This is a genomic window from Paenibacillus sp. GD4, assembly GCF_030846225.1.
GTDB classification, from domain to species: Bacteria; Bacillota; Bacilli; order Paenibacillales; family NBRC-103111; genus Paenibacillus_G; species Paenibacillus_G silviterrae.
Genome location: NZ_JAVCYK010000001.1, coordinates 230,687 through 288,357, shown reverse-complemented (window position 1 = coordinate 288,357; position 57,671 = coordinate 230,687). Strand labels below are relative to the sequence as shown.

The following is a 57,671-nucleotide window of genomic DNA, read 5'->3' as shown; positions in this document are numbered from 1 at the left end:
ATGCCGACTTCGTTATGCCCGCCTTCCGGGATGATCAGGTCGGCATATTTTTTCGAGGGCTCAATGAACGCTTCATGCATCGGCTTGACCGTAGACAAGTATTGATCGTAAATCGATTGGATCGACCGGCCGCGTTCATTGATATCACGGAGCACCCGGCGCAAAATACGAACGTCGGGATCGGTGTCGACGAACACCTTGATATCCAAAATGCTGCGCAAATTTTCGTCCGACAGCACATGCAAACCTTCGATAATAATAATTTTATTGGGCAGCAGCTCCACGGATTCGTTAGCGGAACGAGCATGCTTGGAGAAGTCATAGACCGGTGCATGGACCGTATCGCTCTGCTTCAGCTGCTTCAGATGGATGAAGAGAAGCTCGTTGTCGAAGGCTAGCGGGTGATCGTAGTTGATCGTCTCCCTTTGCTCGAAGCTTAGATGGGAATGATCCTTGTAATAGTTATCCTGGGAGATGAACGTGACCTTATCCGCCCCCATCCGGTCGATCACTGAACGCGCCACCGTTGTTTTGCCCGAGCCGGTACCTCCGGCAATTCCGATAATCAACATAAATGCAATAAAGCCTCCTGTGTCGAAAAATAAGACCTAATTTCGGTATTGTAGCATAATCCCACTCGGAAAACGAGCGAGACGGGGTTCATCACATATTTTGTACCGGAGGAGGAAAAATAAAGCCATCTTTCTTTGGCTAGACAAAATATAGCATGAAAGGCAGGCAGGGAACATGACAACGTTGACTATGGAGAAGCAGCGCATCGTATTACCGGATCTTCAGGACAAAATCGCCTTTGTGACCGGTGCGGCATCCGGTATTGGACGGGGCGCTGCGATTGCTTTGGCTAAGCAGGGCGTTAAGGTCGTCTTGGCCGACCTGAAGGATGAGCGGTGCGAACAGGTGCAGCGGGAGATCGAGTCGTTCGGAGGGCAAGTGTTGGCCGAGGATGTCGATATTGCGGATGCGAAGCGCGTGCAGCAAGCCATTGAGGCTGCAGTGAAGCAATGGGGACGCATTGACATCGTGTTCGCCAATGCGGGTATTAACGGTGTTGTCGCTCCTATTGAGGACATGAAGCCGGAGGATTGGGACAAGACGCTTACCACGAATCTGACAGGCACGTTCCATACGGTTAAATTTGCGATTCCCCACATGAAGAAGCAGGGAGGCAGCATCATCATTACCAGCTCGATCAACGGCAGCCGGATTTACTAGCTTCGGGATGGCGGCATACAGCTCGTCGAAGGCGGGACAGGTCGCTTTTGCGAAGATGGCTGCCCTTGAGCTTGCCCGGTATCACATCCGCGTGAATGTGATCTGCCCGGGCGCCATCCAAACGAACATCGGGGAAAGCACCCACCCGACGCCGGAGCTTGATAAGATCAAAATTCCGATCCAATATCCTGAGGGCAGCCAGCCGCTTGAGCATGGACCTGGGAAGCCGGAGCAGGTAGCCGATCTTGTCGCCTATTTGGCCTCCAATGCGTCGAGCCATATTACGGGTACCGAAATTTATGTGGATGGAGCAGAGTCATTATTATAGATCTATGTAGTGGAAGAGGCCGGTTCCTGACAAGCTCCGGTCTCTTTTTTCATGGCCAAGGTATGGCACAACTAAACGGATGTATGGTACACTGTTAGCACGTTTTGGCCGTTCCAAGGAAAGCCGCTTTGTGGGTCACTAAGGGAGGAGGAGAGAACGTGAACGACAATTTCATTTCGATTAAAACGCTGGATGGGGATCTGAAGCATTCGCACAAAAAGCATGATTTCGGGCTTACCGTTTCTACGAAGGAGCTGGTATTTCAGAAGCCCCATGTCAATTATCATATCCGTCTCGAGGATATTATCAGCATTACACCGTTTGAGCAGCCGATCGGCTCCAGACCGGTCACGTTCCATAACCGCCGGGCTTCCGGAGATGAGATGGTGAATTTTCATACCGGTATGCAGCATTACCGTGTGTATGTAAGGGAAGCTGAGGTTCATAACCGCAGCGGTATTTTTACACTAGGTTCGGTTCAATTCGTACTGCCGATACTTCAGGACCTTTTGCTTGCTATCTCCCGATATGGCGGGTTAGACGCGATATCATAGAAAAAGACATGCATCCCGTAAGGAATTCCTTGATGGGGAGCATGTCTTTTTTGCCATTCTATTCGTTCAGTAAACCGAGCTTCTCCATGGCTTTCAAGAAGAGACTGAGAAGGATGGCGAGCACTGTTGCGAGTGCCATGCCTTTCAACGAGAAACTGCCGATGGTCACTGTGGCTCCGCTGAGCCCGATAACCAGCACAACGGTAGTGAGAATCAAATTCGTTGCTTTGGAGTAATCCACCTTCGTTTCCACAAGCATGCGAATGCCGGAGGCGGCGATGACACCGAATAACAGCAAGGAAACGCCGCCCATCACCGGCGTCGGTATAGTGGAGATCACAGCAGCCAGCTTGCCGAAGAATGACAGAACGATCGCAATGACGGCCGCCCCTCCGATAACCCAAACGGAGTATACCTTGCTGATCGCCATGACACCGATATTTTCCCCGTAAGTCGTATTCGGCGTTGAGCCGGCGAAGCCGGAAACGACGGTGGAAATCCCGTTTCCAAGCAGGGACCGATGCAGCCCCGGATCCTTGGATAAATCTTTACCGACGATGTTGCCGGTGACGATCAAGTGTCCGATGTGCTCGGCGATGACGACAAGGGCAGCGGGCGCGATGATCGTAATGGCCGATAGACTGAACTGCGGCGTGTAGAAGGTAGGAGTCGAGAACATCGGCGCTTCGGTAATGCTTCCGAAGTTTACTTGTCCCAGCAGGTAGGCGAGCAAATACCCGCAGAGGATACCGATCAAGATCGGGATGATCTTTAGAAAGCCGCGAAACAAGACGTTACCGAGCATGGTAATAAGCAGCGTTACCGATGAGATGATGACCGCCTGCGGGTTCACCTTCCAGTCCGCCGCGGCACCGGCCGGTTTAATATATCCTGCCATTTCGGCCGCTACCGGCACCAGCTCCAGACCGATAACGGCTACAATCGCGCCCATCGCTGCCGGAGGAAAGACGATATCCAGCCATCCGGTGCCCGTCGCTTGGATAATGAGGGCTACCAGGATGAAGATGATCCCGGCTACGATGAAGCCTCCAAGCGCCGCTTCATAGGGCTGATTCGAAGCGAAAACGGCGAATACCGGGGAGAGAAACGCAAAGCTGGAGCCCAGGTAGGCCGGTATTTTTCCTTTGCACAGCAGCAAGTAAAACAGAGTACCGATCCCGTTCATCAGCAGAATGGTTGCCGGATCCACCTTGAACAGGAATGGAACCAGCACAGTGGAGCCGAACATCGCAAACAAATGCTGAAAGCTGAGCGGCAGGCTCTGTAGTAGCGGCGGCCTTTCGTAAACTTGAATTTCCCGTTGCTTCATTCATACACGCTCCTTTAATTGAGTACCATGGTTAAAATTGCCTTACCCATCATAACTAATTTCGACAAGATTTGCATCAATTAAAATCATGTTTGCTTATGAAAATAACAACATCCGACACCATTTTGGTCAATGCCGTAGGTGTTAGCTTGCCTTTATTTCGGGTACGATAACGCCAACAACCTTACCATACCAAAGGAGACCTACGGCTATATGAACCGCAAATGGTGGAAAGAGAGCGTGGTTTATCAAATTTACCCGCGCAGCTTCATGGACGCAAACGGAGACGGGATCGGCGATTTGGCAGGCATTCGCTCCAAGCTTGATTATTTGAAGGAGCTGGGCATCGATGTCATCTGGATTTGTCCGATATACAAGTCCCCCAACGACGATAACGGTTACGATATTAGTGACTATCGCGATATTATGGATGAATTCGGCACCATGGCGGAGTTTGATGAGCTGCTGAAGGAAGCGCATCAGCGAGGCCTGAAAATCATAATGGATCTCGTCATCAACCATACCTCGGATGAGCATCCGTGGTTTATCGAATCCCGTTCCTCCTTGAAAAATCCAAAGCGTGATTATTACATTTGGCGCGAAGGGAAAAGCGACGGAAGTCCGCCGAATAACTGGGAATCCATCTTTGGCGGATCGGCCTGGCAATGGGATGAGACTACGGGCGAATATTACATGCACCTGTTCTCTACACGCCAGCCGGACCTGAATTGGGAGAACGAAAAGGTAAGGCAAGAGCTGTACGATATGATCAACTGGTGGCTGGATAAAGGAATTGACGGGTTCCGTGTCGACGCGATTACCCATATCAAGAAAATTGCCGGTCTGCCGGACCTTCCGAACCCGGATAACAAGAAATACGTTCCTTCTTGGGAAGGGCATCGCAATAGAGAAGGGATTTTGGATTGGCTGCGCGAGCTTCGGGATCACACCTTTGCCAAATATGACATGATGACCGTCGGAGAAGCGAACGGTGTAGAGATCGATCAGGCGGAGGAGTTCGTCGGCGAGAATAACGGTGTATTCAATATGATTTTCCAGTTTGAGCATATGTCGGTCGATCATGGGCCGGGAGGCAAGTGGGATGACAACCCGAATTGGAAGCTTACCGATCTGAAGCGGATTCTGACTGAATGGCAGGAAGGACTGGAGAACCGAGGATGGAATGCCTTGTTCCTTGAAAATCATGATGTGCCGCGCTCGGTTTCCCGCTTCGGCAATGACAGCGAAGCTTACCGGGAGGCCTCCGCCAAAATGCTGGCGACCTGTTATATGCTGATGAAAGGAACACCTTATATTTATCAGGGACAAGAGATCGGCATGACCAACGTACAATTCTTGAGTATCGATGAGTATCGGGATGTCGAGATTAAAAATTTGTATCGGGAACTAACGGCCGCCGGACGAACGGAGCAGGAGGTGCTGAAAGCCGTCTACCGTCAAGGACGGGATAACAGCCGTACTCCGATGCAATGGAACGATCAAGCGAATGCCGGGTTTACGACAGGATCACCTTGGATGGCCGTTAATCCCAACTATACGGAAATTAACGTAGAGCGGGAGCTGAACCGGCCCGATTCCGTGCTATCCTATTATAAGCAATTGATTAAGCTTCGTCAGGAGCAGCCGGTATCGGTGTATGGTACGTATGAGCTGCTCCTGCCCGAGGATGAACGCATTTATGCGTACGTCCGTAGACTGGAGCAGGAAGTATTGCTGGTCGTCTGCAGCTTCTCCGAGCATGTTACTACCGTTCGCTTGCCGGAGTCGCTTTCCAAACATTCGGCACAGCTGCTGCTCGGGAATTACGCTGACGCGGACAGCAATGCACAACCGCTGGCGGCTTCCATAGCAATGCAGCCTTACGAAGCCAGAGTATACAAGCTCCAGTGAGCTTACCGATGGAAAAGGCCGTAGGGCCTTTTTCTTTTTGGACTAGGGTACTTACGCCGAGGTAAGCTTCTCAACCTTTTTTCAGTCATTGAAACCGGGCGCGAAGAGGTTATACTATAAATTGGGTGTTTAGGTAATGCTAACTTTCGGACAGGAGGCTAAAGCACAATGAATTCATTTCGTTTCTATAACCCGACGCAGCTGTTATTCGGCGAGGGGATGCTCGATCAGTTAGGAGCTCAAGCGGCGGCCTACGGCAAAAAAGTACTGCTGGTATACGGCGGGGGAAGCATCAAACGGACGGGGCTCTACGACCGGGTGACGGAGCAGCTGCGCAATGCGGGAGCCGAGTATGTCGAGCTTCCCGGTGTGGAACCGAACCCGCGGGTTTCAACGGTTCGGAAGGGGATTCAGCTTTGCCGCGAGCACGGCGTGGAGTTCATTCTGGCCGTTGGCGGCGGCAGCGTTATCGACGCTTCGAAGGCGATTGCGGTCGGTGTACCCTATGAGGGCGATGTGTGGGATTTCTTAATCCGTAAGGCGCAGATCCAATCCGCGCTGCCGCTCGGGACCGTGCTTACCTTATCGGCCACTGGCTCTGAGATGAACGGCAACGCCGTCATTACGAACTGGGAAGAGAATCTTAAGAAGTCGTTCGGCAGCATTCATGCCTACCCTAAATTTTCCATTCTTGATCCTACGCTTACCTACACAGTGCCTAAGGATCAAACGGTCAACGGAATCGTGGACATGATGTCGCACGTATTTGAGCAGTATTTCAGCCAAACAACAGATACGCCGCTGCAGGAGAGACTTTGTGAATCGATTCTGCGAACCGTCATCGAAAATGGGGAAATTGCCCTGAACGAACCGGAAAATTATGCAGCACGCGCTAATATTATGCTCTGCGGAACTTACGCCTTGAATGGCGGCATGATCAGCGTGGGGATGCAGAACGATTGGGCTACCCATATGATTGAGCATGAGGTAAGCGCCATCTACGACATTGCTCACGCGGCGGGACTTTCCATCTTGTTCCCGAATTGGATGAAGTACGTGTATAAGGAACGCCTTGACCGTTTCGTTCAATACGCTGTTCGAGTATGGGATGTTGATCCTTCGGGCAAAACGGACGATGAGGTGGCGCTGGCCGGCATCCAGGCCACGCGGGACTATTTCACGCGCATCGGAGCGCCCGCCCGTCTGACGGATTTGAATATTGATGCTTCGCAGCTGGATCGCATGGCCAAGGAGACAGTGCATTTCGGTCCGGTCGGCTCGTTTAAGCCGCTGCAGGAGCATGATGTCAAAGCGATTTTGGAAATGAGTTTATAAGCCGCAGAAGGCGTCTGTCTCTTCAGCTCTGAGGAGGCAGCGCTTTTTCATTCTTAACTTTACATAACAATAGTTATGTGAACTTGCTTGAAGCGTTTGCTTTGTCGCCAAGGAGAGGAGACAACCGCATGAATGAGCAGCAGCCTGCTCCGGATCGTCGAAATCATTTCATTTTTGTTCTTGTAACGCTGCTTTACTGGGCCGCATTGTACGTATATGTTCCCGTACTGACGCCTTACTTGGAATCGATAGGGACTTCTTACAGCATGATCGGCATTGTTTTGGGAAGCTACGGTTTTATTCAAATTTTGCTTCGGCTTCCGCTCGGTATTGCCTCAGACCGCTTGAAGCGCCGCAAGCCGTATATTTTACTTGGCATGATCAGCATTACGCTAAGCTGCGTTTGCTTCGCCTGGGGTGAACAAATCGGCTGGCCTCTGGCGGGGAGAATCGTATCGGGGATCGGGGCGTCTACCTGGTCAGCGTTCACCGTGATGTATGCGGGGATGTACCGCAGGGACCAGATGTCGAGCGCCATGGGGGCAATCAGCTTACTAATTGTAGCCGGACAGCTGGCCGGTATGAGCATCAGCGGTTTCCTCGTCGAATGGAAGGGCTGGAATGCCACCTTCTGGACGGGCACAATCTTAGGGCTGGCGGGAACGCTGCTTGCTTTACTGCTTCGAGAAACGCATCAGCCGGCTGACCGGGCCCCTATGCAGCTGAAGGATCTCGCGCCTGTCATGAGAGATACGATGCTGTGGAAGGTGTCCACACTGTCCATCCTGGCTCACAGCGTCTTGTTCATCACCATGTTCGGCTTTACACCGTCGTATGCTCTAGTGTTAGGCGCAACGGAAAAGGATTTGACGCTGCTCGTGCTGGCCTTCATGATTCCCCATGCGCTTAGCTCCTTCTGCTCAGGACGATATTGGGCGCCGCGGGTAGGGGAATGGAACCTCATTGTGTCGGGCTTTGTCGTCAGTGCCGCCCTCTCTGCGTCCACGGTGCTCGTGGATGATTTCGGTTGGCTGCTCCTTACGCAAGCGTTCAACGGCTTCTTCCAAGGGCTGCACTTCCCGCTGCTCCTGGGGCTTTCCATTGCGAACATTTCCGAATCGAAGCGAGCGACTGCCATGGGCTTCTATCAAGCGGTATATGCTGTAGGGATGTTCGCAGGGCCGTTCATTGCCGGGGCATTGAACGAATGGGCGGGACTGGCCGGAGGCTTTTATTTTGCCGGGGGTATCGGTATAGCGGCTGCAGTCTTGACGGCCTATTGGAGAAGAAACAGCCCGGCATCGGCTAGGCAGCAAAAGAAGCCGCATCCGGTACGATGAAACCTGATTCCTGTTAGGTTTGCCTCTCCTCCCCAATGGGAAGGCTGAGGGGAGGAGGAATGTGCATGATTTGGATCATCGGTGCAGCTGCGCTGCTTATCCCGTTATTGATGGTATGGACCGCCCGAATCTGGAAATGGATGCGTATCTGTTACCATGTCACCGCATTAGTAAGCGGGTGGATCGCCGGAGTTTTGACAGCGGATGTATTGCTGCAGATTCTTAGTAAGGATACGGTCATGATGACGGAGGTTCATAAAATCTTTTATAACCCGTTGTTTCTGCTTTCCGCCGCGTATCTCGGCTTGTTCGCGTTATACCGCGGGTGCTTGGGGCTGCTTCCTGTAGCTACGTCCCGTTCCTGTTAATAAAAGCAATTCATGGGCAAACTACTTCTGATCTCACGGTTACTGAACCGCAAAGGAAGGAGGGCAGATCCATGACGGATAACACAATGGACACCGCCGGCTTCGTGCAAAAGGTGCATGAAACGCAAGCAAAGCAGGAGAAAAACAAGCGTTCGCAAGGACAAAAAAATCATCCTGAGGCGAAGCTGCCGAACAAACAGCACTAAGCTTGCCCATATCATTGACACATCGGCCTGATTCCGGCACACAAGCGTGCCGCGGAATCAGGTTTTTTTGTTGCCGTCTGAAGAAAACACAATACGTTACAAAGAGATTCCTCACGATGCAGACTTCTGAATGCTATAGTTTTTGGGAAGCGTTTACATTCTTGTTAGGGGCTGCGGAAGGAGAGATCAAGGTTGAGTGCAGGTTCAGCAATTCAAAAAAGGGTTTTACTTATTTTTTTATGCTTTTTACTGTCCGTCTCGGGGATTGTCCCCATGACGCCGACGGTACGGGGAGCGAGCACAACGCTGTTTAGCGATGGCTTTGAAAGCTTCGATCTATGGACACAGGAAGGAGGGGACAGCAAAGTAACGGCATCAACCACGAAATACACCGGGTTGCAAAGCGCTAAGTTCGACAATTCAGATGCCTTAAGCACGTCGATCAATACAAAGGGCTACGAGAACATTTCCTTTAGCTATTACTACAAAACGGGTACAGGTTATACAGGACCTTTCTCCGTACAGTACTCCGTTAATGGAGGAACAGAGTGGGAAACGCTCGAGGTTCTTACTTCTGCCCGCGGGTCCTTCACGATGAAGGAATATTCGCTGCCTTCATCGGCTGACGATCTAACGGATCTGCGTATTCGCTTCGTGACTCAAAATACCGGCGCTATGGCCTTATACCTGGACGAGGTTGTCGTCACAGGCGAGGCAAAGGCTGCCGTACCGACGGATCCCCAACAGAGCCCGGAGGGACCGGAGATGGAAATTTACAGTGAGCTGTTCGATGATCCGGATAACTTCGGATCAACCGGCGGAGTGAATGTTCCACTTCCTTGGCTTCAAGAGGGTGCAAGCGGCAGCGCGGCCAAAACCTCCGCTTCTTCGACCGCTCCATCGGTTCCGAATATGGTCAAGATCGACAGCAAGGATTCGCTGGCGCTGCCTTTAAATCTGACCGGCTACGGCAGCATTAAGCTGAGCTATTACACAAGAGTTTCCTCCTATTCTGCTGGAAGTATGGTGGTGGAATGGTCCTCCGACGGCGGTGCTGCATGGACGACGCTTGAGGAGTTGAAGCTGCCTGCAGGAACCGCATCGCAGCCGAATACCCGCAAGGAATGGACGCTCGGCGCCACTGCCAACAATAATGCCAATGTGAAAATCCGTTTTAGAGTGGGAGAGGCGATGTCGGCTAATATGTATATGGACAATGTAGTCATTTCGGGACAGCGGATTCCGGGCACTAACCCGGCGCCTACGCCGGTTCCGATGCCGGAACCGGTAGAAACGCCTCCGTTTGTCCCTCCGGCCGGGGTGAGAATGTATGAGGATGTTGAGATCGGAATGGCCGGCAACCGGAAGCTGTATACTTCTATCGCGGTTCCTGAGACCGCACCGGATGCTCCTATGCCGGTTGCGGTATATATCCATGGGGGCGGCTGGAATCATGGCGACCGTAAGCAAGCTCTGTCAAGCATCAGCAGCTACGTCCTCAAGCGAGGCTACATTGGGGTGTCGCTTGATTACCGGCTGACGCCGGAAGCGCCGTATCCCGCACAAATTCAGGACGTGAAGCTGGCGATTCGCTATTTGCGGGCGAATGCGGCGCAGTATCATATCGATCCGAGCCGGATCGGCGTGATCGGCTCCTCGGCGGGAGGGCACTTGGCTGCGCTGTTGGGAACGACATCCGATTTGTTGTCGACCGAGCATATTATGCTGGATAACGGGAATACCGTTCAGGTGCCTGATCTGGAAGGGACGGGAGGCTATCCTGATTATTCTACCCGCGTTCAGGCCGTAGTAGATTGGTTCGGGCCGGCTGATTTTACCACGGAATTCGCCAATAATTACAGCTCGGTAACGGCGCTGTTAGGCGGGAAAAAGGCGTTCACAGTCCCGAACGAGGCAAGGCTGGCGATGCCGGGAACCTACGCCTCCCCGGATGATCCTCCGATCTGGATACGGCACGGCAAGGCGGACCTCACGGTTCCGTATCAGAACAGTGAGGTATTGGCCTCCCAGTTGACGGCAGCCGGGGTGCCAGTCGTTGATTTCAAGCTCGTGGACGGTCAAGGACACGGCTTTGTCGGCGAGGCAAAAGATATTGCCGATGCGGAGGCATGGGCATTTTTAGATCAGCATGTGAAAAATCGAACGGTTGCGGAGCCGATCATCTATAAGCCCGGTACAACGAACCCTCATCCGGAATCCCCTATTACGGTGAGTCTGAGTCCAACGACCCTGACACTTGAAAAGGGCGGGACCGGCACGTTGACGGCTTCTATAGGCGGAACGGGTGCGGAGATCCCGGCTTTGTCGTGGACAACAAGCAGCTCTCAGATTGCATCGGTTACTTCAACAGGTGCTGCCGCGGCACAAGTGAGCGGAGTGTCTGCAGGCACGGCGATCATTCGCGCTAGTGTTTCGGAGCAGGTGTACGCTGAAGCGCCGGTCACCGTGACAGTGCCGCCTCCGGATCCTACCAAGGTAGTCGTTACGGAGATCGCCAGTCTGACTCCGACCGGAGACGCGGCGATCGATAGCACCTCCGCGAATTCGGGTACGAACTTTAACGAGAAAACAGGCTCCAGCGTAGGACTGTTCAGTATTTCGGCCGGAGCCACCAATAAGAAGTATGTGTATTTCAAATATGATGTGTCTGCTGCGCCGGATCCAAGCTATCACTATAAGGTGTACGTTTCCGCCAAAAAGGGAAGCTCGGGCACCGATGTGGAGCTGTCGTTATACGGGTTGGAGGATACGACTTGGTCGGAAAGCACCCTGACCTGGAACAACGCTCCCGTCAAGAGCTTGAATCCGAGTGCGCTGCTTGGCAAGTTTACGGTGAATTCGAGCACTACGAAGCTGTACGAGGTGGATGTCACGACGTATGTAAGGAGCCGCTTGGGACAGGGGGAGGTCGCCTTCCTGCTGGGAGATGCAGCTAGCACCGGCGTATCCGTAAATATTTATACGAAGGAATCCACCAGCAGCAGCAATCCGAAGCCTAAGATGGTCGTTCAGCAGATCCTCGATTATTCGAATGATGTTGAAGCCCCTGCGTGGCCGGCTGAAGGAAGTCTATCGGCTGCAAATATAGGTACGGAATTTGTGGACTTAAGCTGGCCTGCGGCGACGGATAACAGCAATGTTTCACATTACCGTGTTTATCGTAACGGGGAGCTGCTGAGGACCGTCCAAGGAACGAGCTATAAGGCGGAAGGCCTCTCGCTGGGGACGACTTATACTTTCACGGTGGAGGCAGTGGATGTTGCGGGCAACCGGAGTGCGGCGCTGTCGCTTACTAAGGCCACCTTGTTGCAGCCGATCCGGCCGCTTCCCGTGTCGAATGTAACGGCAAGCGGAAGCGACGGAAATATCGAAGCGAACGCCATCGATCACAATTTATATACCCGATGGTCGGCAGCGGGAGCGGGACAGTGGATCGAGCTTGACCTGGGCTCCGTAGTTCCGATTGGCTATGCAGGTATTTCCTTCTATAAGGGAGATCTTCGATCAACGGAGCTGGCGATCGAAACGTCAACGGACGGATTGACGTGGATCCCGCGTTACCGCGGCTTCAGCAGCGGAAAAAGCATACAGCCTCAAGCCTTCCGTCTGAATACAGAAGCAAGATATGTCCGCGTAACCGGATACGGCAATTCGGACGGTTCGCAATTCGTCAGCTTAACAGAGGTGCAGCTGTATCCGCCGTTCTCAGGTGGGGATATGCCTGTGGCAATCGTCCCCACCATCGAGCCCGGTCCGCCCGGAGATACGACTCCGTTCACGCGGCCTGGGATGAAGCTGGCAGACGGGACCGATCGCCCGGTTCATCCTCCTCATATGACAACGGGACGCACGTTGAATGTGCTTGATTTCGGTGCGGATCCCGGCGATAACCAAACCGACGATCGCCCGGCTATCCAGGCCGCCATCCAAGCGGCGCAGGAAGGGGACGAAGTGTTTCTGCCGAACGGAACCTACAATCTGTTCAGTACGACGGAAAGCGGTACGAATCTGGTTGTCAAGACGGGCGTCAACCTGCGGGGAGAGAGCGAAGCCGGTACGATATTGAAAACCTCGCTCAATAATGTAAAGAACAGCACCGCGATCAAATCGGCCCGTCAGCATGATCTGGTCATCTCGCATCTTACGTTGACTTCAACATGGGACGGCGTCTATTCGACCGATCACCGGACGAACAACCCTTCGGCCGGAGGACCTGATAGTCAAATCACGATCGCGAGCTTCGGAGATGATCCGTCCTACAACATTACGATCGATCACGTCACCGTGGAAAAATACAGCCGGATGGGCGTCCGCATTGATAACAGCCGCGATGTTGTTGTGCGCAGCAGTACGTTCCGCAATGCAACGGATGTGGGAGGCGGTGGCGCCGGCTACGGGGTATCGATTCAAGGCATGGCGAAGATCAACCGGCTCGGCTATCCTAACGATACCCTCTGGAATGTTGTGGAGAATTCCTCCTTCGAGGGACCTTATTTGAGACACGGGGTTCTCATTCAGTTCGTGGCTCACAATAATGTGGTGCGTAACAACCGCTTTGATCAAACCCGTCTGGATGCGATCGACCTTCATGGAGAGCTGGAATATTTGAACGACATTTATGGCAATGTCATTACGGATGTCACTACCGGCGGAGGCATCGGCCTCGGCAATACCGGAGGCACGGCGCCAAGCAATCACAGCAAAACAGGCCATGGCAATTATATTCACGATAATATCATACGCAACAGCCGGGAAGGCATTATCGTCATTCTCGGTACGCCTGACACGCTTATTGAACGCAACGTGATCGAGAATACGACGAATGTCGACGGCGCCGCCGGCATCGTGGTCAGGAATGGACCGGGAACCGTCATCCGGGAGAATGAGATTCGCAATAATACGGCTAAGGACTACTGGGGCATTGTTCTTGAGCATGACAACGGGGATACGAATGCGGGAAATATCGGCGAGGGCGATCCGGTTAACGTACAGATCGTTCGCAATACGATTCAGGGCAATACGAACGGCATTTATTTGAAAGCCGGAACGGATATTGTGTTGAGAGGCAATCTGTTGAATAACCTGGGCGCGAATTACCAGGCGGCGGATGGCGTTATGGTTAGGGTTGAAGAGGCTTCCGCGAATGCCGATTTAGGACTGCTTTCCGTTATCGGCGGTACGCTGACTCCTGCGTTTGCGGCGGATCATACCGATTATACCGTAAATGTGGAGCATACCGTAACGAGCCTGGAACTCAGCGCTGCCGCTTCGGATCCGCATGCGAAGCTCCAGATCAGCGGATCGGAGGTGCCGACCGGCATCTACCGTTTGACGAATTTGAGCATAGGCGAAACGAATGTCACGATTCGAGTATTTGCTGAGAGCGGTGCTAGCAAGACCTACACAGTGAACATCCACCGCGCAACCGCCACAAACACGGATCCTAGCACGGATTCCGGCTCAGACACGGGCACGGATACGAATCAAGATCAGGCTCAGGTTCAGGATAGCGGGACCGTTACAGGACCAGCCCCTGCCGCACCCCCAATTGCCGGTCCGGTTGGCCAAGAGAAATGGCCCGTGAAGGAAACGACGTCGGACGGGAAAAGAACAGTAACGCTTGACATTGACGAAAAGGGAGCAGAACGACTGCTGAAAGAGGAATCCCAAGGCCGGCCTAAACTAACCCTCGAAACCGCGGCGATGCCGGATGAAGCGTCCGTATCGCTGAGCGGTACGGCACTTCGGAAGCTGTCAAATGCCGACAAGAGGATGGTGCTTTCGGTAGAGACAAAGCTCGGCACTTATGAGCTACCCTTGCAGCAGACGATGCTGTCCGAATGGGCCTCAGAAGTGGCCGCGGCCCCGGATGACCTCCAACTGATCATCAAGATCATGAAAAACCCGGAAGCAGTCACACGGGCGGTCCAAGAGGGACAGAAGGCTCTCGGCGCACTTGATTACACGGTAACCGTTGTGACAGTAGACAACCGCTCGTCGGTTATCAGTGAGTTCACTCAGTATGTGCCAAGAACAATGAAGCTGGAACGAGAGGTGAACCCTAATCAGCTGGCCGTCGTTCGGTTCAAAGCAGATAGCAATGGACAGCTGCAATACGAACCGGTTCCCTTTACTCTGCAAGGTGCAACCGTTACGATCTTCAGCCTGACAAACAGCACTTACTTGGCGATGGAGAGTCAAGTCAGCTTCCAGGATATTCAATCGCACTGGGCTAAAGAGCCAATTGAACGTATGGCCAACCGGCGCATTATTCGTGGAGCGAGTGAAGGGCTGTATTCGCCGGATCGCGCGGTAACCCGGGCAGAGTTCGCCGCCATGATGATTCGCGCACTGGGGCTGCCTGAAGCCGACAAGGCATCCATTGAATTCCGGGATGTGAAACCGCAGGACTGGTATGCCCGGACGGTGAATGCCGCGGTAAAGGCGGGGCTGATACAAGGCTATGAGGACGAATCCTTCCGGCCTAATGAAATCATCTCGAGGCAAGAAATGGCCGTTATCGGCTATCGTGCGATGAAGACAGCCGGGTTCGAGACTAAGGCGGCAAAAGCCGTGAACGAAGCTTACGATGATGCAAGCCTAATGCAGGACTGGGCAAGGGAGGCGATCGGTGAGCTGGTCGCGCAGGGCATACTTCAAGGCGTAGCACCGGGAGCCTTTGAACCGGACGGCACAGCAACCCGTGCTCAAGGTGCAGTGATGCTGAGCCGTATGCTGGGTGTTCTTTCCTTCAGAAGCGGAAGTTAACCAAAGCACACCTTAAGATACGCACAATGAGGGCGCTTTCATCATGATATAGTGAGCATGTTATCAAGACATGGTTCTATAGGAGGGTTCTACATGATGAGGGGTAAGCTGTCAAAAATCATTGTCGTATCTTTACTTACTACCTGGCTGGCTGCATGTCAAAGCGGAGGGGGGGCTGTACCCCCCGACTCCACCGCGAAGGGAGGAGAGGAAGGGGGAGCGGCTCTCGCCAAGAAGGTCAGTGAAACGCCGACGGAGCTCGTCTTTTATACCGGAATTAACGGCTGGACGGAAGAAACGTTCATGGAAAATTACGGAAACCTGATTCAAAAGAAGTTTCCGAATTACAAGCTGAAATTTATTCCGCAGACCTCGGGCAACAAGGACCTGCAGGCGGCGATCACCTCTGGCCAGACAATCGATATTCTGATCAGCTCGATCGGGTTGACCTCCACCTTCCTGCTTGCTTTCGACATGCAATACGACATTAGCGAGTTGATCAAAAAATACGACTACAAGCTCGACAGGCTGGAGCCATCGACCGTGGAAATCCAGCGTCAATTGGCAAACGGCGGGATCTATGGACTACCGGCGAATACGACTTCGGCGGCGCTGTTCTATAACAAGGACTTGTTCGATCGGTTCGGCGTCTCTTATCCGAAGGAAGGGATGACCTGGGATGAGCTTTACGATCTGGCCCGGCGCATGACACGCCAGGAGGAAGGCAAGCAGTACAAGGGATTTCTGATGTCTTTCCAGCATCTGATGCTTCTGAATCAGCTTTCCGCTTCGCACGTCGACCCTAAAACGAACAAATCGTTGTTCACTTCGGAGCCCTTTACGAAGGCGTTTTCGAATCTGTCAAGGTTTTATACCATCCCCGGCAACGGGCTGCCGAATCCGCAGAAGTATACAATGGCGGAGCAGCAGGATTTATTCTATAAGGATAAGTCCCTGGCCATGTATGCTGCGCTCAGTACGACCTCCAGCACCTTTAAGGACCAGGTCAACTGGGATGTGATTCAGCTTCCTTATCATAAGGAGCTACTGGGTGTCGGTCCCCAGTCCTATCCGAACTACTTCTATATATCCGCAGGCAGCAAAAATAAGGACGCCGCCTTCCAAGTACTGGATTATGTTACTTCAAATGAGTTCCAGGAATTTTTCGTGAAACGAGGCTCACCGTCCATTCTGAAGGATAAGAGCAAGCTGGAGGCGCTTTTTGCCAGCGAGGTTCCCTATTTGAAAGGAAAGAACGTCAAATCGCTGCTTCCCGAAAAATTCGCCGCTCCGACGGTGAAAACCGTGCATCAAGCGGCCGCAGACAAGGAGCTCTTGACGGCACTCACCGATTGGATCAACGGCAAGGACGTGAACAATGCGCTTCGCGAAGCTTCGGAAAGACTGGACAAAGCTATAGAAGCGGCTAATAAATAGTAAGTTCGTTTCAGATGATATCAAGAAGTGCTCGGGTTCGTGTCTATCACGGTCCTGAGCATTTTTTTCGTGAAGCCTAGAAAAAAACACAGCTTACCTAAAGGCAGTCCCTGCTTGCCCCGGATCCCGTTTCGATATAATGAAGGGTAACCCGCTTTCCACGATACGTCTTTTGAGCCAGATAGGAGGGGAAGACGCTTGATGCAAAAGGCTATGTCGACGTTTGTGATGCTTACCGCTCTCGTGGGACTTGTACCGGCATGCAGCGGTATATACGAAGGAAATTCGGAATCTGTTAATCCACGCGAGCAGACGGACCCATTGAAGCCAAAGCCCTATGAGATTCGCATTGCAGTAAGGTCAGCGCTTCTGCCTTATGTTGAAACCGCTAACAATATTAATGAAACGAGGCTTGTACGCAAGCTGAACGAATTGACCAATGTCACCTTGAACTTTAAGGTTTACCCGCAAAATCAATACAATGCCAAATTGGCACAGATGTTTGCTCTAAACAACCTTCCCGACGTGATCCAAGGCGGCCAGCCGTATCAGCGGGAGATGATCGGCGCCGTGGAGGCCGGTGTGTTCCTCCCATTAGACGATTTGCTGAAGGAGCATGCACCGAACCTGCTAAAGCTGGTTCCCGAGGAAGCATGGGATATGGTTAGGCATGAAGGGAAGATCTACGCTCTTCCGGCTTGGATGTCCAATACAGGGCGGCGTGCCACGTTTATGAGAATGGATTTGCTGAAGCAGACCGGTCTTCCTCAGCCGAGAACGGTAGAGGAGTATCTGGAGGTCATGCGAGCAATGAAGAAATTGGGCGTTCCCTATCCGTTCGGAGGGAGGGTCAATTTCGAATACTCCGATATATTTTTTCATGCGTACAATGTGTTTCCCGGTTATTGGAAAATAGAAAACGATCAGGTCGTGCCTAATTTCTTCGACGTGGACAATATGACGAAAGCGCTTCAAATGTATCGAACGATGTATGAGGAGGGGCTAATTCATCCTGATTTTGCGCTATTGTCCGGCAACGACTACGCCAATAACATCATTTCGGGGAATTCCGCCATTTTTCAAGCCAATGCCAATACGCTGCTGTCCTTCACGGACAGAATCCGGTTAAAGATCCCTGACGCGGAGCTTGCGATCGTACCGTCTCCGACCGGACCCGACGGGAAGGGCGGGAACTCTCTCGTTAACCCTGTTATTCGGGGATATTACGTGAATAAAAATGCGGAAGATCCTGCGAGAATCATTCGTTTTTTCGACTGGATGGCTACGGAGGAAGCCCAAACCTTCTTCACATTCGGGGTGGAAGGGGAGGATTATACGATGAAGGATGGAGTGCTTCATTATCATACGCCCCAATCGGAGGAGCAGCTGAACGAAGAACGGTTTCGAACGGAATGGCTCTGGATGGTGCGGGATTTTACGTATGTGAAGGGTTTAGTGGAACGAAGCGGCACCGGCAAGAAGCTGATCGAAGCAACGGAGCATGTGCTTAGCAAGGAAGGACGGGATACCGTCGAATTTTTGCCGGAGTTAAACGCCAATATGAAATACCCTGACGCCAGAGTGGGCTCACGAGCTGCGATTTCCAAGGATATTCTGAAGCCGATCGTCAAAATCATATATGGGGATCAGCCGGTCGACAGCTGGCCTCGGGTCATAGAAGAATGGAAGAAAAACGGCGGGCAAGCCATCTTGGAGGAAGCTAATGAAAGGTACCGCAGGGGGGAAGGCGTCATTTTTCCTTTACGTTAGAGAAGAGTGAGCGGGATCACGCAAGGACCGATAGGAGGGAATGCGGTGTTGGATGTTCTGGTCGTCGATGACGAAGACGTTGTGCGCCGGGGATTGGTTAAGCTGCTTTGGAGTGTGCATTCCTGCGTCGGATCGATCCGAACGGCGGATGACGGCCTTCACGCGATTCAGCTGATGGAGGAGAAGCTCCCCGATGTGGTCATGACGGATATCCGGATGCCGAATATGGACGGAATTGAGCTCTGCAGGACGATCGCGGAAAAGCAATGGAACGTCCAGCTGGTCGTCGTTTCGGGATACGGTGATTTCCATTATGCACGAAGGTGCATGTCTTATGGAGTAAAGGAATATTTATTGAAACCTGTTGCTAGAGATCAGCTGCGCCAATTGCTCGACAAGCTGGCGGCGTACAAGGCGAACCTGCAGGATCCGTTCCAGCTGATGGTGGAGGTGAAGGAATGGATCACGCAGCTGGAGCAGGCCGTCTGGACTGCGGATGATGAAGAGATCTGCCGATTGCTGAGAGCATTCGAGTACAATTCAGCAAGGGGCTGGGCTCACGGCTCCGATAAGGAAGCTACGCTTCGGCATTGCCTGAACTGGCTTATCCGCGGCTTGAACAGCCGGAATGTGTTTGTATTCGACGATCGGATATCGCTCTCACATGGGAACCAGGCTACCTTGCTCGAGCAGTTCGAAGCCGAAATCCGCAGGATCGTCGATTTCATACTCCAGCGACGGCGCGGCGACTTTAAGAACCCGGTGGAGGAGGCGATGAAATTCATGGAGGAGAACCTGGCGGAAGAAATTTCACTTGAGGAAACCGCACAGCATATCGGGCTGTCTCCGACGTACTTCAGCGTGCTGTTCAAGAGGGTTACGGGGGAAACGTTCATTCAGTACCGGATTCGGCTGCGCGTGGAGAAGGCGAAGCGGCTTCTGGAAATACCCCATTACCGGATTACCGATATTTCCACCGAGGTGGGCTATGTCGATCATCCGCATTTTACCCGCACCTTCAAAAAGCATACCGGTATTCTCCCCTCGGAATATCGCAGGCAGCTGGGGATCGATTGATGCTGAAGCTTAGCTTGTTCGTGCGCACCTATGCGATGTTTTTCTCCGTTATCCTCCTTACGCTGCTGCTAATCGGCTGGTTTGCTTACTACTATTCCTCGAGCAAGCTGGAGACGCAGGTTGAAAAATATATGGAGCAAATCGTGGAAACGATCGGGGCGCAGACAGATACGATGCTGGCCTCTTATGATGAGGCGAGCAAGCATATCGCCGCCGACCCTGACGTACGAAGGTTTATGGATATCGAGCGGCTTACCCGATATGAGCAATTCGAGTACTATTTGCTCATCCGGGATACGGTGTTTAAATCGCTGCTGGATTATTATCCCGATATTAATCGGATCTACCTGATCAGCAGCAGAGGAGAGATGATCTACCTGGATCGGGGAACGGAGCAGTTCCGGGAATCGATGCTGACGGAGGAGATCAGGACGAAAATTTCGGATATCCCGACGGACGGCAATATCGCTGTGCTCCCTTCCAGCTTGCTGACCTCGGATCGATCCCAGATTACGGTAGCCCGCAAGGTGAGAGGAACGACGGATTTCGAGAGAAGGGGCGTCTTCGCCATTGAGTTCGATACGGCCAAGCTCTCCTCCCTGTGGGATCGGATGAACAAGGGGGAGGGAGGTTATTTTTTCATTGCCGACCAAGAGGGCAAGCTCATTTATCATCCCCGAAGCGAGCTGATCGGTCAAGCCTACGAGATGCTCACCGCAAAGGCTCTGCAGGGGGCGTCCATCACCGAAATGACTTGGGACGAGCAGAGGCAGATTGTGCTCTACAGAGAATCACCGCTGCCCCGTTGGGGATTGTTTCTTGCGGTGTCCAAGGAATGGATGAACGACCCTGTCGTCAGTATCCGTACATCTTTGCTTGCTGTAGGGGCGGGCACGCTGCTCCTTACGCTGTGGCTTGCGCTGCTGTTCTCCAGATCGATTACCCGCCCGATCGATATACTGAGGCGAAGCATGCGGCATACGGCGGAAGGGGATTTTCGGCCCGTTGCAATCAAAAATACAGGGGATGAAATTTCGGAGCTCGCTTGCAGCTACAACCTCATGGTCGAGCGTCTGTCCGAAATGATCCAGCGTGTGTATGCCGCAGAGCTTCATCGGCAGAAGGAGACGCTCGAACGGCAGAAGGCGGAATATCAGGCGCTGCAGCTTCAGATCAATCCTCATTTCCTGTATAACACCCTGGCCGCACTGAACAGCTATGCGCTGGATCATGGGGCCGATGAAATTTCGGATATGACCGAGGCGTTGACCTTTATGCTGCGATACGCCGTCCAGACGGATCTGGATGCCATTACGGTAGCCAATGAGCTGAATCACGTGCGGTATTACTTGCTGATCCTTCAATATCGGACAGGGAAGCCCTTCGAAATCGAGGTTCGGATCGATCCATCCTTGCTGCTGCACCACATGGTTCGTCTGACGCTGCAGCCTCTTGTGGAGAATGTGTTCCAGCATGCGTTCCACAGGATGAAGGATAAGGCGCCGCAGCTTGTCATCGGTGGAGAACTGCGTGGGGAGGAACTATGGATTCACGTGGAGGATAACGGGATCGGGATGACGGCCGAGCAGCTGGGACGGGTCCGCGGGCGTCTGCTCGAAAATCGTCTCGGGGAGAGCGGTGAGGGAAACAGCGGGGTGGGGGGGATCGGCATGATGAACGTGCATCGGCGCATTCAGATGGTATTCGGAGAAAGCTACGGTCTTTCCGTGCAAAGCGAGGCCGGCCAGGGGACGATCGTGTCGATGAGGCTGCCCGGCATTGAGAATAAATATCAAACCGGAATGCTGTAAATCATCGTGCAGATTCTCTGCGAACGGGGTATCGTTTTTTGTTGCTCGTAGAAACTGTATCATTGAATTCGGGTATCCTGTTTCTTCCTCATCTCACCCCAGCCGCCCCCTGCCAACCGCGAGGGAAGGAAGAAAATTTCACTTTTATCCTAAACCGATGAAACCGCGCCGTTAAGCGGGTTATTGGACATCAATGGGAGTTTGTCCACCTGACGTTTGCTCTAGTATTCGCGTTTTTTAACAGATTTCTCTATGCGACAGAGAAAGAAGCTGTTATACTACTTTTGAGGGAATATTTTCGTTTTGTAAATATTAGAGGGGAGTGGAACAAATGAGGGTTCTTCCGAAGATGAACGACCTCGGCTTCTTTGAAATTCGGCTCGAATCCATTGGAGGTCTCGGCGCGAATCTTGCAGGCAAGATGCTGGCCGAAGCCGGAGTGGTTGGAAGCGGCTTCAACGGAGTAAGCTTTTCTTCCTACGGATCGGAGAAGAAGGGCTCGCCGGTTAAGGCGCATATCCGTTTTTGCGATATCGACACAAACATTCGCGATACCACACCGGTAGAGCGTCCGCATGTGGTCGGTATTTTCCATGAGAATCTGTCGAAAACCGTCAATGTCGTAAGCGGTATTTATGAGGACAGCATGGTGCTGGTGAACTCGGCGAAATCTCCGGAGGAGTTGAAGGAGAAGCTGAAGCTGCAAGGCGGCACACTGGCCGTTATTGACGCAACAGGAATTTCGCTTGAAGAGAAAAACCGCGTAAACATGGCGATGCTGGGTGCTTTGTTCCGTCTGTGCGACTTCTTGGATTTCGAGCACATGAAGGGCATTATTCGTAAATCTTTGGAGAAGAAGTATCCTCAAGCCGTCGAGCCTGCGCTGCGCACGTTCCAACGTGGCTACGACGAAGTGAAGTTCCAAACCTTCGAGCTTCCTGAGGGTGTAGAGATGCCGCTTCCTAAGCGCTGGGATATTCCGGTATACGGGTATGAAACTCAGCCGATCGGCGGTATGGTTTCGAACCCGGGGAACAGCATTCTGAAAGATCTGAGTATCTCCCGCAGCGGGATGATGCCCCACTTTGACGATGAAAAATGTATTCACTGCGCGGCCTGCGATACCGCTTGCCCGGATTTCTGCTTCGTATGGGACGAACAGCCGGATAAGAAGGGACGTCCGCAGATGTTCCTGCAGGGAATTGACTATCAATATTGCAAGGGCTGCTTGAAGTGCGTTGTTGCTTGTCCTACAGAAGCGCTTTCCTCCGCAAGGGAAACCGAGGGCTATCACGAGGAGCATCGCGTACCTCACCGCTTCAACCTCGCAGCAAACTAATTGTTCGATCTTCAATTAAGGGAGAGGTGAATTTCATCGATGGCGATCGAGATTAATAAAGAAGTCAGTCAAGGCAAAGTCGAGCAGCGGATGGTATACGAATCCGGTAACGAGATGGCCGCTTACGCCGCTCACCAGATTAACTATCACGTAATGGGGTATTTCCCGATATCTCCTTCGACGGAGGTTGCACAGTTCCTTGACCTCATGAAGGCCAACGGCCAGCATGATATCAAGCTGATTCCGGCAGACGGCGAGCACGGCTCGGCGGGTATTTGCTACGGTGCTTCCACAGCGGGCGGCCGCGTATTCAACGCGACAAGCGCGAACGGTTATCTGTACATGCTGGAGCAAATGCCGGTTCAATCCGGTACGCGTTTCCCGATGGTTCTTAACCTGGTGTGCCGTTCCGTATCCGGACCGCTCAACATCCATGGCGACCACTCCGACCTGTACTATGCGCTGAACACCGGCTGGCCGATTCTGATGAGCCGTGACCCGCAAGCGGTGTACGACATGAACATTATGGCGATCAAGCTGGCGGAAGATCCTGAAGTACGTTTGCCGGTTATTGTGGCATCCGACGGTTACTTCACGTCTCACCAAAAACGCCGCGTACAAACGTTCGCTCACAAATCGGACGTTCATGCGTTCATCGGCGAGGCGCCGAAAAACTTCCCGCACGTTCTGGACCGCAACAACCCGATTACCGTTGGTCCTTACATGAACGAGCCGGACTACATCAACAACTGTTATCAGCAGTCGGAAGCGATGTACCGCGCAGGTGAAGTGTTCGACCGCATCCAGAAGGAATACAAGGAACTGACAGGCCGTGAGTATCCGATTCTCGACTTGTATCGTATGGAAGACGCAGAGGTAGCCGTGTTCCTGATGAACTCCGCTTCGGAGATCGTTAAGGACGTAGTGGACCAGCTGCGCGAGAAGGGAATCAAGGCAGGCTCCATCGCGCCTAATATGATTCGTCCGTTCCCGGCGAAGCAAATCGCAGAAGCACTGAAGAATGTTAAGGTTATCACGGTAGGTGACCGTGCCGATTCCTATGGCGCTTACGGCGGTAATATGACGCTTGAGATCAAGGCCGCATTGTTCACAGAAGGCAACACAACAACAAAAGTCATCAGCCGTATCTACGGTCTCGGCGGCAAAGATTTCTACGCCGAAGACGGTCATGCCTTCTTCCAAATGGCGATCGACGCCATGGAGAAGGGGACTGTAGAAGTTCCGTTTGATTATTATGGCCACACGGCAGGGGATCCGAACAAGAAGCCTCAGCGCGTGCTCGAGCCGATGAAATATGAAGAACTTAACACAGGCCTGATCACAGTAGACAAGGATGAGACTACAGGTCAGCTGAAGGTGAAGATTCCGCCGCTTCGTGCTCTCACGAAGAAGCCGAAGCGTCTTGCTCCGGGTCACGGCGCATGCCCAGGCTGCGGTATTTTCTCCGGTCTCGAGCTGTTCTTCAAAGGAATCGAAGGCGACATCGTTGCGTTGTTCCACACAGGCTGCGCGATGGTTGTTACTACGGGATATCCTTACTCTTCCCACAAGGCAACCTATATTCACAACCTGTTCCAGAGCGGTGCAGCCACCCTTTCCGGTGTGGTAGAAATGTTCTGGGAGCGCAAGCGTCGCGGCGAGCTTGACCAGTACAACCTGCCGGCTGACTTTACTTTCGTTATGATCACTGGTGACGGCGGTATGGACATCGGTATGGGTCCGGCGATCGGTGCAGCTCTGCGTAACCACAAGATGATCATCCTCGAGTACGATAACGAGGGTTATATGAATACAGGAGCACAGCTGTCCTACTCGACGCCGATCGGCCACCGGACATCTACGTCCAACGTCGGCAAGCATCAAGGCGGTAAGCTGTTCCACCATAAGGATACTCCGCAAATTATGGCGGCAACCAACATTCCTTATGTATTCACAGGCTCCGAGGCTAGTCCGCAGGACTTGGTCAAGAAAGCGGCGAAAGCGCAATACTACGCACAAAACGAAGGTCTTGTGTACGGTAAAATCTTGATCACCTGTCCGCTGAACTGGCTCTCCGAAGAGCAAATCGGCCAAACGCTGATCGACCAAGCGGTGAATTCCTGCTTCTTCCCTCTCTATGAGATCGAGAACGGGGTAACAACGATCACTTACAATCCGGAAGAGAAGAACAAGCGTGTTCCTGTCTCCGATTGGCTGAAAAACATGGGCAAAACAAAGCACCTGACGAAGCCTGAATATGCGGAAGCACTTAAGGGCTTTGAGGATGAAATCGAGCGTCGTTGGCAGCGTCTGAAAGCGAAGCACGAGAATCCGTACTTGTAATATCATAAGGCGCAAACTCATTGGAGCTTGCGCCTTTCATTTTATCCGGAGGGGTGAACGGCAATGCCCTATGTGCTTCGACATGCGCAGAGCGGTCAAATCGCGACCGGCATCTTACGCAACGGCTATAATCTTGATTATTACGGGACCAAATGGTGGGATGATGAGGAAGAGGCGGAAGCGGAGCGGGAAACCTTTTTAAGCTCGGTTGGTGTTACCGACGTACCATTTTGGCACATACTGAAGGTAGACGAGAACCGCCTGAAAATATTCAATGTCAAGCTTAAAAACGATCCTTCCCGAAGACTCTTTATGGATAAGGAAGGCGTTGTAACCGTAACGACGAATGGATAGGGGATTGGGGCCAAGCATGAAAATAACAAATCCTTTTGAGGTATTTGAACAAATTGATTCCGAACAATCGCTCGCCGCATTCGCGGAGGAAATAAAAGCGAAAGGCTTTACCGGCTTTCGTTTGTTTCTGGAGGGCTTTACAGAGAAGCTGAAATCGTTCGAGGAAGAGGAAACCGACCGCATGCTGAAGCTGTTAAGCTATGCGAAATCCGCTTTTCCGGTTCCGGCGAACTTCAGCCCGGTGTGGCAGGTTGTATGGAACGAATACGAAACGATCATCACGACCAAAGCGAAGGTATTGAAGGACATTCCCGCTGCAGAGCGTGAAGGGGAATGGCAAATCATCATCGATAACCCTTTCACCAATCAGGATATCGTATGTTACCCTGGAATGCCGTTCCTGCATGCCGCCTATATGTTTGCGTACTTCCGTGTGGATCTGAAGAAAAACGAGTTTTTGCGCCTGCAGAAAATCGTTTCTTGTATTACGGAATTCGGCGGAGCGGACAATGTTGAACGGTGAGGAACAAGGAATAGGGCAGTAAGAAGCTTCGCCAATAAAGGCAATCCACATTCATAAGAAGCGTGTGAATTATGATCATTTTTCGCACGCTTTTTTTGTTTATTGTACCCCTCACCTAATATTGATTAATAAAATTATTAATAATATCAAATTTAAACACAATGTGATGATCAGCGGAATGACCGTAAACAAATATGATCGCATAAAAAATTAGCGTGCGAACGCTGATGCCGATTCACACGCTAATCATTCTTTTCATTGTTTACTGCAATGCTTCCAACTGCCGCTTCACATCTTGCACAAGGCGCTCGGCATCCCCAGGTCGTCCGACGACATCCGTCACATCCATATCGACAATCAACACCTGAGAGGCATTATAATAATTCATGACCCAGTCGTCATAACCGGACCATAGGGTGCGGTAATATTCTATCAGGGCAGGATCCTGTTCAAAATCACGGCCACGCAGCCCGATTCTATGTAAAACGGTCTCAAACGACCCTTTTAAATATACCATGAGATCCGGTGACTTCTTCGGCAGCTCCTCCAGTTCCTGCATCATGTTTCCGGCCAGGTTCTCATAGATGGAGAACTCCAAATCGCTGATGCGTCCGAGCTCGCGATTCACCTTCGCGAAATACCAATCCTCATAAATGCTTCGGTCCAGGACATTCTTCCTTTGCGTCAACGCTTGCTTGATCGCCTTAAACCGTGTATCCAGGAAATATAATTGCAGAAGAAACGGATACCGCTTCCGTTCAATCTCCTCCGGTGTGGAGGTATAAAATAACGGTAATATCGGATTTTCATCCACACTCTCGAAAAAAACGTCAGAGCCGAGTGACTTCCCGAGCAATGTTGCCACTGAAGTCTTCCCCAGGCCGATCATGCCTCCGACAACTATCACTGCCATGCTTCCCCTTTCTCCTTTACCGCGGGTAGAGTCTCTTGTACGAAGAGAACTGCTCTAGTATAACAAGTTTCCTGTCGAAAAGCACTAGCTAAATTACATTGGAAAATAGCAGAAATAGCAGGAATTTGTCGAAGTATGTTGAATTTATTAACCTTATTACGATTGTGCCTATCATCGATAGAATATACAGAAATTAGGTGTGGCTATGCCAATTACCATTATTACTGACGGCAGCGCAGATTTGCCGGTCGACATCGTGCAGCAGTGGGGAGTCCGGATCGTCCCGCTGCATGTCAGCTTTGAAGGCAAGAGCTTTGACCTGGAACGCGGTAATGCCGCCTTTTATCAGGAGATGAAAACCCATTCCATGCTGCCCCAAACCGCAAGTCCTTCCCCGTATGATTTTCTTCAAATCATGGAAGAGCATAAGGACGAGGATATGCTGGTCATTACGATCTCATCAAATCTAAGCAGCACCTATCAGCATGCGCTGCTGGCAGCGGATATGCTGCAAGCGTCCGGCTATAGGGGCAGCTGCAGGGTACTGGATTCGAAGACGGCATCCTTAGGTTTAGGCTTGCTGGTGTATAGAGCAGCAAGAGAGAGAGAGGCGGCTACCAGCCTTGATGAACTGGCTGATCGATTGAGTAAGGTCATTGAGCGGGCTAAAACCTATTTCAGCCTGGACACCTTAGAGAACGTGATCAAGGGAGGGCGCTTGGATCGTGCGAAAGGCGCCATTGCTTCCGTATTGAACATAAAGCTCGTTATGCAAGCGAGCGAAGCGGGGGCGGTTGAGGTCATCGATAAGGTTCGCGGAACTCCCAAAGCAGTAGGGAGGCTGATGGAAAAGCTGGAAGAGGTAAAGGGAAATACCGGCAGCCTTATTTTGGGTATCGCCCACAGCAATTGTAATGAGAGGGCCATAGAGTTTATGAAGCGTGTTGTGAACGAATATGCATTTCAGGAGGTTGTCTTTTCCGAGATGGGTCCCGTGATCGGAACGTATGCGGGGGAAGGCGGCATCTTGATGACGTTCTCTTAAAAAGAAGAACCCATTCCTTATTCGAATGGGTTCTTTGCTTTCTCATTCACGGTAAGAAACAGCCAAACTCCGAAGATCAACAGACTGCCTGCTGCTGCCTGGAGCCAAGTAACAGGTTCGCCAAGCAGAAGAAAAGCGAGCAGTGTCGCACCGACCGGTTCTCCGAGAACGCTCATCGAGACTGAGGTGGCACTCATATATTTCAACAACCAATTGAACAAGTAATGACCGAATAGGGTGGGGACGACGGCAAGCAGTAAGAATAAGCCCCATTCTTTTGGAGGATAGGCACTAAAAGAGTAACCTGCTGCTGCATTATAGAATGCAAGGACGACGGCGGCCAGGACAAAAACAAAGAAGCTGTATACGAATGCGGAGATGTGCTCGCGCAGCGTTTTGCCCACCAGCATGTGAACGGCAACGGCAGCGGTGCCTAAGAAGGATAGGACGTCGCCGTACAGAGCGCTGCCCTCCAGCCCCCAATCCCCCCAGCCGATCAGCAATGCTCCGATCATGGCGATGGTCATCCCCAGGATAGCCGAAGCCTTCGTGCGGTGGCCGAACAGCAGGAATGAGCCCAGCATGACGAGCAGCGGCTCCAATGACATGATAGCGGTCGAGCTTGCTACTGTTGTATAACGCAGGGAGCCCATCCATAGTAAGAAATGAAGTCCCAGAGTAAGCCCGGACCAGAACAAAAGATGCCAGTCCTTCAGGCTGAGTCTCTTAACATCCGGCCAATGCTTCGGTAACAGAGGCAGAAGCAGGAGTGCTGTTAGGAACAGACGGTACATCGCAATGATTGATACAGGGGCCTCCGACCAGCGGATAAAGATGGAGGAGAAGGAGATGGCGATGATACCAATCAGGATAAGTAACCACAGCTGGGAACGAACAAGTTGCAATCGATTCATGTAATGTCAGGTCTCCAGAGAAAAGTAAAGTTGCAGAGCCTTACTAAAATATCAACCTTCGGTAAAAAAATCAAGAGAATTTGGTTGAAGCGGTTAAGCAAGGAGTATAATTCGTTACCCGGAAGGCGTTTATATTTTGTCAAGGATTCGCTTGTCTGTTATGATAATCTTAGAGTATTGCAGCAGGAGGGGGAAGAAGCGTAAGATGAGCAAGCGGTTTGTCATCGAAGCGGTTTTGACGGCCATCTATGGGGAATTGATGCTGCCAAGTCAGCCGGTTGATTATATTATTCCTTATTCCACGATAAGGGAGCTTTATGAGCTGAAGGACAGTCCGGAGCCCATAATGCCCGACCCGGCTGATGAGGCTCATGTACGGGTGAAGATTCAAGAGCTGATTGCCTTTTTTGAGGACCCGTTTAATCGCAAAAAAATCGAGCGGGCTCTGGCCGTGCCTTGGAGGATCAGTCCTCCGATGCCGATCAACGATAGGGTCACCTTCACCGTCATGAATTCCTTCGAGGACGCTCAATTCGGTGAAGGTTTCGATCCGATTGAAACCGAAATCATCCTCTGTGCCATGAAGGAGAAGGCACCTATTCTAACCGATCAGGTTGAGTTTCTTGAGAAGGCCATCGAATCGGAAATTGCCGCCCAAATCTATGATATCGACGATTTTGTATTTGCGGTAGAAGAGGGCATTTCCTTTGAGGAGTGGAAGTCGTTATAACGACACGAAGAAAGCCAGCCGGCAGATGATATGTTCATCCGTCCTGCTGGCTTTTCTCCTCCAAGTCCGGCGCTTATTGGGATTTCTTGGATACGTAGTCGCAGACCATTTGGACGGTGACCTGCGAACGCGTGGGGGAAATGCCCTTCATCGCATGTGCATTGATTTGTGCGGTCCAATAGTTAATCCGGTCTACCGTAAAAGCTTGGCCAGCCGCACAGGCAGCTACAGCTTGATCGATGGCTTCCTCGCGCTTCGCTTCCAGCTTAAGAAATTGCTCAAGATGGGAATTTTGCTTCTTCACATGGGAAGTTATTGCTTCATGTACACTCACGGGTAATCTACTCCTCATTCATAACATAACTCGCTGCGCCTATAATACTATAACTGTTTTTACTATACAATAGATCAAAGCAGGGAGGCTCCTATGCCGGGACACGAAGAGCTATTTGATATATTTGATCACAACGGGATGCGGATCGGAACGGCCGGCCGGACCGAGGTGCACCAAAAGGGATTATGGCACCAAACCTTTCAATGCTGGATTTGGACCGTCAGGGATGAGGGGCCGGTATTATTGTTTCAGCTAAGGCATCCGCAAAAGGATACGTTTCCAGGCAGGCTGGACATTTCGTGTGCCGGGCATTTGTCGGCAGGAGAGCGCGTGGAAGACGGCACCCGTGAATTGGAGGAGGAGCTGGGACTTATTGTCGATTATGCGGACTTGACGTTCTGCGGGATGTATTCTAGCAATAAGGTGCTTGCGGACGGAAGACGCGACTGCGAATTTTGTAATGTATTCCTGTACCGCTGTGACCAGCCTCTTTCAGACTACCGGTTGCAAGCCGAAGAGGTCACAGGGCTGTTCGAGATTCCTTTGAGCCGACTGGAGCTGCTTTTCTCAGGAGCAGCGACTTCCATACGCGCATCGGGCGTGGAGCTGAAGCAGGGCCGCCTGATTCCCGTAGAACGAAGCATTTCAGCGGGGGATTTGGTCCCACATGACCGTAGCTACTATGAGCTTATTCTCAGGCATTTACAGCACGGAGTCCGCGGGCAGTGAGCTATTTCAAGGGATTCCTTACACTCTCGGGAGGACGATTAGGTCCAATAGCGTAGGGAAAATCATGTCGATTTTGGCAGCAGGTCATGGTATAATTAACTTGGATTAACTACATATGGCATTCTCGATAAATGGCAAAACTGGCGAAAGCCAGCGACGCAAAGCTAAAGGGACTACAGTGAACAACCATGTCAGCCAGCTGCCGAAGGAATGGGGTCAGTATGAGTGTACCTCCCTTTAGGCATGCATAGGAAAGGGGGGTATTTGTGTTGCCAGCCTTCGTAACCAAGCGACGTAAGGTCAAACGGATTATGATCGTCGATGACTCGATGTTCATGCGAATGATCATAAAAAACATGATTTCGCAGGATTCTGAGTATGAGGTAGTCGCCGAGGCTTCCAACGGAAGCGAGGCCGTTCAAAGGTATGAAGAGTTTTGCCCGGATTTGGTCACGATGGATATCACTATGCCGGAAATGGACGGCGTTACTGCGCTGAAGGAGATCCTTTCCTTGGATCCCAGGGCTAAGGTCATTATGGTCTCAGCCATGGGTCAGCAGTCTTTACTGGTGCAAGCGATTGCAGCTGGAGCTGCAGACTTTATTGTGAAGCCGTTCGATAAACAAAGAATCCAGGATGCATTCGAGCATGTATTAAATAAATAGAGTAGAATGGAATGGAGTGGAGGAGCTATGGCGTCAAGTGCAGAAGCAGTACAGAAGGATGTCTATCAGGAGGAAGCTGTTAGCTCCTTGATCATGGAAGAGGTAACCCAATGCCTGAAGCAGTCCACGAAGGAGGAACTCCTTGAGCTGATGGATGCCTTGCAGGTGATTCGCGATTATTTGCAGGAATGCCATTAGGCGTATGAGTTGACTTCGGATAGGATATGCTATCCCTCGATAAGGAGGGACAAAGATATGGGCTCTATGGATGAGACGAAGGGAAACCGAGAGCGGGAAGACGTGCAGCCGCATGAACGCCTTGGGCTTCGAAGAGATGATAAACACGGGGTGGAAGCGGATATCGATGAGCATGGCGCCATCCAAGAGGATGATCGCCAAGGACTATGGACTTGATTCGGCAATAACTCAAGAGGCAGCGTTCGCATGACGATCGCTGCCTCTTTTTTTGTCTACATAAGTCTTTGATTGGTCGTAGGAGCCGCTTGGTATTGGGATGCTTGTACCAGTACGTCCATTTGCTGAATGCTCTGCTGCAAGCGCTGTTGAATTTCCATGATGCGTCGCTGCTGGGCCTCCATTTGTGTCTGAACTTGAGACTGCGCCTGCTGCAAATCCTGTTGCACTTGGATGAACTGCTGCTGTACATCGCGAACCTGCTGGGTGAAGTTGCTGAGTCCGTTCATGGCGATTGCCTGCTGGGCTTGACGGGCTTGTTCCATTTGTCTCTGCTGCTGCTGCTCAAGAAATTGCTGATAGGAAGAGTTTTGATTTTGCGGAAACATGGTGAGTACCTCCTGGTTGGTAGAATCCATTGTAACTATATTTTACTGTGTACAGGGAGTAACCGATTTATTCAATTCATTTAGAAACACGGATGATTCGGGGCCATCCATGAATAATAAAATAGCAAAAGCTTCACACTAGTTTTGATTTACAGAAAATTACACTTACGATGGAGGAAGTATATTGAAAAAGGCAGCATTGTTTTTCTTAGCGGCAGCGTTAGTATGGAGCTTAAGTGCCTGTGGAGGAAATAACCAGAAGGGTCAGTCTCAAGGTCAAGGTCAAGGCGGCCAAAGTCAAGCCAAACAGACGGGCAGTGACCAAGGAGGCGGAGATCAGGAGCAGAACGATGGCGGCGGAGGCCAAGGCGACCAGCAAAGCTCCGGCGGCGGGGGCGGCAGTGACAAAGAAGGCTCCGGGAAAGATAAGGAGCAATCCGGAATGGGGCAAGGCGGCTCCGGTGGAGGTAAGAGCGGCGGCGGTGGCGGGGCGAAATAAGGAGGAAAGACCGGGCAATCCGGTCTTTTCTTTTTTGCCAAAAGGAAATGAATTTGTAAACAAAGGAATAGAGATTGTATGATAGGAATAACCCGTCACATCAGGAGGTACCTATGGCCGAGCTTAGCAAAAGATCCTTCATTCGGACGTACTTTTACTCGTTATCCGTATTCATGCTGCTCATTATCGTGTATCTTTGGTTTACCTCAGGCCATACGATCCCGGAAGCCTATAAGGGGACGGCGGCAGATCCGGCAACCTTCCTCTCCCCGCAGCAATGGGAGCAAAGCGTTGTTTATTCCGCCCTGCGTAACGGCTTATTTTTTCTCAGCTACCCTTGGGAATGGGGCCTTTACCTCATCCTTCTGACGACCGGCTGGGCTCGGAAGTGGCAGGATCGACTCTCTCAATCCGTCCCGATTGCTTTTCTCCGACTGCCTGTTTTCGTACTTCTGCTTCAAGGCGCCGTCTTTTTGTGGTTTCTTCCGCTTCGGATCACCAGCTTTTCCTTGGCCCGATATTACGGGATTTCAACACAGTCGATCCCCAGCTGGGTCAAAGACAAACTGATTTCCTTCGGGGTCAATTACGTGCTGATGGTGCTTGTTGCCGCCGTTGCCTTTTGGATTATAGGCAAGGGAGGACGCTGGTGGCTTCGTCTGTGGCTGCTTTCCGTTCCCTTCAGCTTGTTTATGATGTATATTCAGCCCGTCATCATTGATCCTCTGTACAACCCGTTCTCAAGACTATCGGACCCGGTGCTCGAACAGAAAATATTAAGCCTGGCCGCTAAGGCCGAAATTCCCGCCGATCAGGTCTATGAGGTCATGATGTCGGAAAAGACGAATGCCATGAATGCCTATGTGAACGGGATTGGGGGAAGTCTGCGGATCGTCCTGTGGGATACGACGCTGAAGCGTATGGAGGAGCCGGAAATACTCCTTATCATGGCTCATGAAATGGGGCATTACGTGATGCACCATCTGGAATGGAGCGCCTTCGGAGCCATTGCATCCACATTCGTCGTACTGTGGGCAGGCAGCATCATCCTTCGATATGCCATTGCACGATGGGGGAGAGGGTGGGGAGTCGGCAGGCCGAATGAGCCTGCTGCGCTTCCGTTGATCCTGCTGCTGATGTCACTCTTAGCGTTTGTCGCAAGCCCCGTCTCCAATGCGGTATCGCGCAACGCCGAGCAGGCTGCCGATCAATACGCCTTCGAGCTGATCGGGAGTACGGATGGCGCGGTAAGCATGTATCAGAAGCTGGCCTCCTCCTCGTTAAGCGAAGTGAATCCGCCGTTCTTGGTCAAGCTGTTCACTTCTTCCCATCCGAGCATTATGGAGAGGATCATTCATGCCCAGTCCTTCAAGCACGACTCCTAGCCGTATGCTGCACGTTAGCTTCCTGGCGGGAGTGGCAACGGCACCGACCTTTATGAAGGAGTTCGCGGAGAAGCTGTCGCAAATGTATGAAGCAAAAGGGTTTCATGTGATGACGCAGCTTCTCTTTCCGTACGGAGATTGGTACACTTCGCTTTATCGTCAGCTGCACGAGATCCGGAAGGACATGCTGCCCTTCGTACGCAGCGTTAAGCCGGCTTGGCTTGGAGGAAGGCGGTCCGTTAGCGGTATTCTCGAAGCTTACCAAGGGGGAGCTATTTGGCTCGTGGGTCACAGCGGCGGCGGTGTTGCCGGTGTGCAAGCAGGCGAGCTTCTGCTTCGGGAGCATGGCTTGCCAGTCGAACGAATCATTCAGATCGGCTCGCCCCGCTGCGCGATTCCTCCGTCCTTAGAGGCTTCCTCCACCATGTATATGTACGCAGTGAATGGGAAGGGACGACGCACGGATCCGATTACCCGAATAGGCACTTGGGGAGGCTGGGAACGAAGCCGAAGCGGAGTCCCGGTTTGGAATCCATATAAATATGCTCCCGACCGCATCGTACCTTTACGCTTGCAGGGAGGTCATCCGGATTACTTTCGCAGCGCGGATCCATATGTTGATGCGGAAGGCAGAAGCAATTTAGAGCACATCCTCCGAACGGTTCAAGAACAGGACCTGGTTACGGAATCGAAGAGGCATATTGAAAAATAAACCTTGTAATCTATAATAGAAATAAACAGCCGAACGCAGGCGTTAAGAAAAAGGAGTCCAATTCGAACGATGAATGAAATTACCATTGTGGAAGCTCGTATGACACATTCCAAAGAAGACGGGTATATCGGAAACGTCGTATTTCAATTCGACCAGCATCCGAAGCCTTATGAAATCACACTGCACAGCAAGAGCCGGAAGGACTGGAGCTACAGCCTGAGCTTCGCCAAGGAGTCGGGGAGTGAAGAGCTTATCGAGCAGGTGGAAGATGCTCTTGAGGAAGATGATGAACTGTTTGATGCCTTGGTAGAAGCGGCCTCCCGGCAGCTTGCCGCGAATCCATCCTAGACCCGCCGGTCTAGGATTTCTTTTTTTTCGCTGGAAATCAGGTTATGAGTTCTATAATTTTGGGAAAAACAATAGGTACAGCCACAAGGGAGGTAACTTCATGGGCGCTTCTTTCTTGCGGGAGCTCGCTAAACAGCTGGATCAGGACGACGTATTCGGACTGGCTGCGCAGTGCGCGTATTATTTTTTGCTTTCACTATTTCCGTTTCTGTTGTTTATTGTCAGCCTGTTAGGATATCTGCCGATTACCACTGAAGATGTGCTTGGGCTGGCGCGGGAATACATCCCTCAAGGGGTAGCCTCCGGGGTGGAGGAGCACTTAAGCAGCGTACTGGATGTGCAAAGAGGCGGGACGCTGTCGTTCGGTTTGATCCTCTCTCTTGTCAGTGCAAGCGCCGCGATGAACGCCATCGTCTATGCGGTGAACAAGGCTTATGGCTTGCCTGAGCGCAGAAGCTTTATCCATTCGCGGTTTCTCTCCATCATGCTGACGATCGGCATGCTGGTTGTGGTCGCTTCCGCACTGCTGCTCAGTGTGTTCGGTCACTTCCTCGGCGACCTGTCGCACGAGTATTTGTCCCTATCTATGGACCAAGTCAAGCTGTGGAACGTGCTGCGCTGGTTTATCAACCTAATCATCCTGTTCCTCGTCTTCCTGGGGATCTACTATATCGCTCCCAATACTTGCTTAGGCTGCAAGGATGTGCTCCCGGGTGCCGTCTTCTCCGCCATGGGCTGGCAGCTAATTTCGGAGGGCTTTTCCTTCTATGTGAACCATTGGGGTAATTATAGCGCGACCTACGGGGGCTTGGGCGGGGTTATCGCACTGCTGACCTGGTTCTATCTTTGCGCTCTGATCATTATTGTGGGCGGGGAGATCAATGCCATGTCGTATCTGTTTAAGAAAAAGAAGACTGCCTGAGGTGATCACATGAGCTTTAGCCGACTTGTAACCGATCGTCAATTCGAGATGGCGTTCCTAACCCATTCCTCCGTCTATGCAAGGCATCGCAAGCATGAGGAATACCATTTTATCGGGGGGTTGGACGGCTTTAACCCTCTGCTTGTCACGGTTTCCGGAACGAAGCTTGAACGAGACGAATACGATTTTTTAATAACAAAATAATTAGGGATGTTTTCCTTTGCCCGAGTAATGTATACTTGTCCTATATACATACATGATGAGGGGCGAGTAGACGATGAGTCAAAATGTGGATTTTGGAAGTCACGGGCGTCATCTATTGCAGAACGATTCGTACGGAGCGGCTGCGTACTGCTTTTATCGAGCGATTCTGGAGGGCAATCCGAACGGGAGCCCCTGGAATGGCATCGTGCTGTCCCTCAGCCTGATGCGTAAGGAGCAAGACTCCATGACGATGCTCGCTCGCTATGGACTGCAGGAGCAGCAGGACTATGACAAGGATATGGTCACCTTTGCCATTATGATTTGGCAGAACAACCCGAAGGTGCTGTATGAATGGCTTCGTGCCGTAGTGGCTTTCCAAGGTGTGAATGAGCAGGATAAGAGCATGCTGACGGAAATGGCCGATGATCTGGAGAAGGCATACCTTGATCTTATTGAAAAGCACGGCCAGGAAGCGCTGGATCAGCAGGGCATGGTGGGGCTGAAGGAATTCGCTGCCCGCCGTGTAGAGCTGGATTGGCTGCTTGATGAGGATATCGATAAGATTTTTAACCATCTGAAGGCTTGGACGGAAGACCCTGAGAATGCGCTTCACGGTGTGCGTTTCCTCTGCATGCTGCCCGATCCGAGGAGCGAAAAGCTGCTTCGGCGCGTCGCCCGCAATGAAGAGATCGATCCGAAGGTAAGAACGCATTCCCTCTTGGCTATGCGATGGCTCGGCATCCGCGGCAACGCCCGCATCTCGAAATTCGGCGAGTCATTCGTCATCGATCTGAATGAGCCGAAGCCTGAGCTTACCGTTTCGGTTCCACAGGCGTTTAAGCCGGCGCTCGACCGGATGAAGCTGTGGATGGCTAAGCAGCAGGGCTTTGTGACGCAGGAGGAATATGAAGCACATGCATCGACGGATGAAGCGACACTGCCGGAAGAGCTGGAATCAAAGGTGAATGAAGCGGATATCCCGGGAATTCTGCAGGAAGTGGCGCATATGCTGATCCGCTCGGCCTATGACCAGTACTATCCGTTAGTGCCTACGGTAACGGGCAATCGCGAGTGGGCCGCAGCTTTCCTGATGCTGATGAAGGATTATGCGAAGGGCTTCAGCATCGAATGGCCGTACGGCGAGCCGGAGCTCACCGAAGTGAGTGCGCAGCACCGCAATTGGCTGCTATCGGCCAGTCCGGATTTCTACGCGAGCATCGAAGCCGCCAGAAGCCAAAGTGCCGTGCAGAACGGCTAGGCATAGAAGGGAGAGCCGCGATGCCGCAGCTGCTGGTAAGAGGTATAAGTGTGGAGGACACTCGGAGGATTTCCGGGCCGTTGATTCGGGAGCTTGCCGAAATTTGTCAGTGCGGTACCGACAATTTCATGCTGGAATGCCTGAACACGGTTTCCCTATTCGAGGGAGAGGAAGTAGCCTCCTTTCCTTTCGTTGAGGTAGCATGGTTCGAGCGGGGAAAGGAAATCCGGGATCGCTTTGCCGCGGCTGTTACGAAGCATGTGCAGTCGCTGGGCGTTGCCGACATGGAGGTCGCCTTCATCACCTACGATGAAGATAAGTACTATATTAACGGGAAACCGTGTAAGTAATGAGGAGACAGCCTTGTCATGCAGATGATAAGGCTGTTTTCTTTTCATCTGAATCTTAAAGGACATTCGGAGGCGAGCGGTACGGTGAAATTTATCCAACCCATGATAGTGAGCCAGGGGGAAGAGGTTTTCGATGACGATGACTATTTGTTCGAGCCCAAATGGGACGGATATCGCCTGCAGCTTCATAAGAGAGGACAACGGCTTGAGGCGTATACACGTTCGGGCGAGAATGTAACGGAGAAGCTGCCTGAGCTCCATGCGGCCGTAAGCTGCATTAAGGCTAACGAGGCAGTACTTGACTGTGAAGCCATCTGCTTGCAGGAAGGAAGGCCGGTATTCGATGATATGGCCTACCGGATGCGGCTTCGGCTGCCGATGAAGGTCTCCCAAGCGGTACGAACCCATCCGGTTACTTTCGTTGCGTTTGACCTATTGAGGCTGAATGAGGAATCGCTGATGCATTGTTCTCTCATAGAGCGAAAACAGAGGTTATCCCGAGTCATAGAGCTTTGTCCCGCTCTTGTAGCGACGATGTTCGTGGAGGGGCAGGGCACAGCCATGAGTCGGCTAACGAGGGATCAAGGCCTGGAGGGTCTTGTGGCCAAGAAGAAGCATTCCTTGTATCATCCGGGTGTAGTATCCGCCGACTGGTTGAAATTCAAGCATGAGCGAAGCCTGGATACGCTTGTGCTCGGATATAGGGAGGAGCCGCGGTTTGCTCTGATTGTAGGCGTACATTTCCGGACGGTTCGCAACAAACCGGTCGCTACGGTAGAGAGAGGCATTTCGGCAGAGGACAAAGAACGATTCCTAACGATGGCGGCAGGACTTCCCACCCGAAAGGAAAACGGAGTCCATTGGTTGGAGCCGCGGATGTGCTGCAGGATTACTTATCGGGACCGGAATGACAGGCATCAGCTGGGGATGACGGAGTTTAAGCAATTTTTGCCGGAAAAGCCACCGGAGGAATGTGTATGGAGCTATAAGTAAAGCAGTTGAAATGTATCTACAGCTTCTACGTGACAGCATTCATGACCGCCGTTACTGGTCACGTGACCCTTCCCTGGATATGATTGGATATATTCATGGTGAATGGGAGGCTTAAGATGAGAGGTTCAAGTTATGATGTGGTCGTTGTCGGTTCCCGTGTTGCCGGCTCTTCGCTTGCGTATGAGCTGTCCAAGGAAGGCTATGAGGTATTGTTGGTTGATCGCAGCACGTTTCCTAGCGATACGCTTTCGACGCATAATATGTTTAACAATACCGTGACCATGCTGCGAGAAATGGGCGTACTGGATCGACTATTAAAGACGAATACGCCGACGTATCGCCGGGCACGAGTGGAATTCGGTCCCTCGGTCATTGACGGGGTGATCCCTGAGATCGACGGGGAGTCCCGCTGCTTGTGCATAAGACGTACGTATCTGGATCACATTCTGCTGGAGCATGCCAAGTCGCAGCCCGGTGTAACGGGCATCGAAGGCTTTCGAGTTACCGACCTGGTAACGGAAGGAGACGAGGTGCGCGGCATCATCGGCAGGCACCGGGACGGACGTCCGGAAACCTTCAGGGCTAAGCTGGTGGTCGGTTGCGACGGCCGGTTGTCCGCGATTCGCCAGCTGGCAGCGAGTGAGCGTAAGCTGGCTATCCCAACGGATTTTGCTTCGTACGTCGGATATGTTGCCGGTTATAAGCAGGAGGGGGAACGGCATGTAGAGTTCTACAAGTGGGATGACAAGCTCTTTATCGCGTTTCCCACTAGCGACGATCTGTTTGTCGTAGGGGTGATGTTTCCTTTGACTTCCCAGGCTTGGCTGGATCGGTTCAAGTCCGATGCGGAGCTAAGCTTCCGGCAGATCGTTGCCGAAGGGTTCCCGCACACCAGCTTGCCGGCGCGATTGTCGGAAGTCCGTTTCGTTGAACAGATCAAAGGCTTGCACGGCTATGATAACGACTGGTATCAAGGGATGGGGCGAGGCTGGGCGCTGCTTGGGGATGCGCTCACCTTCAAGGATCCCGCTGTCGGGCAAGGGATTCATGACGCAATATACGGCAGCCGTACGTTAACTCGGATTTTGACACAAACCGGCAGGGAGAATTGGAGCACCAGCTGGGATGTTATGAGTCAAGCGTATCAAGCGGAGATGGAAACGAAGCTGATGTCGCGCTTTCATATGGGCTGTCAGCTTACGAAGAACGTACCGGTGTCTGCCGAAGAGGCTGCCGTCAACCGGCTGATCGGGTCGGATGTCGAAGCTACCCGCACGTTTCTCGGGCTGTATAATTATACGAGGGAACCTGCGGATCTGGAACGGGAAATCGGCCGTTTGCTGAGCGGAATGTCTCAGGTCTAGTAAGTATATTCAAGAAGAAGCAAGCTCTCTTAGTAGGAGTGCTTGCTTTTTACTTATTCCCAATACATAATTTGGATGGAGAGAGGAGCTGACGGATGTTGTTATTGGAGCAGGTTGTTGAGAAAGCGAAAGTGGTGGCGATGAAGGCGGCAAGGGAAGCCGGAGCTTTGATTAAATCGAGATTCAACGGCTCTTACCGTTTATCGGAGAAGGATGCTCATGGCGATGTGGTCACGGAAGTGGATCACCTGGCGGAAGAAATCATGCTGCAGGCGATAGAGCAAGCGTTCCCGGATCATCACATTCACAGTGAAGAGGCCGGCGACCGTGGGCCCGCCAGCGATTGGCTGTGGCTCATTGATCCGCTGGACGGAACGAATAATTACGTCATCGGGCTCCCGGTGTTCTCGGTTTCCGTCACATTGGTGTACAAGCGCGAACCTGTGTTTGCCTTGATCTACGAGCCGATGGTCGATCGGATGTATGTCACCGGGAAAGGGATGGGAGCCTTTTGCAATGATGTCCGGATGACCGTACGGAGCCGGCCGGAGCTGCGTAAGGGGACCGTGGGCTGGATTCAGGGACATGCCGTGCAGAATGATGCCAAGGCAGTCTCCCTGCGCAGACAAGTGGACGTCCATTTTAAAAGAATGATGAGGCTTTGGGCGCCAACCCTGCAATGGTGCATGCTGGCCAAGGGGGACCTGAATGGAATCATCGTTTATAATTCCGAAGGAGACGATCTGTATTCCGGGCTGCTGATGGTCCAGGAATCCGGCGGGATCGTTGTAGATTTTCAAGGAAACCCGTTCCAAGGCATGATACAGGAGCCATATTTGCTTGCCTGTCATCCGCAGCATTTAGACGAATTCCTACATTTTGTCAAGCTTGCTGTCAAGTAAAACGGAAAAACCGCGATTCCTGCGCTTCCCCGGGAAATGAGAGATGGCGAAGCGGAAATATTGCCCAAGCTTTGGGGCTTGATTTTGGGGCAGGAGAATGGTAGTGTGATTAATAAGATGAGACCATGTCCGGTAAGTATGCCAGGCCATGGTCTTTGTTGTATGATAGGCGATACGTCTCTCGGAGAAAGGGGGACCGACATGAATTACATTGTGATTGATTTGGAATTCAACGGTCGCAGACATTACGATATTTATCCCATGGAAATCATCGAGCTTGGCGCAGTGAAGCTGAATGAGAAGCTCGAAATCATAGATATGTTTCAAAGCTATATTAAGCCGAAGTATCCGATTAATCGATTTGCACTCGAATTTTGCGGGATTCAGGAGAAGACCTTGAAAGAAGCGGAGCCATTTACACAAGTGATTGAGAGGTTTCGCAGCTTCTGCGGTGAGGAATTTATTGTTTTTGCCTGGGGCTGCAGCGACTTCTTCAGTCTATTCGTGGATTGCCGGGTCAATGAAATCGATAATGATTGGCTGACGCAGCGTCTTGTGGACATGTCCAAGCCGTTCGAGGGAGGGCTGCAGCAGGCGCTCGCTACACATGAGCTTCCTTCGCTCGGACAGCATCACTCTGCGTTGGACGATGCCTTGAATGCAGTTCAGCTTCTTAAGCTTAAGCCTGAGATCGTGCAGCACTCTCATTATTATCGACCTGATCCGATGAAGCTGGTAACCGGCGGAATTAAAAAATGGATTTTGATGTCGCTGGATAAAGCGGCGGCCGAGGGGCATGTGCTTCGTTGGGAGGAATTTGTCTCTAACGGGCAAACGCAGGCCTATTCGAGGATCATGCATTTAACCGAGCAGGAACTCCAAATGGTGAAAGTGCTGTTTATTAAATATTTTAAACAAAAATACGGACGCAAAGTGAAGCTTCAGCCGGTATAAACATCGGTTTGCAGCATACCGAACGGGAGACCTGGAATATGGACAGCGGCGGACAAGTGTCATTTATGGGGATGCGAATGGGCAGGGAGGCGTGGCATAATTTCCGATGGGATTTTGCCGCGGCTTCTTTGTTTAGTTTGTTTAATGTGGTGTTCAACCAGTTCTATATTCCGCTGGCCATTCAGCAGGGGGCGTCGGATTTTCAGGTGGGTCTGCTGGCGGCAGCTCCTGCGATCGGACTGACATTTTCGCCCTTGTGGTCAGGCTTTATTCAGCAGGGTGCTCCGAAATGGTATTTTTTCTGGCCGAATCTAATCGGGCGTTCACTGATCATTATTCCTGTTCTGTTTTATAACTCTTGGGTTTTCGTAGGGTTTGCGCTATTCTTTCATCTCCTGATGGGCATCCAAGCTCCGGCCTATGCCTCGCTTATGACTCGCATTTATCCTGCTGAGCTTCGCGGTCGGTTGATGGGAAATGTGCGGGTAGCCATGGGACTCCTGATGATTCCTCTTGCTTATGTGATCGGTCAATGGATTGACTCTTCCGGCGGCTCGGGGCCCTTGATGGCTGCGGCGGTCAGCGGTTTTATTTCCGTGCTTGCTTTTCTCCGGATTCGGGAGATTCCCTCTCTTGTAGATAAGGTCGCAGATCGGAAGAAGAGGGTTTCCTTTGCAGATCAATGGCATATTCTAAAGGGCAATCGGGGGTTGCTCTTGTTTTTAACCGCAACCACGATTTCAGGCTTCGGCAATATGCTCGCAAGTCCGCTGTATTCCATCATCCAGGTCAGCCATCTAGGGTTAAGCAATTTGGAAATCGGATACATCCGCATGTCTTACTTCACCTGTTTGCTCTTGTCTTACTTCATTATGGGCTGGGTGATCGATCGTTATTCGCCTCGGGTCGCCATGTGTTTCGGTACGTTTGCTTACGCTTTAGTGCCGCTGTTATACGGGCTCGGCGGAACTTACCCGGCGGTCATAGCCGCAGGTGGATTACAAGGCTTCGGTGACGCCATTTGGGATATCGGGTGTATGGCTTACGTATTTCGATTAGCTCCGGGTCGGGAAGCCGTCGTCTTTGGCTTGCACTTAATGCTGTTCGGGATTCGGGGGACCATCGGGCCGTTGTTAAGCACATCGATCGGAGGTACGGTATCGTTCGAATTGCTGCTGCTGTTTGCAGCAGGCTGCGCGGCGGTAGGCTGTTTGTTATTTGTTTTAAATCGAGTGAGGTCGGTATCGACGGAAAATGGCGTCGGGATGTAATCGAACTCCGCGTCAGCGCCTTGGTGGATCGGGTGCTGCGCGGAGTTTTTTTGTGTTTTTAATAGTTAATGTGATTAATAATTGGGTAGATTTGGCGGTTGCATAGGGTACGGCCTCGTGATATATTGTTACTCCGGCCGCGAGAGCGGTTGAAGCGTTGGAGGATTGGTTGTCAGAAAATGGCGGTTGATTCGACAAAGGCAACGTGATATATTGTTACTCCTGCCGCTTGAAGTATGGATAAGCAGTGAAATTGCCCTTTGAAAACTGAACAACGAGAGAGTGAAAATAAAACGAATCTTCGGATTCGTGCTAGCTTTGAATGAGCAAGTCGAACTTTACTTTATTGGAGAGTTTGATCCTGGCTCAGGACGAACGCTGGCGGCGTGCCTAATACATGCAAGTCGAGCGAGGGTCTTCGGACCCTAGCGGCGGACGGGTGAGTAACACGTAGGCAACCTGCCTGTAAGACTGGGATAACTACCGGAAACGGTAGCTAAGACCGGATAGATGGCTTCTTCGCATGGAGGGGCTTGGAAACACGGTTCCGAATTTATTCGAGGGCTGTGGCTTACAGATGGGCCTGCGGCGCATTAGCTAGTTGGTGAGGTAACGGCTCACCAAGGCGACGATGCGTAGCCGACCTGAGAGGGTGATCGGCCACACTGGGACTGAGACACGGCCCAGACTCCTACGGGAGGCAGCAGTAGGGAATCTTCCGCAATGGACGAAAGTCTGACGGAGCAACGCCGCGTGAGTGATGAAGGTTTTCGGATCGTAAAGCTCTGTTGCCAGGGAAGAACGTTCCGGGGAGTAACTGCCCTGGAAATGACGGTACCTGAGAAGAAAGCCCCGGCTAACTACGTGCCAGCAGCCGCGGTAATACGTAGGGGGCAAGCGTTGTCCGGAATTATTGGGCGTAAAGCGCGCGCAGGCGGTCTTTTAAGTTTGGTGTTTAAGCCCAGGGCTCAACCCTGGTTCGCACTGAAAACTGGGAGACTTGAGTGCAGGAGAGGAAAGTGGAATTCCACGTGTAGCGGTGAAATGCGTAGAGATGTGGAGGAACACCAGTGGCGAAGGCGACTTTCTGGACTGTAACTGACGCTGAGGCGCGAAAGCGTGGGGAGCAAACAGGATTAGATACCCTGGTAGTCCACGCCGTAAACGATGAGTGCTAGGTGTTAGGGGTTTCGATACCCTTGGTGCCGAAGTAAACACAGTAAGCACTCCGCCTGGGGAGTACGCTCGCAAGAGTGAAACTCAAAGGAATTGACGGGGACCCGCACAAGCAGTGGAGTATGTGGTTTAATTCGAAGCAACGCGAAGAACCTTACCAGGTCTTGACATCCCTCTGAATGTCCTAGAGATAGGGCAGGCCTTCGGGACAGAGGAGACAGGTGGTGCATGGTTGTCGTCAGCTCGTGTCGTGAGATGTTGGGTTAAGTCCCGCAACGAGCGCAACCCTTGATTTCAGTTGCCAGCATTGAGTTGGGCACTCTGAAGTGACTGCCGGTGACAAACCGGAGGAAGGTGGGGATGACGTCAAATCATCATGCCCCTTATGACCTGGGCTACACACGTACTACAATGGCCGGTACAACGGGCAGCGAAGGAGCGATCCGGAGCGAATCCTTAGAAGCCGGTCTCAGTTCGGATTGCAGGCTGCAACTCGCCTGCATGAAGTCGGAATTGCTAGTAATCGCGGATCAGCATGCCGCGGTGAATACGTTCCCGGGTCTTGTACACACCGCCCGTCACACCACGAGAGTTTACAACACCCGAAGTCGGTGGGGTAACCTGAGCCGCCCCTAAAAGTGAAGATTATGCTTCGCAGCGTAATCCGAGTACTTTTCGGGGACCCCGGATTGGGAGCCAGCCGCCGAAGGTGGGGTAGATGATTGGGGTGAAGTCGTAACAAGGTAGCCGTATCGGAAGGTGCGGCTGGATCACCTCCTTTCTATGGAGTCCATGATGGCTGCAGGCCATCGGACATAATAGCTGACAACTGACATCGTTCCACGATGTAACAGTTGCAGCGAACTCACTCTCCTCGTTGTTCAGTTTTGAAAGGTGCAATGCCTTTCTGTACATAGGATGTTTTGCTTCGCTGAAGGCTGAAGGAATAACGGACTTTTAGGGCGTTATTTTGATGAAACAACAGCGAGAAGCTGGAATAACGGTTTTTCAGACCGCTATTTCGGCGAAAATAAGGCAAAACCGCTCCACAATCGCGTTACAGCAGAAAATAACGGTTCGAAAGTCCGTTATCTGCCTCTGACCGATTCCAAAAGCGCAAATAACGGTCTCAAAGTCCGTTATTGTGTGAGCACCTCTGGTAAATCTTGATGCTTGCATCGAAGATTGCGAGTGTGCTAAGATAACCTTCCTGCCGCGGTAATGCGAGCAACGAAGAACAATCCTTGTTCCTTGAAAACTGGATATCGAAACAAAGCAAAATGTCGAAACATCTATACGATGGTTTATCGAGCGAATGCGAGATGAACAATCTTTTAGCTGCTAGTGAGAATGTCTTGAGTTTGGAGTGACTTTGTGCGTAGCACAACGGAACGGAGAACCAAGATCATTCGAACGATTGGTTAAGCTAATAAGAGCACACGGAGGATGCCTAGGCACCAGGAGCCGAAGAAGGACGTGGCGAACGACGAAATGCCTCGGGGAGCCGTAAGCAGGCTTTGATCCGGGGATGTCCGAATGGGGGAACCCGCGTGAGGTAATACTCACGTACCACACAGTGAATACATAGCTGTGTAGGAGGCAGACGAGGGGAACTGAAACATCTAAGTACCCTCAGGAAAAGAAAACAAAAGTGATTCCGTCAGTAGCGGCGAGCGAAAGCGGAACAGCCCAAACCAAGGGGCTTGCCCCTTGGGGTTGTAGGACGTCAATGTGAGTGCAGGTTGGTAGGCGAACAGGTCTGGAAAGGCCGGCCAAAGTGGGTAACAGCCCCGTAACCGAAAGCAACCGAGACTCTAGACGGATCCTGAGTACGGCGGGACACGTGAAACCCCGTCGGAATCCGGCAGGACCATCTGCCAAGGCTAAATACTCCCTGGTGACCGATAGTGAAGCAGTACCGTGAGGGAAAGGTGAAAAGAACCGCGGGAGCGGAGTGAAAAAGAACCTGAAACCGTGTGCTTACAAGAAGTCAGAGCTCGTTAATGAGTGATGGCGTGCCTTTTGTAGAATGAACCGGCGAGTTACGTTTACGCGCAAGGTTAAGGTGAGAAGCCGGAGCCGCAGCGAAAGCGAGTCTGAATAGGGCGAATAAGTACGTAGACGTAGACCCGAAACCGTGTGATCTACCCCTGTCCAGGGTGAAGGTGCGGTAACACGCACTGGAGGCCCGAACCCACGAATGTTGAAAAATTCGGGGATGAGGTGGGGGTAGCGGAGAAATTCCAATCGAACTCGGAGATAGCTGGTTCTCCCCGAAATAGCTTTAGGGCTAGCCTCGGGTGATGAGTCGCGGAGGTAAAGCACTGATTGGGTGCGGGGCCCGCCAAGGGTTACCAAGTCCAGTCAAACTCTGAATGCCGCAGACTTTAACCCGGGAGTCAGACAGTGAGTGCTAAGATCCATTGTCAAGAGGGAAACAGCCCAGATCATCAGCTAAGGTCCCCAAGTGTGTGTTAAGTGGGAAAGGATGTGGAGTTGCAAAGACAACCAGGATGTTGGCTTAGAAGCAGCCACCATTGAAAGAGTGCGTAATAGCTCACTGGTCGAGTGACTCTGCGCCGAAAATGTAACGGGGCTAAACACACCACCGAAGCTATGAGTCCAATTATGGGCAGTAGGGGAGCGTTGTAACAGCAGTGAAGGTTGATCGTGAGGACAGCTGGAGCGGTTACAAGTGAGAATGCCGGTATGAGTAACGAAAAGACAAGTGAGAATCTTGTCCGCCGTAAGCCTAAGGGTTCCTGAGGAAGGTTCGTCCGCTCAGGGTAAGTCGGGACCTAAGGCGAGGCCGAAAGGCGTAGTCGAAGGACAACAGGTTGAAATTCCTGTACCACCGTGAACCGTTATGAGCGATGGGGTGACGCAGAAGGATAGTGACGCGGACTGATGGATGTCCGTCCAAGCAGCGAGGCTGGTTAGTAGGCAAATCCGCTAACCGAAAGGCTGGGCTGTGATGGGGAGCGAAATTCAAGTAGCGAAGGTCATGAGTTCAAGCTGCCAAGAAAAGCCTCTAGCCAGGGAGAAGGTGCCCGTACCGCAAACCGACACAGGTAGGCGAGCAGAGCATGCTAAGGCGCTCGGAAGAACTCTCGTTAAGGAACTCGGCAAAATGACCCCGTAACTTCGGGAGAAGGGGTGCCTCGGTAGGGTGAATAGCCCGAGGGGGCCGCAGTGAAAAGGCCCAAGCGACTGTTTAGCAAAAACACAGGTCTGTGCGAAGCCGCAAGGCGAAGTATACGGGCTGACGCCTGCCCGGTGCTGGAAGGTTAAGGGGAGCGGTTAGGGGTTAAACCCGAAGCTGTGAACCGAAGCCCCAGTAAACGGCGGCCGTAACTATAACGGTCCTAAGGTAGCGAAATTCCTTGTCAGGTAAATTCTGACCCGCACGAATGGCGTAACGACTTGGGCGCTGTCTCGACGAGAGATCCGGTGAAATTTTAATACCTGTGAAGATGCAGGTTACCCGCGACAAGACGGAAAGACCCCATGGAGCTTTACTGCAGCTTGATATTGGACTTTGGTACGATCTGTACAGGATAGGTGGGAGCCTAGGAAGCCGGAGCGCCAGCTTCGGTGGAGGCGCCGTTGGGATACCACCCTGATCGTATCGGAGTTCTAACCTGGCACCATTAGCTGGTGTGGGGACAGTGTCAGGTAGGCAGTTTGACTGGGGCGGTCGCCTCCTAAAGAGTAACGGAGGCGCCCCAAGGTTCCCTCAGAATGGTTGGAAATCATTCGAAGAGTGCAAAGGCATAAGGGAGCTTGACTGCGAGACGTACAGGTCGAGCAGGGACGAAAGTCGGGCTTAGTGATCCGGTGGTACCGAATGGAAGGGCCATCGCTCAACGGATAAAAGCTACCCTGGGGATAACAGGCTTATCTCCCCCAAGAGTCCACATCGACGGGGAGGTTTGGCACCTCGATGTCGGCTCATCGCATCCTGGGGCTGAAGTAGGTCCCAAGGGTTGGGCTGTTCGCCCATTAAAGCGGTACGCGAGCTGGGTTCAGAACGTCGTGAGACAGTTCGGTCCCTATCTGTCGCGGGCGTAGGAAATTTGAGAGGAGCTGTCCTTAGTACGAGAGGACCGGGATGGACGTACCGCTGGTGTACCAGTTGTCTCGCCAGAGGCACGGCTGGATAGCCAAGTACGGAAGGGATAAGCGCTGAAAGCATCTAAGCGTGAAGCCCCCCTCAAGATGAGATTTCCCAGTATGTAAGACCCCTTGTAGACGACGAGGTTGATAGGTTCGGGGTGGAAGCGCGGCAACGTGTGGAGCTGACGAATACTAATCGGTCGAGGGCTTATCCTATAAAGCATATGACATTTGCTGAGGTTTCGAATCCAGTTTTTAGGGTGCAACGAACTGCATCCAATTTGGAGAGATACCCAAGCGGCTCAAGGGGACCCTCTGCTAAGGGGTTAGACTGCGTAAGCGGTGCGAGGGTTCGAATCCCTCTCTCTCCGTAGCATTTAAGCATTTACACCTAGTTCATGTACCTGTAAAGGTAGGAACTAGGTGTTTTTGTTTTTCAGGAACACTGATCCAAGAAGTACATATGCTGAATTATACAGCATAGGAAGAGTGATTCTATGGGCATTCGATTTCAAACCGAAATCAAAATAAACCTGAAAGCCATCTTGAGAGACTCTATTCTTCTTGTTTCCGAGAAAGAGATCAAAAAGGAAATAAGGGCTATCGTGTTGTTCTGGGCCGAGCAGCGGTTGATTGAAGAGGGTTGGCCGCTTCCAAGCAGCACGAAGGATATCCGAGAGCATCTCATTGAGAACTCAATGATCAGCGAGGAGGATGCGACCTTTACCTTCATGGAACCGGAGCTGGATGAGGCGGATGGATAATAGAAGGGTGCGGAAGGTAACACTATGGCAGAAAGATACATCCGGATCGGCACAGCTGCGCGCTGCGAATAAGAAAGGAGTCACCATGATCTATATTTATAACGACTTTGGCGGAACCCACTCTACTGTCATGGCAGCAACATATCATTTGAAAAAATTGCCCCAGGACCGTGAACCTACGCGGCAGGAGATTTTAACGGCCCATAACTTCAACGAGCTGGTGTACTCGGACCGGGGGAAGCTATTTTTTCATGGGACGGATGAAGACGGAAATAAGGTATACACGATGGGAAGGGGCAGGTCCAAAATTCTCGTGCCGGGGATCTACCATCTGCTGCTGATGCTTGAGAAGGAAGGGGCGCTGAACGATAAAATCATCCTGTCCAACACATCGCCGACGGTTCCGCTGGCACTTACGTTCGGCGGACTGACCTCTCGCTGGCTAAAAATCGATTGGATCGGCGTCCCGCTCCTCGTGAAGGGGATCAAGCAAGCCTATCAAGATATCATCCGTCTAGTCCACCATACCAAGGACGCGGCCAGGCGTTCGGATGAGCGGATCCTAATGCTTGAAAATAAACAATTTAAATAAGGCGCCATGGATATATTAATGAACCAGAATCAATTGGAACCTACGTTTCTAGATGTAAATGGCGTCCGTTTACATATCGTACAAGCAGGACCTGAAGAAGGACCTTTAATCATCCTCCTGCATGGCTTCCCCGAAAGCTGGTTCGGCTGGAGATATCAGCTGCCTTACTTGGCCGGTAAAGGATACAGGGTATGGGCCATCGATCAGCGCGGCTATAATGAAAGCGAGAAGCCTAAGGAGCTTGGCTCTTATCGTTTGAACGAGCTGGCTCAGGATGTGGTGGAGTGCATTAGGGCTTCCGGGAAATCGAAAGCAATTGTAGCAGGTCATGACTGGGGAGGCATCGTTGCATGGCATGTAGCGGCGGTCGCGCCCGAGGTGCTGGACCGTCTTATTATTCTTAATGCACCCGAGCCGTCCGTGATGATAAGGCATCTGCTTACCCACCCGAAACAAATGGCAAAAAGCTTGTATATTTTGTTTTTTCAACTGCCGTGGCTTCCGGAGTGCTTGTCCCGATGGAAGAGATGGTCCCTCCTGAAGACGATGATGCAAAAATCAAGCCGGGAAGGCACATTCACAGCGGATGACTTGAAAGTTTACCAGAAAGCTTGGTCCCGGCCAGGAGCCTATCGCTCTATGCTCAACTGGTACCGTGCGCTGGTAAGAAGATCTCTACCTTCTATTAGGGACGGGAGAAACATTCGCGTTCCCACATTAATCCTATGGGGAAAATACGATTCCTTTCTGGACCCGGTGCTGGCCAAGTTAAGCAAGGAGAGATGCGAGAATGGGCAGCTGGTATATTTGGAAGCTACTCATTGGGTTCAACATGAGCAATATGAACAGGTGAATGAAAGGATGGACCGGTTTATACGAACGGATAGCCACTGAGTATCGTCCTGAATGGGACATGCTTGGGGGCTATTCTATTTTTTATAGGGTCAGGGTGATATAATTTGATGAATAGGTAGAGAAATGGACGAACAGGGGTTGGATGCAAATGATAACTCGTCGCAAAAAGAACCCGAAATGGCTCATTATCGCTTTGACAGGAGCGCTTCTGGGGGGCGGCGCAGGGGTGTATATGGCGCAAACTTTTCCACAAGCTGTGAAAGATGCTGTACCAAAGGTACCGCAATACAGGATGGCAGCCGAATTTCGCATGCTGGACTTGGACCGTGGCTGGATACGGTATGCGGATGGATTGGAGATGACAGCCGACGGCGGGATCACATGGCAGCGTACGGATGCCGTCCCCTCTGGCGGATCGACCGAGCTTGATTCAGCGGCGCCGCCGCTGTGGGATCCGCCCGCGAAGATACTGACGGTGCTTACTTATCAAACAAAAGAATTTCCGGTCAAACAATCCCAGTTTTATACGGAGCAAATCGGTTGGGCGATTGTGGAACAGGAAGGTGAGCTGGGCGGCAAGCTATTTTATACGTCGGACGGCGGTAAGACATGGGAAACCGAACCAACCGCCGGGATCAGAGAGGCAATTCGTCAAGAGAAGCAGCTGCGGGAGCAGTGGAAAAGGGAAGCTCCGCTGTATGCTTCTCTAGAGCAGGTTAAGCAAGTCGCCCGAACCGAATGGCGGCTGCTGCCTGACACAGCATCTCCCGGGGATGTCATCCTTGTTCGCCATGCGAAGCCGGGAAATGTCGAATGGCAAGGAAAGACCTATCCGTTGCAGCCTTTCGGAGCCGGTTATTTTACGTATCTCCCTATTGGCGCCGGAGTCAAGCCTGGGGAATACCGCATCGGCGACCAGAGCTTAAAGATTGCTGCCAAAAGCTTCCCGACACAGCATCTGCAGGTATCTGAACAGCTGGAGAGCATGCGGCAGGATACAAAGCGTATTCAAGCGGACCAAGTGAAGATCGATGCCGCACGCAGCCAATCCGAGCCGGAATTTTTGTTTAACCGTCCCTTCGTCATCCCGGTAGAAGGAAGGCTTACCACCCCCTTCGGGCATACAAGGTACGTGAATGGGAAGCTGAGTGGCTCTCACCTTGCACTGGATCTTGCGGCGAAGCAGGGAACGCCCGTTCAGGCAACCAATGACGGTGTAGTAGCACTTGCGGACAACCTGTACTTGACTGGAAACTCCATTTATATTGACCACGGGATGGGATTGTTTTCGCAATATGCCCATTTATCGGAGCTGCGAGTCAAGACTGGCGACCGTGTAGAGCGAGGTGATATCATCGGTCTCGTCGGATCGACGGGATTTTCTACGGGGCCTCATCTTCATTTTACATTCTGGGCACATAATGTTCCTGTGAATCCCAACCTGTTTTTTGACACCGTGCCATTTCATTGGGGAGCCAAGGCACAGCCTTAACCGGTCATATGATAAGCTGCATCCGTTCTGACGTTTACGTTGGTTTCGGATGCAGCTTTTTAATTTACCGCGGAATTGGAATAATAAGCTAAACTGAGAGGGGGAGTAATAATGCAAGAGGAACTGTTGATGGACCTGAAGCGGCTTGTCCGTGAGCTCAAGGAAAAAGAGGCGGCGAAAACCTATATTCTCCCGGAGGAAGTCATCCTTGCAGTGAAGCGTGTCAAGCACCTGGAGGGTTTCCTCTATGATATCCTCCATATAGTTAGCGGAAGCGGAGGAATTCGACTTGGAAGTCTGCTGCGCAGAGAATTCGGCATCCGGGCGGAGCTTGCCGATCACATGGGGCAGTGGGCCAGGTACAGCAAGGAGCGCTTCGAGGACGAGCTTCATGATGCGATTGATCGGGCGGAAATCCGTGCGGGAAAGCAGGAATTGTTTTTTACCGGGTCGGCCGGCAAAAAAGAATCTTCTGAAGCGCTACAGCTGCTCCAAGGAATTGCCCATACTGCGATACGGATCCAGCTGAACTCCGAACGAATGCACGCGGAAGCTTACTTAGAGCTGCTGGAGCTGCTGCTCCGGTACTACGAGCTGCCCTTCACCATGCCGAAGGGGGACGTAATCGGTTATCGCGGGCTGCTTGCGGCTGATCGGCTGCTTGCTATGGCTGGAGGCCAAGAAGATATCGCGGAGGAGCTTCGAGCCTTCGCCAGACAATGGTATCAGAGCTCACCCTTTACGTTCTTTGAGGAGAAAGAAAGCTATCTTTCCTATGAGTATGTCGTGCCCTATTTGTATTTATTGACCGAAGAGCAGATGGATCGGCTTCGCGCCGGCTACATTGAGTATGTGCAGGATGAGGTTCGGAAGCTGAAAGCGAAGCCGGAGCTGCATAGAGCGGAGCACTTGCTATCGATGCTTGAAGCGGTGTTAAGCTGGGAGGTACCCTTTTCTCAAGATCGATAGGGCTTCAACCCGATACTCACTCCAGCCGGTTTATTCCTGCTCAGAAGCTTCAGCATGGTGAGACGTCCCTGCCGATCGGCGGTATGGAGTATGATGTGTTTGGGGAACCGCCGGCTTTGTACGATATAACGTGCCACCTCCAATCCTTTCGACCTCCCGGGTCCGAGATTATAGTCAAGCGAGAGTACATGGATCCGGTGCTTGCGCAAAAGCCTGATGCAGACGGAAGCCGATCTAGCTACCTTAAATCCCCTTGGGCAGGGCCTTCGGTCATCCAGAAACAATTTCATTGTCGTTTTCTCCCTTACAAGCAGCGTTATCCATAGCATATGATGGAAGCAACACACGGTGTGCGTCCCATTGACGGATATATCATTTGCCCTTAGCATGAAGATAAGCAAGCTTTGCAGGAGGGAACGGGCGTGGGAAAATCCATATTGGTCGTTGATGATGACCGAAATATATGTGCTATTACAAAGCTGTATTTGCAGAAAAACGGCTATGAGGTGACGACCGTACACAGCGGCACTGACGCACTTAAGGAAGCCGCGGCAACGACGTATAGCCTGATCGTGCTGGATCTGATGCTTCCGGGAATGGACGGGTGGACCGTATGCCAGAGGCTCAGGGAAACATCGAATGTCCCTATCATTATGCTGACGGCAAGGGGAGAGACGCAAGACAAAATCGGCGGTCTTCGCATGGGAGCCGACGATTACATGGTAAAGCCGTTTGATCCGAACGAGCTGATCGCCAGGATCGAGACAGTGCTGAGAAGGACGGAAGGCATCGGTGAAATAGACAAGCTTAAGTCATCAGGTAAGCAGATTCTCCAATACGATTCGTTACGAATCGATAAGCTTTCCTATGAAGTGTTCTGCGAGGATCGGCCTGTACCGCTGAGGCGAAAGGAATTCGAGCTGCTGCGCTTCATGGCGGAGCACCCGAACCGGGTGTTTACGCGGACTGAACTGATTGAGCATGTATGGGGCTGGGATTTCGAGGGAGAAGATCGGATCGTCGACGCCTATATCAAAAGGATTCGGGAAGCGCTCAATCAAGATGACTCTACGGCCTGGTCGCTCGACACGGTTAGAGGCGTAGGATATAAGTTTCGGGTGAGCCGGTGATGCTGAACTCCGTATTTAAAAAGTGGCTCCTTACCTACGTTTCCGTCGCTCTGATCAGTCTGCTGCTGATAGCTATTATTATCGGCGCCGCCTTGAGAGAGCAAACCTACCGGGAGGCGGAAGCCGGACTGTCCTCCATCGCGAACCAGGTCCGTCAAATTAGTCTTGAATACATGGATGGCGTATTGACACAGAAGGAATTTTTAAAGCAAGTGAATCTTCTAGAACGAAGCTCTCATGTGCGAATTTCAATTACAGGGAAAAATTTCAAAGGAAACATGGATGAACTGCTGTCCATCGGAGAAAAGCCGGAGGTCAAGGAATGGGTTCAACGGGTATTCGATGGGGAACATCAACTCGTCCGAAGCTCCTTTCGCACGAATGATCAGACCGAGATGCTGGTCGTAGGCATACCCTTCATGTATAACCAAAGGCATGGAGCCATCTTTCTTTATACGCCGGTACAGAACATCCAAGCGCTTGTGGAGCAAATTTATGTTAAAATTTTCTACACTACACTCATCGTCGGTTGTATGGTGGTTGCCGCGCTGTATGTGGCATCCCGCAGGTTCGTGCGTCCCCTTGCCGAGATGAAGGAGATTGCTCTTTGCATGGCTCGCGGCGAATTTCAGCATCGCATGAAGGTGGAGGGGCGTGATGAAATTGCTCAGCTCTCGGAAAGCATGAACGACATGGCGGCAAGGCTGGAAACCATAGAGCTTGGAAGAAGGCAGTTGATTAGCGAAATCTCTCATGAGCTTCGCACTCCTTTGACTACGATTCGCGCGTCGCTGCAGGGCATTCTTGATGAGATTGTTGATCCCGAGGACCGCAGAAGCTTTTTACAAATTTCACTCGACGAAACCAAACGACTCGGTGTCCTTGTTCAGGACCTGCTTGAATTATCACTTTTCGAAGAAAAGCAGGTGGTTATGAATAAGGAGCGAATGTCTTTATCGAAGCTGCTGCTGCAAACGGCAGAGCAAATGAAGGTGAAGGCCGCTGAGCATAAGATCAAGCTTGAAACCGAAATACCCTGCGATATTGTCATCGAAGCTGATGCGGCGAGAATCAAGCAGGTCCTACTGAATTTGCTGCATAATGCAATAATGCACAATAGCGAGGGAACCGCTGTAGGCTTGAGGCTGGAAGTCAGCCACGAAACGGTAGTCATTACCGTGTGGGACCGCGGTCGCGGTATTGAGGAAGAAAAGCTGGAAAGGCTGTTTCAACGCTTTTACAAAGCGGATGAGAGCAGAGCCGGGCAAGGGGCCGGACTCGGGCTTACCATTTCCAAGCATATTATAGAAGCGCATGGCGGTGCGATTCAGGTTCATTCTACTCTAGGCAAAGGAACGCAATTTCTGGTCATGCTTCCTCTGAAGTCATAATCCGGTCATATTGGTTGTGTACAGTATAGAAGTACCAACTGTATGTAGAGAAAGATATGATGGAGGTAGAAGCTATGGTTAAAAAATGGATAAGTGCCGGAATCGTTTCCGCTATGCTGCTTACTGCGGCTCCCGTGTTCGCTGAAACTCAAGCTGTCCCTGCTGTGGGTAAAAATGTCGTAAAAGCGCCCAAGCTCATCGAGCTGGCGCAAAAGCGCGGTATCGACACCACAGATAAAACGCCCAAGCAGCTGAAGAAGGAGCTGAAGGCGAAGCAGAAGGAAGCTAAACAGCAAAGAAAGCAAAAAGAGCTTGTGAAGCTAACCGATATGGCTAAAAGGCTTGGCGTGGAAACGGCCGGTTTGACGAAGCAACAGCTGAAGGAAGCGGTGAAAGCCAAAGAAAAGGCGAAGCACGAACAGCAGACAATGAATCGCCTGACCAAGGCAGCCAAGAAGTTCGGTTTGGACGCGACGGGCAAATCCAAGGAGCAGCTGAAGACAGAAGTTCTTGCAAAGGTACAAGAGAAAAAGCAGCAGAAGCAAGCGAAAGCTGAATAATGAAAGCTGAGAAACGCACCCTTCCACCGGCGCTCGCCTGAGGGGTGCGCTTTTTTTGATGGAGCAAGGCTTGTCCAAGCACATCGTAACGAGATATAATGGTAAGGGTGTTTGGAACGAGAGCAGAAGATATACTACGAGAAAGTGAGCGGGAACAATATGGGCCGTAAGTGGAACAACATTAAAGAAAAAAAGGCGTCGAAGGATGCCAACACAAGTCGCATATACGCAAAGTTCGGCATCGAGATCTACGTGGCGGCCAAGCAGGGGGAGCCGGATCCGGAATCCAACCGCGCATTAAAGGTCGTGCTCGAGCGGGCTAAAACGTACAACGTGCCAAGAGCGATTATAGACCGTGCGCTGGAGAAGGCCAAAGGCAGCGGCGACGAAAACTACAGCGAGCTTCGTTATGAAGGCTTCGGACCGAACGGTTCGATGATCATTGTCAATGCGCTTACGAACAACGTGAATCGGACGGCGTCGGATGTACGCGCGGCCTTCACGAAAAACGGCGGCAGCATGGGTGTGAGCGGGTCGGTAGCCTATATGTTCGACGCAACGGCAGTCATCGGTCTGGAAGGCAAATCGGTGGATGAAGTGCTGGAGCTGCTCATGGAGGCGGATGTAGAGGTTCGCGACATTCTTGAGGAGGACGAGGCGGTCATCGTGTATGCAGAGCCCGACCAATTCCACGCTGTCCAGGAAGCCTTGAAAAGCGCGGGCATTACCGAGTTTACCGTAGCGGAGATTACCATGCTCCCGCAGAATTATATTACCTTGCCGGCAGAGGCGATGCCTCCATTCGAGAAGCTGATCGATACGCTTGAAGACCTCGAGGATGTGCAGCAGGTATTCCATAATGTAGATTTTGAAGAGTAGGATGAAAGCCCCGCAGCCAATTTGGCTTCGGGGTATTTTTGTCCCTCCCCCCTGAAAAGGCTGGACCGCTCCGTATATTACTTAGTATCCGATGCATCCGGAACATCACCTAAAGAAAAGGACGGAACCAACATGAACAAGCTCTTAGTCAAAAGTATTTTAATTGCCTCTATGGCATTTAGCGCGGGTATAGGCAGCGCCCACGCCTCGCAGGATCCTGTGGATAAGACGAATCAGCAGATTCCTTCCGCAGCTGTTTCTACAGAACAGGAAGCTGCGACCCTTGCAACAGCAAAGCCGGCATTGGTGCCGGGAGATTTCTTTTATTTTATCAAAGCGATTTATGAAAGCATCCGCTTGGCGATTGCGTCGGGTGAGATCGAGGAGGCCAAGCTGCTCTCGGG

Annotated in this window: 51 protein-coding genes, 1 tRNA gene, 2 rRNA genes, 1 pseudogene and 1 riboswitch (2 of these 56 running past the window's edge); of the genes and pseudogenes, 48 read left to right on the top strand and 7 right to left on the bottom strand. The window is 51.7% G+C overall.

Annotation, left to right across the window (positions count from 1 at the left end):
- Nucleotides 1-572, bottom strand: partial view of a uridine kinase gene (gene udk, locus RAC89_RS01215; RefSeq protein WP_306611245.1) — the 5' portion only. Its footprint begins 43 nt before the window's first position; 572 of the gene's 615 nt are visible here — the first part of the coding sequence; the start codon lies at nucleotides 570-572; its stop codon lies off the left edge, out of view.
- Between the two features lie 175 nt (nucleotides 573-747).
- Between udk and RAC89_RS01210 the strand changes: the two are divergent.
- Nucleotides 748-1,561 (top strand): annotated as a pseudogene (locus tag RAC89_RS01210) (SDR family oxidoreductase).
- Nucleotides 1,562-1,719: 158 nt separating this feature from the next.
- Nucleotides 1,720-2,115 (top strand): hypothetical protein, encoded by a 396-nt coding sequence (locus RAC89_RS01205; RefSeq protein ID WP_306611244.1) that lies wholly within the window; start codon nucleotides 1,720-1,722, stop codon nucleotides 2,113-2,115.
- Nucleotides 2,116-2,173: 58 nt separating this feature from the next.
- Here the strand turns inward: RAC89_RS01205 and uraA are convergent, their stop codons facing one another.
- On the bottom strand, nucleotides 2,174-3,445 hold the full coding sequence (gene uraA, locus RAC89_RS01200) for a uracil permease (RefSeq protein ID WP_284639671.1): 1,272 nt from the start codon (nucleotides 3,443-3,445) through the stop codon (nucleotides 2,174-2,176).
- Between the two features lie 213 nt (nucleotides 3,446-3,658).
- Here uraA and RAC89_RS01195 point away from each other — a divergent pair, with 213 nt between their 5' ends.
- From RAC89_RS01195 to RAC89_RS01130, 14 genes are all read left to right on the top strand, one after another.
- Nucleotides 3,659-5,356 carry a glycoside hydrolase family 13 protein gene (locus RAC89_RS01195; protein ID WP_306611243.1) on the top strand — a complete coding sequence of 566 codons (1,698 nt, stop codon included), beginning with the start codon at nucleotides 3,659-3,661 and terminating at the stop codon, nucleotides 5,354-5,356.
- A 168-nt stretch (nucleotides 5,357-5,524) separates the two neighbouring features.
- A complete protein-coding gene (locus tag RAC89_RS01190) occupies nucleotides 5,525-6,691 on the top strand; it encodes an iron-containing alcohol dehydrogenase (RefSeq protein WP_306611242.1) in 1,167 nt (388 codons plus the stop codon).
- 128 nt (nucleotides 6,692-6,819) lie between these two features.
- Nucleotides 6,820-8,031, top strand: a complete 1,212-nt coding sequence (locus RAC89_RS01185) for an MFS transporter (RefSeq protein WP_306611241.1) — start codon at nucleotides 6,820-6,822, stop codon at nucleotides 8,029-8,031.
- A gap of 65 nt (nucleotides 8,032-8,096) precedes the next feature.
- Nucleotides 8,097-8,399: a hypothetical protein gene (locus RAC89_RS01180; protein ID WP_306611240.1), complete on the top strand. Its 303-nt coding sequence runs from the start codon at nucleotides 8,097-8,099 to the stop codon at nucleotides 8,397-8,399.
- Nucleotides 8,400-8,470: 71 nt separating this feature from the next.
- Complete coding sequence (locus tag RAC89_RS01175; protein ID WP_284639662.1) at nucleotides 8,471-8,605, top strand: DUF4023 family protein; 135 nt, start codon at nucleotides 8,471-8,473, stop codon at nucleotides 8,603-8,605.
- A 273-nt stretch (nucleotides 8,606-8,878) separates the two neighbouring features.
- A complete protein-coding gene (locus RAC89_RS01170) occupies nucleotides 8,879-15,394 on the top strand; it encodes an S-layer homology domain-containing protein (RefSeq protein WP_306611239.1) in 6,516 nt (2,171 codons plus the stop codon).
- A 93-nt stretch (nucleotides 15,395-15,487) separates the two neighbouring features.
- Nucleotides 15,488-16,831, top strand: a complete 1,344-nt coding sequence (locus RAC89_RS01165) for an ABC transporter substrate-binding protein (protein WP_306611237.1) — start codon at nucleotides 15,488-15,490, stop codon at nucleotides 16,829-16,831.
- 201 nt (nucleotides 16,832-17,032) lie between these two features.
- Nucleotides 17,033-18,601 (top strand): extracellular solute-binding protein, encoded by a 1,569-nt coding sequence (locus RAC89_RS01160; protein WP_306616016.1) that lies wholly within the window; start codon nucleotides 17,033-17,035, stop codon nucleotides 18,599-18,601.
- Nucleotides 18,602-18,607: 6 nt separating this feature from the next.
- Nucleotides 18,608-19,678 (top strand): response regulator, encoded by a 1,071-nt coding sequence (locus RAC89_RS01155; protein ID WP_306611236.1) that lies wholly within the window; start codon nucleotides 18,608-18,610, stop codon nucleotides 19,676-19,678.
- Nucleotides 19,678-21,489, top strand: coding sequence for a cache domain-containing sensor histidine kinase (locus RAC89_RS01150; protein WP_306611235.1), 1,812 nt, complete (start codon nucleotides 19,678-19,680; stop codon nucleotides 21,487-21,489). The genes RAC89_RS01155 and RAC89_RS01150 overlap by 1 nt, the downstream gene beginning before the upstream one ends.
- 331 nt (nucleotides 21,490-21,820) lie before the next feature.
- Complete coding sequence (locus RAC89_RS01145; protein ID WP_284639651.1) at nucleotides 21,821-22,828, top strand: 2-oxoacid:acceptor oxidoreductase family protein; 1,008 nt, start codon at nucleotides 21,821-21,823, stop codon at nucleotides 22,826-22,828.
- 39 nt (nucleotides 22,829-22,867) lie between these two features.
- Nucleotides 22,868-25,171 (top strand): thiamine pyrophosphate-dependent enzyme, encoded by a 2,304-nt coding sequence (locus RAC89_RS01140; RefSeq protein ID WP_284639649.1) that lies wholly within the window; start codon nucleotides 22,868-22,870, stop codon nucleotides 25,169-25,171.
- Nucleotides 25,172-25,234: 63 nt separating this feature from the next.
- Nucleotides 25,235-25,525, top strand: a complete 291-nt coding sequence (locus tag RAC89_RS01135) for a hypothetical protein (RefSeq protein ID WP_306611232.1) — start codon at nucleotides 25,235-25,237, stop codon at nucleotides 25,523-25,525.
- A gap of 16 nt (nucleotides 25,526-25,541) precedes the next feature.
- Nucleotides 25,542-26,048, top strand: a complete 507-nt coding sequence (locus tag RAC89_RS01130) for a hypothetical protein (protein ID WP_306611230.1) — start codon at nucleotides 25,542-25,544, stop codon at nucleotides 26,046-26,048.
- A gap of 262 nt (nucleotides 26,049-26,310) precedes the next feature.
- On the opposite strand, the gene RAC89_RS01125 is transcribed toward RAC89_RS01130, so the two are convergent.
- Entirely contained in the window at nucleotides 26,311-26,961 is a 651-nt protein-coding gene (locus tag RAC89_RS01125; RefSeq protein WP_306611228.1) for a deoxynucleoside kinase, read from the bottom strand.
- 205 nt (nucleotides 26,962-27,166) lie between these two features.
- Here RAC89_RS01125 and RAC89_RS01120 point away from each other — a divergent pair, with 205 nt between their 5' ends.
- Entirely contained in the window at nucleotides 27,167-28,006 is an 840-nt protein-coding gene (locus tag RAC89_RS01120) for a DegV family protein (protein WP_306611227.1), read from the top strand.
- A 17-nt stretch (nucleotides 28,007-28,023) separates the two neighbouring features.
- On the opposite strand, the gene RAC89_RS01115 is transcribed toward RAC89_RS01120, so the two are convergent.
- Nucleotides 28,024-28,920: a DMT family transporter gene (locus RAC89_RS01115; RefSeq protein ID WP_306611225.1), complete on the bottom strand. Its 897-nt coding sequence runs from the start codon at nucleotides 28,918-28,920 to the stop codon at nucleotides 28,024-28,026.
- A 205-nt stretch (nucleotides 28,921-29,125) separates the two neighbouring features.
- On the opposite strand from RAC89_RS01115, the gene RAC89_RS01110 reads away from it, so the two are divergent.
- Entirely contained in the window at nucleotides 29,126-29,650 is a 525-nt protein-coding gene (locus RAC89_RS01110; protein WP_306611224.1) for an ADP-heptose synthase, read from the top strand.
- Between the two features lie 73 nt (nucleotides 29,651-29,723).
- Here RAC89_RS01110 and RAC89_RS01105 read toward each other — a convergent pair whose 3' ends face one another.
- A complete protein-coding gene (locus RAC89_RS01105) occupies nucleotides 29,724-29,984 on the bottom strand; it encodes a DUF2533 family protein (RefSeq protein ID WP_306611222.1) in 261 nt (86 codons plus the stop codon).
- Nucleotides 29,985-30,077: 93 nt separating this feature from the next.
- On the opposite strand from RAC89_RS01105, the gene RAC89_RS01100 reads away from it, so the two are divergent.
- The 4 genes from RAC89_RS01100 to RAC89_RS01085 all read left to right on the top strand — a co-directional run bounded on the left by RAC89_RS01100 (nucleotide 30,078) and on the right by RAC89_RS01085 (nucleotide 31,792).
- Nucleotides 30,078-30,713 carry an NUDIX hydrolase gene (locus RAC89_RS01100; RefSeq protein ID WP_306611221.1) on the top strand — a complete coding sequence of 212 codons (636 nt, stop codon included), beginning with the start codon at nucleotides 30,078-30,080 and terminating at the stop codon, nucleotides 30,711-30,713.
- A gap of 123 nt (nucleotides 30,714-30,836) precedes the next feature.
- A riboswitch (cyclic di-GMP riboswitch) is annotated at nucleotides 30,837-30,920 on the top strand.
- A 104-nt stretch (nucleotides 30,921-31,024) separates the two neighbouring features.
- The gene (locus RAC89_RS01095; RefSeq protein WP_306616015.1) at nucleotides 31,025-31,378 is read left to right on the top strand and encodes a response regulator; all 354 of its coding nucleotides are present in this window, start codon (nucleotides 31,025-31,027) and stop codon (nucleotides 31,376-31,378) included.
- A 27-nt stretch (nucleotides 31,379-31,405) separates the two neighbouring features.
- Nucleotides 31,406-31,576, top strand: a complete 171-nt coding sequence (locus tag RAC89_RS01090) for a hypothetical protein (RefSeq protein WP_306611219.1) — start codon at nucleotides 31,406-31,408, stop codon at nucleotides 31,574-31,576.
- Nucleotides 31,577-31,633: 57 nt separating this feature from the next.
- Nucleotides 31,634-31,792: a hypothetical protein gene (locus RAC89_RS01085; RefSeq protein WP_306611218.1), complete on the top strand. Its 159-nt coding sequence runs from the start codon at nucleotides 31,634-31,636 to the stop codon at nucleotides 31,790-31,792.
- Between the two features lie 56 nt (nucleotides 31,793-31,848).
- Here RAC89_RS01085 and RAC89_RS01080 read toward each other — a convergent pair whose 3' ends face one another.
- Nucleotides 31,849-32,181, bottom strand: a complete 333-nt coding sequence (locus RAC89_RS01080; RefSeq protein WP_284639628.1) for a hypothetical protein — start codon at nucleotides 32,179-32,181, stop codon at nucleotides 31,849-31,851.
- 184 nt (nucleotides 32,182-32,365) lie between these two features.
- Here RAC89_RS01080 and RAC89_RS01075 point away from each other — a divergent pair, with 184 nt between their 5' ends.
- From RAC89_RS01075 to RAC89_RS00975, 21 genes are all read left to right on the top strand, one after another.
- Entirely contained in the window at nucleotides 32,366-32,680 is a 315-nt protein-coding gene (locus RAC89_RS01075; protein WP_306611217.1) for a hypothetical protein, read from the top strand.
- A gap of 113 nt (nucleotides 32,681-32,793) precedes the next feature.
- Nucleotides 32,794-34,065 (top strand): M48 family metallopeptidase, encoded by a 1,272-nt coding sequence (locus tag RAC89_RS01070; protein ID WP_306611216.1) that lies wholly within the window; start codon nucleotides 32,794-32,796, stop codon nucleotides 34,063-34,065.
- Nucleotides 34,037-34,777 carry a hypothetical protein gene (locus RAC89_RS01065; RefSeq protein WP_306611215.1) on the top strand — a complete coding sequence of 247 codons (741 nt, stop codon included), beginning with the start codon at nucleotides 34,037-34,039 and terminating at the stop codon, nucleotides 34,775-34,777. Before RAC89_RS01070 ends, RAC89_RS01065 begins: the two co-directional genes overlap by 29 nt.
- A 69-nt stretch (nucleotides 34,778-34,846) precedes the next feature.
- The gene (locus RAC89_RS01060; protein WP_284639620.1) at nucleotides 34,847-35,125 is read left to right on the top strand and encodes a hypothetical protein; all 279 of its coding nucleotides are present in this window, start codon (nucleotides 34,847-34,849) and stop codon (nucleotides 35,123-35,125) included.
- A gap of 100 nt (nucleotides 35,126-35,225) precedes the next feature.
- Complete coding sequence (locus RAC89_RS01055; RefSeq protein WP_306611214.1) at nucleotides 35,226-36,047, top strand: YihY/virulence factor BrkB family protein; 822 nt, start codon at nucleotides 35,226-35,228, stop codon at nucleotides 36,045-36,047.
- Nucleotides 36,048-36,056: 9 nt separating this feature from the next.
- Nucleotides 36,057-36,251, top strand: coding sequence for a hypothetical protein (locus tag RAC89_RS01050; protein WP_284639616.1), 195 nt, complete (start codon nucleotides 36,057-36,059; stop codon nucleotides 36,249-36,251).
- A 73-nt stretch (nucleotides 36,252-36,324) separates the two neighbouring features.
- Nucleotides 36,325-37,509 carry a HEAT repeat domain-containing protein gene (locus tag RAC89_RS01045; protein ID WP_306611212.1) on the top strand — a complete coding sequence of 395 codons (1,185 nt, stop codon included), beginning with the start codon at nucleotides 36,325-36,327 and terminating at the stop codon, nucleotides 37,507-37,509.
- 20 nt (nucleotides 37,510-37,529) lie between these two features.
- On the top strand, nucleotides 37,530-37,859 hold the full coding sequence (locus RAC89_RS01040; RefSeq protein ID WP_306611211.1) for a DUF1904 family protein: 330 nt from the start codon (nucleotides 37,530-37,532) through the stop codon (nucleotides 37,857-37,859).
- Between the two features lie 18 nt (nucleotides 37,860-37,877).
- Entirely contained in the window at nucleotides 37,878-38,852 is a 975-nt protein-coding gene (locus RAC89_RS01035) for an ATP-dependent DNA ligase (protein ID WP_306611209.1), read from the top strand.
- 116 nt (nucleotides 38,853-38,968) lie between these two features.
- The gene (locus RAC89_RS01030) at nucleotides 38,969-40,216 is read left to right on the top strand and encodes an NAD(P)/FAD-dependent oxidoreductase (RefSeq protein WP_306611208.1); all 1,248 of its coding nucleotides are present in this window, start codon (nucleotides 38,969-38,971) and stop codon (nucleotides 40,214-40,216) included.
- Nucleotides 40,217-40,311: 95 nt separating this feature from the next.
- Nucleotides 40,312-41,118: an inositol monophosphatase family protein gene (locus tag RAC89_RS01025; RefSeq protein ID WP_306611206.1), complete on the top strand. Its 807-nt coding sequence runs from the start codon at nucleotides 40,312-40,314 to the stop codon at nucleotides 41,116-41,118.
- A gap of 201 nt (nucleotides 41,119-41,319) precedes the next feature.
- Nucleotides 41,320-42,072, top strand: a complete 753-nt coding sequence (locus RAC89_RS01020; RefSeq protein WP_306611205.1) for a 3'-5' exonuclease — start codon at nucleotides 41,320-41,322, stop codon at nucleotides 42,070-42,072.
- A gap of 38 nt (nucleotides 42,073-42,110) precedes the next feature.
- Nucleotides 42,111-43,343: an MFS transporter gene (locus tag RAC89_RS01015; protein WP_306611204.1), complete on the top strand. Its 1,233-nt coding sequence runs from the start codon at nucleotides 42,111-42,113 to the stop codon at nucleotides 43,341-43,343.
- A gap of 343 nt (nucleotides 43,344-43,686) precedes the next feature.
- Nucleotides 43,687-45,300: ribosomal RNA gene (locus RAC89_RS01010) — 16S ribosomal RNA — on the top strand.
- 638 nt (nucleotides 45,301-45,938) lie between these two features.
- Nucleotides 45,939-48,851, top strand: a 23S ribosomal RNA gene (locus RAC89_RS01005).
- The 16S and 23S rRNA genes sit together here with 1 tRNA gene alongside, the layout of an rRNA operon.
- A 67-nt stretch (nucleotides 48,852-48,918) precedes the next feature.
- Nucleotides 48,919-49,006: transfer RNA gene (locus RAC89_RS01000), tRNA-Ser, on the top strand.
- 126 nt (nucleotides 49,007-49,132) lie between these two features.
- A complete protein-coding gene (locus RAC89_RS00995) occupies nucleotides 49,133-49,399 on the top strand; it encodes a hypothetical protein (RefSeq protein ID WP_306611203.1) in 267 nt (88 codons plus the stop codon).
- An 85-nt stretch (nucleotides 49,400-49,484) separates the two neighbouring features.
- A complete protein-coding gene (locus RAC89_RS00990) occupies nucleotides 49,485-49,991 on the top strand; it encodes a DUF3189 family protein (RefSeq protein ID WP_306616014.1) in 507 nt (168 codons plus the stop codon).
- 6 nt (nucleotides 49,992-49,997) lie between these two features.
- A complete protein-coding gene (locus tag RAC89_RS00985; protein WP_306611202.1) occupies nucleotides 49,998-50,885 on the top strand; it encodes an alpha/beta fold hydrolase in 888 nt (295 codons plus the stop codon).
- 109 nt (nucleotides 50,886-50,994) lie between these two features.
- Entirely contained in the window at nucleotides 50,995-52,338 is a 1,344-nt protein-coding gene (locus tag RAC89_RS00980) for a M23 family metallopeptidase (RefSeq protein ID WP_306611201.1), read from the top strand.
- Nucleotides 52,339-52,449: 111 nt separating this feature from the next.
- A complete protein-coding gene (locus RAC89_RS00975) occupies nucleotides 52,450-53,307 on the top strand; it encodes a hypothetical protein (RefSeq protein ID WP_306611199.1) in 858 nt (285 codons plus the stop codon).
- Here RAC89_RS00975 and RAC89_RS00970 read toward each other — a convergent pair.
- Nucleotides 53,295-53,597, bottom strand: a complete 303-nt coding sequence (locus tag RAC89_RS00970) for a cyclic-phosphate processing receiver domain-containing protein (RefSeq protein WP_306611198.1) — start codon at nucleotides 53,595-53,597, stop codon at nucleotides 53,295-53,297. The two genes, RAC89_RS00975 and RAC89_RS00970, sit on opposite strands and share 13 nt — an antisense overlap.
- Before the next feature lie 132 nt (nucleotides 53,598-53,729).
- Between RAC89_RS00970 and RAC89_RS00965 the strand changes: the two genes are divergently transcribed.
- The 5 genes from RAC89_RS00965 to RAC89_RS00945 all read left to right on the top strand — a co-directional run.
- Nucleotides 53,730-54,437: a response regulator transcription factor gene (locus RAC89_RS00965; protein WP_306611197.1), complete on the top strand. Its 708-nt coding sequence runs from the start codon at nucleotides 53,730-53,732 to the stop codon at nucleotides 54,435-54,437.
- On the top strand, nucleotides 54,437-55,828 hold the full coding sequence (locus RAC89_RS00960) for a HAMP domain-containing sensor histidine kinase (protein WP_306611196.1): 1,392 nt from the start codon (nucleotides 54,437-54,439) through the stop codon (nucleotides 55,826-55,828). Before RAC89_RS00965 ends, RAC89_RS00960 begins: the two co-directional genes overlap by 1 nt.
- 74 nt (nucleotides 55,829-55,902) lie before the next feature.
- Entirely contained in the window at nucleotides 55,903-56,388 is a 486-nt protein-coding gene (locus RAC89_RS00955; protein WP_306611194.1) for a hypothetical protein, read from the top strand.
- A gap of 159 nt (nucleotides 56,389-56,547) precedes the next feature.
- On the top strand, nucleotides 56,548-57,267 hold the full coding sequence (locus RAC89_RS00950; protein WP_306616013.1) for a YebC/PmpR family DNA-binding transcriptional regulator: 720 nt from the start codon (nucleotides 56,548-56,550) through the stop codon (nucleotides 57,265-57,267).
- Nucleotides 57,268-57,399: 132 nt separating this feature from the next.
- A protein-coding gene (locus RAC89_RS00945; RefSeq protein WP_306611192.1) for a DUF5667 domain-containing protein crosses the window boundary here: on the top strand, nucleotides 57,400-57,671 show its beginning. The gene runs 733 nt beyond the window's last position; only the first 272 of its 1,005 coding nucleotides appear in the window; it begins with the start codon at nucleotides 57,400-57,402; the stop codon falls past the right edge of the window.

Excerpts from the sequence above, each read along its gene's own strand:
- uraA (WP_284639671.1), bottom strand. The coding sequence starts at position 3,445 with ATGAAGCAACGGGAAATTCAAGTTTACGAAAGGCCGCCGCTACTACAG.
- RAC89_RS01195 (WP_306611243.1), top strand. The coding sequence starts at position 3,659 with ATGAACCGCAAATGGTGGAAAGAGAGCGTGGTTTATCAAATTTACCCG.
- RAC89_RS01190 (WP_306611242.1), top strand. The coding sequence starts at position 5,525 with ATGAATTCATTTCGTTTCTATAACCCGACGCAGCTGTTATTCGGCGAG.
- RAC89_RS01185 (WP_306611241.1), top strand. The coding sequence starts at position 6,820 with ATGAATGAGCAGCAGCCTGCTCCGGATCGTCGAAATCATTTCATTTTT.
- RAC89_RS01180 (WP_306611240.1), top strand. The coding sequence starts at position 8,097 with ATGATTTGGATCATCGGTGCAGCTGCGCTGCTTATCCCGTTATTGATG.
- RAC89_RS01175 (WP_284639662.1), top strand. The coding sequence starts at position 8,471 with ATGACGGATAACACAATGGACACCGCCGGCTTCGTGCAAAAGGTGCAT.
- RAC89_RS01170 (WP_306611239.1), top strand. The coding sequence starts at position 8,879 with ATGACGCCGACGGTACGGGGAGCGAGCACAACGCTGTTTAGCGATGGC.
- RAC89_RS01165 (WP_306611237.1), top strand. The coding sequence starts at position 15,488 with ATGATGAGGGGTAAGCTGTCAAAAATCATTGTCGTATCTTTACTTACT.
- RAC89_RS01160 (WP_306616016.1), top strand. The coding sequence starts at position 17,033 with ATGCAAAAGGCTATGTCGACGTTTGTGATGCTTACCGCTCTCGTGGGA.
- RAC89_RS01150 (WP_306611235.1), top strand. The coding sequence starts at position 19,678 with ATGCTGAAGCTTAGCTTGTTCGTGCGCACCTATGCGATGTTTTTCTCC.
- RAC89_RS01145 (WP_284639651.1), top strand. The coding sequence starts at position 21,821 with ATGAGGGTTCTTCCGAAGATGAACGACCTCGGCTTCTTTGAAATTCGG.
- RAC89_RS01140 (WP_284639649.1), top strand. The coding sequence starts at position 22,868 with ATGGCGATCGAGATTAATAAAGAAGTCAGTCAAGGCAAAGTCGAGCAG.
- RAC89_RS01135 (WP_306611232.1), top strand. The coding sequence starts at position 25,235 with ATGCCCTATGTGCTTCGACATGCGCAGAGCGGTCAAATCGCGACCGGC.
- RAC89_RS01130 (WP_306611230.1), top strand. The coding sequence starts at position 25,542 with ATGAAAATAACAAATCCTTTTGAGGTATTTGAACAAATTGATTCCGAA.
- RAC89_RS01125 (WP_306611228.1), bottom strand. The coding sequence starts at position 26,961 with ATGGCAGTGATAGTTGTCGGAGGCATGATCGGCCTGGGGAAGACTTCA.
- RAC89_RS01120 (WP_306611227.1), top strand. The coding sequence starts at position 27,167 with ATGCCAATTACCATTATTACTGACGGCAGCGCAGATTTGCCGGTCGAC.
- RAC89_RS01115 (WP_306611225.1), bottom strand. The coding sequence starts at position 28,920 with ATGAATCGATTGCAACTTGTTCGTTCCCAGCTGTGGTTACTTATCCTG.
- RAC89_RS01110 (WP_306611224.1), top strand. The coding sequence starts at position 29,126 with ATGAGCAAGCGGTTTGTCATCGAAGCGGTTTTGACGGCCATCTATGGG.
- RAC89_RS01100 (WP_306611221.1), top strand. The coding sequence starts at position 30,078 with ATGCCGGGACACGAAGAGCTATTTGATATATTTGATCACAACGGGATG.
- RAC89_RS01095 (WP_306616015.1), top strand. The coding sequence starts at position 31,025 with ATGATCGTCGATGACTCGATGTTCATGCGAATGATCATAAAAAACATG.
- RAC89_RS01090 (WP_306611219.1), top strand. The coding sequence starts at position 31,406 with ATGGCGTCAAGTGCAGAAGCAGTACAGAAGGATGTCTATCAGGAGGAA.
- RAC89_RS01085 (WP_306611218.1), top strand. The coding sequence starts at position 31,634 with ATGGGCTCTATGGATGAGACGAAGGGAAACCGAGAGCGGGAAGACGTG.
- RAC89_RS01080 (WP_284639628.1), bottom strand. The coding sequence starts at position 32,181 with ATGTTTCCGCAAAATCAAAACTCTTCCTATCAGCAATTTCTTGAGCAG.
- RAC89_RS01070 (WP_306611216.1), top strand. The coding sequence starts at position 32,794 with ATGGCCGAGCTTAGCAAAAGATCCTTCATTCGGACGTACTTTTACTCG.
- RAC89_RS01065 (WP_306611215.1), top strand. The coding sequence starts at position 34,037 with ATGCCCAGTCCTTCAAGCACGACTCCTAGCCGTATGCTGCACGTTAGC.
- RAC89_RS01060 (WP_284639620.1), top strand. The coding sequence starts at position 34,847 with ATGAATGAAATTACCATTGTGGAAGCTCGTATGACACATTCCAAAGAA.
- RAC89_RS01055 (WP_306611214.1), top strand. The coding sequence starts at position 35,226 with ATGGGCGCTTCTTTCTTGCGGGAGCTCGCTAAACAGCTGGATCAGGAC.
- RAC89_RS01050 (WP_284639616.1), top strand. The coding sequence starts at position 36,057 with ATGAGCTTTAGCCGACTTGTAACCGATCGTCAATTCGAGATGGCGTTC.
- RAC89_RS01045 (WP_306611212.1), top strand. The coding sequence starts at position 36,325 with ATGAGTCAAAATGTGGATTTTGGAAGTCACGGGCGTCATCTATTGCAG.
- RAC89_RS01040 (WP_306611211.1), top strand. The coding sequence starts at position 37,530 with ATGCCGCAGCTGCTGGTAAGAGGTATAAGTGTGGAGGACACTCGGAGG.
- RAC89_RS01035 (WP_306611209.1), top strand. The coding sequence starts at position 37,878 with ATGCAGATGATAAGGCTGTTTTCTTTTCATCTGAATCTTAAAGGACAT.
- RAC89_RS01030 (WP_306611208.1), top strand. The coding sequence starts at position 38,969 with ATGAGAGGTTCAAGTTATGATGTGGTCGTTGTCGGTTCCCGTGTTGCC.
- RAC89_RS01025 (WP_306611206.1), top strand. The coding sequence starts at position 40,312 with ATGTTGTTATTGGAGCAGGTTGTTGAGAAAGCGAAAGTGGTGGCGATG.
- RAC89_RS01020 (WP_306611205.1), top strand. The coding sequence starts at position 41,320 with ATGAATTACATTGTGATTGATTTGGAATTCAACGGTCGCAGACATTAC.
- RAC89_RS01015 (WP_306611204.1), top strand. The coding sequence starts at position 42,111 with ATGGACAGCGGCGGACAAGTGTCATTTATGGGGATGCGAATGGGCAGG.
- RAC89_RS00995 (WP_306611203.1), top strand. The coding sequence starts at position 49,133 with ATGGGCATTCGATTTCAAACCGAAATCAAAATAAACCTGAAAGCCATC.
- RAC89_RS00990 (WP_306616014.1), top strand. The coding sequence starts at position 49,485 with ATGATCTATATTTATAACGACTTTGGCGGAACCCACTCTACTGTCATG.
- RAC89_RS00985 (WP_306611202.1), top strand. The coding sequence starts at position 49,998 with ATGGATATATTAATGAACCAGAATCAATTGGAACCTACGTTTCTAGAT.
- RAC89_RS00980 (WP_306611201.1), top strand. The coding sequence starts at position 50,995 with ATGATAACTCGTCGCAAAAAGAACCCGAAATGGCTCATTATCGCTTTG.
- RAC89_RS00975 (WP_306611199.1), top strand. The coding sequence starts at position 52,450 with ATGCAAGAGGAACTGTTGATGGACCTGAAGCGGCTTGTCCGTGAGCTC.
- RAC89_RS00970 (WP_306611198.1), bottom strand. The coding sequence starts at position 53,597 with ATGAAATTGTTTCTGGATGACCGAAGGCCCTGCCCAAGGGGATTTAAG.
- RAC89_RS00960 (WP_306611196.1), top strand. The coding sequence starts at position 54,437 with ATGCTGAACTCCGTATTTAAAAAGTGGCTCCTTACCTACGTTTCCGTC.
- RAC89_RS00955 (WP_306611194.1), top strand. The coding sequence starts at position 55,903 with ATGGTTAAAAAATGGATAAGTGCCGGAATCGTTTCCGCTATGCTGCTT.
- RAC89_RS00950 (WP_306616013.1), top strand. The coding sequence starts at position 56,548 with ATGGGCCGTAAGTGGAACAACATTAAAGAAAAAAAGGCGTCGAAGGAT.